The 47351-nt window shown below is 42.8% G+C and carries 39 protein-coding genes (1 of these 39 only partly in view); 14 read left to right on the forward strand and 25 right to left on the reverse strand.

What is annotated here, in order from left to right; all coding sequences use genetic code 11:
• Together QXD64_04205 and purD are read right to left on the reverse strand one after the other, a co-directional pair.
• Positions 1–295, reverse strand: the beginning of a protein-coding gene (locus QXD64_04205) for a NosD domain-containing protein (GenBank protein ID MEM3396517.1). 6125 nt of this gene lie to the left of the window's left edge; the window shows 295 of its 6420 coding nt (coding positions 1–295); the start codon lies at positions 293–295; its stop codon lies off the left edge, out of view.
• Between the two features lie 155 nt (positions 296–450).
• Positions 451–1794 carry a phosphoribosylamine--glycine ligase gene (purD, locus tag QXD64_04210; GenBank protein MEM3396518.1) on the reverse strand — a complete coding sequence of 448 codons (1344 nt, stop codon included), beginning with the start codon at positions 1792–1794 and terminating at the stop codon, positions 451–453.
• A 101-nt stretch (positions 1795–1895) separates the two neighbouring features.
• On the opposite strand from purD, the gene QXD64_04215 reads away from it, so the two are divergent.
• The 3 genes from QXD64_04215 to QXD64_04225 are packed head-to-tail and all read left to right on the forward strand — an operon-like array spanning position 1896 to position 4569.
• The gene (locus QXD64_04215) at positions 1896–3734 is read left to right on the forward strand and encodes a carboxypeptidase-like regulatory domain-containing protein (GenBank protein MEM3396519.1); all 1839 of its coding nucleotides are present in this window, start codon (positions 1896–1898) and stop codon (positions 3732–3734) included.
• A gap of 38 nt (positions 3735–3772) precedes the next feature.
• Positions 3773–4036: a hypothetical protein gene (locus QXD64_04220; GenBank protein MEM3396520.1), complete on the forward strand. Its 264-nt coding sequence runs from the start codon at positions 3773–3775 to the stop codon at positions 4034–4036.
• 2 nt (positions 4037–4038) lie between these two features.
• On the forward strand, positions 4039–4569 hold the full coding sequence (locus QXD64_04225) for a winged helix-turn-helix transcriptional regulator (protein MEM3396521.1): 531 nt from the start codon (positions 4039–4041) through the stop codon (positions 4567–4569).
• Between the two features lie 5 nt (positions 4570–4574).
• Here QXD64_04225 and QXD64_04230 read toward each other — a convergent pair whose 3' ends face one another.
• The 6 genes from QXD64_04230 to QXD64_04255 form a co-directional block, all read right to left on the reverse strand.
• Positions 4575–7334 carry a DEAD/DEAH box helicase gene (locus QXD64_04230; protein ID MEM3396522.1) on the reverse strand — a complete coding sequence of 920 codons (2760 nt, stop codon included), beginning with the start codon at positions 7332–7334 and terminating at the stop codon, positions 4575–4577.
• A gap of 52 nt (positions 7335–7386) precedes the next feature.
• A complete protein-coding gene (locus tag QXD64_04235; protein ID MEM3396523.1) occupies positions 7387–9264 on the reverse strand; it encodes a hypothetical protein in 1878 nt (625 codons plus the stop codon).
• Complete coding sequence (locus QXD64_04240; GenBank protein MEM3396524.1) at positions 9242–10117, reverse strand: type II restriction endonuclease; 876 nt, start codon at positions 10115–10117, stop codon at positions 9242–9244. Before QXD64_04240 ends, QXD64_04235 begins: the two co-directional genes overlap by 23 nt.
• 356 nt (positions 10118–10473) lie before the next feature.
• Positions 10474–11604: an AAA family ATPase gene (locus QXD64_04245; protein ID MEM3396525.1), complete on the reverse strand. Its 1131-nt coding sequence runs from the start codon at positions 11602–11604 to the stop codon at positions 10474–10476.
• A 5-nt stretch (positions 11605–11609) separates the two neighbouring features.
• Entirely contained in the window at positions 11610–12293 is a 684-nt protein-coding gene (locus QXD64_04250) for an ATPase domain-containing protein (GenBank protein ID MEM3396526.1), read from the reverse strand.
• Entirely contained in the window at positions 12293–12712 is a 420-nt protein-coding gene (locus tag QXD64_04255) for a hypothetical protein (GenBank protein MEM3396527.1), read from the reverse strand. The genes QXD64_04250 and QXD64_04255 overlap by 1 nt, the downstream gene beginning before the upstream one ends.
• 116 nt (positions 12713–12828) lie before the next feature.
• Between QXD64_04255 and QXD64_04260 the strand changes: the two genes are divergently transcribed.
• The 5 genes from QXD64_04260 (at position 12829) to QXD64_04280 (ending at position 19884) form a co-directional block, all read left to right on the forward strand.
• Positions 12829–13752, forward strand: coding sequence for an ABC transporter ATP-binding protein (locus QXD64_04260; GenBank protein ID MEM3396528.1), 924 nt, complete (start codon positions 12829–12831; stop codon positions 13750–13752).
• The gene (locus tag QXD64_04265; GenBank protein ID MEM3396529.1) at positions 13745–14566 is read left to right on the forward strand and encodes an ABC transporter permease subunit; all 822 of its coding nucleotides are present in this window, start codon (positions 13745–13747) and stop codon (positions 14564–14566) included. Before QXD64_04260 ends, QXD64_04265 begins: the two co-directional genes overlap by 8 nt.
• 1 nt (position 14567) lies before the next feature.
• Positions 14568–15140, forward strand: a complete 573-nt coding sequence (locus QXD64_04270; GenBank protein ID MEM3396530.1) for a Maf family protein — start codon at positions 14568–14570, stop codon at positions 15138–15140.
• Between the two features lie 32 nt (positions 15141–15172).
• Positions 15173–18511, forward strand: a complete 3339-nt coding sequence (locus tag QXD64_04275; protein ID MEM3396531.1) for a hypothetical protein — start codon at positions 15173–15175, stop codon at positions 18509–18511.
• Positions 18512–18573: 62 nt separating this feature from the next.
• Positions 18574–19884 carry an MgtC/SapB family protein gene (locus QXD64_04280; protein ID MEM3396532.1) on the forward strand — a complete coding sequence of 437 codons (1311 nt, stop codon included), beginning with the start codon at positions 18574–18576 and terminating at the stop codon, positions 19882–19884.
• Here the strand turns inward: QXD64_04280 and QXD64_04285 are convergent.
• Entirely contained in the window at positions 19881–20093 is a 213-nt protein-coding gene (locus QXD64_04285; GenBank protein ID MEM3396533.1) for a MoaD/ThiS family protein, read from the reverse strand. The two genes, QXD64_04280 and QXD64_04285, sit on opposite strands and share 4 nt — an antisense overlap.
• A gap of 2 nt (positions 20094–20095) precedes the next feature.
• The gene (mtnP, locus tag QXD64_04290; protein ID MEM3396534.1) at positions 20096–20821 is read right to left on the reverse strand and encodes an S-methyl-5'-thioadenosine phosphorylase; all 726 of its coding nucleotides are present in this window, start codon (positions 20819–20821) and stop codon (positions 20096–20098) included.
• A 430-nt stretch (positions 20822–21251) separates the two neighbouring features.
• Between mtnP and cas4 the strand changes: the two genes are divergently transcribed.
• Complete coding sequence (gene cas4 / locus QXD64_04295; protein ID MEM3396535.1) at positions 21252–22226, forward strand: CRISPR-associated protein Cas4; 975 nt, start codon at positions 21252–21254, stop codon at positions 22224–22226.
• Here cas4 and QXD64_04300 read toward each other — a convergent pair.
• A complete protein-coding gene (locus QXD64_04300) occupies positions 22220–23704 on the reverse strand; it encodes an ATP-binding protein (protein MEM3396536.1) in 1485 nt (494 codons plus the stop codon). The genes cas4 and QXD64_04300 overlap by 7 nt on opposite strands.
• Positions 23705–23715: 11 nt before the next feature.
• Positions 23716–25050 (reverse strand): DNA primase DnaG, encoded by a 1335-nt coding sequence (gene dnaG, locus QXD64_04305; GenBank protein ID MEM3396537.1) that lies wholly within the window; start codon positions 25048–25050, stop codon positions 23716–23718.
• Between dnaG and QXD64_04310 the strand changes: the two genes are divergently transcribed.
• Together QXD64_04310 and QXD64_04315 are read left to right on the forward strand one after the other, a co-directional pair.
• Positions 25049–25249: a hypothetical protein gene (locus QXD64_04310; GenBank protein MEM3396538.1), complete on the forward strand. Its 201-nt coding sequence runs from the start codon at positions 25049–25051 to the stop codon at positions 25247–25249. The genes dnaG and QXD64_04310 overlap by 2 nt on opposite strands.
• 76 nt (positions 25250–25325) lie before the next feature.
• Positions 25326–25550, forward strand: coding sequence for a hypothetical protein (locus QXD64_04315; protein MEM3396539.1), 225 nt, complete (start codon positions 25326–25328; stop codon positions 25548–25550).
• Here the strand turns inward: QXD64_04315 and QXD64_04320 are convergent.
• From QXD64_04320 to QXD64_04335, 4 genes are read right to left on the reverse strand one after another with little or no spacing between them, the layout of a single operon-like run.
• A complete protein-coding gene (locus tag QXD64_04320) occupies positions 25540–26058 on the reverse strand; it encodes a hypothetical protein (protein ID MEM3396540.1) in 519 nt (172 codons plus the stop codon). The genes QXD64_04315 and QXD64_04320 overlap by 11 nt on opposite strands.
• A gap of 7 nt (positions 26059–26065) precedes the next feature.
• Positions 26066–28081 (reverse strand): hypothetical protein, encoded by a 2016-nt coding sequence (locus QXD64_04325; protein ID MEM3396541.1) that lies wholly within the window; start codon positions 28079–28081, stop codon positions 26066–26068.
• Between the two features lie 46 nt (positions 28082–28127).
• The gene (locus tag QXD64_04330) at positions 28128–29087 is read right to left on the reverse strand and encodes an archaeosine biosynthesis radical SAM protein RaSEA (protein MEM3396542.1); all 960 of its coding nucleotides are present in this window, start codon (positions 29085–29087) and stop codon (positions 28128–28130) included.
• Positions 29077–29739 (reverse strand): DUF120 domain-containing protein, encoded by a 663-nt coding sequence (locus tag QXD64_04335; GenBank protein MEM3396543.1) that lies wholly within the window; start codon positions 29737–29739, stop codon positions 29077–29079. The genes QXD64_04330 and QXD64_04335 overlap by 11 nt, the downstream gene beginning before the upstream one ends.
• Before the next feature lie 162 nt (positions 29740–29901).
• Here QXD64_04335 and QXD64_04340 point away from each other — a divergent pair, with 162 nt between their 5' ends.
• Entirely contained in the window at positions 29902–32040 is a 2139-nt protein-coding gene (locus QXD64_04340) for a hypothetical protein (GenBank protein MEM3396544.1), read from the forward strand.
• Between the two features lie 16 nt (positions 32041–32056).
• Here QXD64_04340 and QXD64_04345 read toward each other — a convergent pair whose 3' ends face one another.
• From QXD64_04345 to QXD64_04360, 4 genes are read right to left on the reverse strand one after another with little or no spacing between them, the layout of a single operon-like run.
• The gene (locus tag QXD64_04345) at positions 32057–32542 is read right to left on the reverse strand and encodes an NfeD family protein (GenBank protein ID MEM3396545.1); all 486 of its coding nucleotides are present in this window, start codon (positions 32540–32542) and stop codon (positions 32057–32059) included.
• Between the two features lie 60 nt (positions 32543–32602).
• Positions 32603–33553 carry an aminopeptidase gene (locus QXD64_04350; protein MEM3396546.1) on the reverse strand — a complete coding sequence of 317 codons (951 nt, stop codon included), beginning with the start codon at positions 33551–33553 and terminating at the stop codon, positions 32603–32605.
• A gap of 34 nt (positions 33554–33587) precedes the next feature.
• Complete coding sequence (locus QXD64_04355) at positions 33588–38465, reverse strand: hypothetical protein (GenBank protein MEM3396547.1); 4878 nt, start codon at positions 38463–38465, stop codon at positions 33588–33590.
• Between the two features lie 38 nt (positions 38466–38503).
• Complete coding sequence (locus QXD64_04360; GenBank protein MEM3396548.1) at positions 38504–39688, reverse strand: zinc ribbon domain-containing protein; 1185 nt, start codon at positions 39686–39688, stop codon at positions 38504–38506.
• Between the two features lie 324 nt (positions 39689–40012).
• Here QXD64_04360 and QXD64_04365 point away from each other — a divergent pair, with 324 nt between their 5' ends.
• Positions 40013–40735, forward strand: coding sequence for a radical SAM protein (locus tag QXD64_04365; GenBank protein MEM3396549.1), 723 nt, complete (start codon positions 40013–40015; stop codon positions 40733–40735).
• Here the strand turns inward: QXD64_04365 and QXD64_04370 are convergent.
• Positions 40707–41162, reverse strand: coding sequence for a CoA-binding protein (locus QXD64_04370; GenBank protein ID MEM3396550.1), 456 nt, complete (start codon positions 41160–41162; stop codon positions 40707–40709). The two genes, QXD64_04365 and QXD64_04370, sit on opposite strands and share 29 nt — an antisense overlap.
• A gap of 86 nt (positions 41163–41248) precedes the next feature.
• On the opposite strand from QXD64_04370, the gene QXD64_04375 reads away from it, so the two are divergent.
• A complete protein-coding gene (locus tag QXD64_04375) occupies positions 41249–42061 on the forward strand; it encodes a hypothetical protein (protein ID MEM3396551.1) in 813 nt (270 codons plus the stop codon).
• Here QXD64_04375 and QXD64_04380 read toward each other — a convergent pair.
• The 4 genes from QXD64_04380 to QXD64_04395 are packed head-to-tail and all read right to left on the reverse strand — an operon-like array spanning position 42053 to position 47030.
• Positions 42053–44602 (reverse strand): tetratricopeptide repeat protein, encoded by a 2550-nt coding sequence (locus QXD64_04380; protein MEM3396552.1) that lies wholly within the window; start codon positions 44600–44602, stop codon positions 42053–42055. The genes QXD64_04375 and QXD64_04380 overlap by 9 nt on opposite strands.
• A 12-nt stretch (positions 44603–44614) precedes the next feature.
• Positions 44615–45265: a fructose-6-phosphate aldolase gene (gene fsa / locus QXD64_04385; protein ID MEM3396553.1), complete on the reverse strand. Its 651-nt coding sequence runs from the start codon at positions 45263–45265 to the stop codon at positions 44615–44617.
• A complete protein-coding gene (locus QXD64_04390) occupies positions 45262–46203 on the reverse strand; it encodes a transketolase family protein (GenBank protein MEM3396554.1) in 942 nt (313 codons plus the stop codon). The genes fsa and QXD64_04390 overlap by 4 nt, the downstream gene beginning before the upstream one ends.
• The gene (locus tag QXD64_04395; GenBank protein ID MEM3396555.1) at positions 46200–47030 is read right to left on the reverse strand and encodes a transketolase; all 831 of its coding nucleotides are present in this window, start codon (positions 47028–47030) and stop codon (positions 46200–46202) included. The genes QXD64_04390 and QXD64_04395 overlap by 4 nt, the downstream gene beginning before the upstream one ends.
• Between the last annotated feature and the right edge of the window lie 321 nt (positions 47031–47351).

Genomic DNA, 47351 nt, shown 5'->3' on the forward strand with positions numbered 1-47351 from the left:
TTATTCTTTCATTTCTGAAGGAATACCAGTCCACAATGTAGAGCGTTCCATTCTTTTCATGGGTCTCAGCATTAATACCAATTGCACTCATCAGTTTTTTGAAATCTTCTGGAGAACTTTCTGAGAGTACAGCGATACAGATTTCGCCTTTGATGAGTGCCTCTTTTATATACTGTCTTACAAGCAGGTCTGTTTCTAAACCTTCATCTGTTTGCAACAACAGCATATAATTTGAAGGAATGCCTTCCTCAACCAGTTTATTTATGCCTTCAATTTCAATCTTGCCAGTATCCATATTTTGCCCCCCATAACTCCCATATCCTGGTGAGGAAGACAAATCCTCCCCATTATACAGGTGTTTTGAAGTGCAGGTGTCAGCAGTAATAAAGCCCCCATAGTAAATAAATCTTTGCCAATAGACAGAAAAAATTGATGGGAAGAGTATATAATTTAACGCTCACATTGATATTTTCCTCTTACCTCAGCCATATGTTTAACTCTTTTTCTTATTAATTCCATTTTACCAATGTCATGTCTCATAAAAACTTTCCCACGCACAAATTTCAGGGCATTTTCTGCCTTTTGTTCTGCTTGCTCCACTGTTTCTCCGATGCCAACAACTGCAATTGCTCTGGAGGTTGTGGTGTAGACCTTTCCGTTTTCTTCATTCACCATTGCGTAGTAGGGAACACAGCCAGCGTTAACTATTCCTGTTTCGTCCACACTAATTTCTTCATTAGCCAGCGGCTTTATCCCATAGCCCTCAGGCACAATGTACTTGCACACCGTTGCCTTTCTCTCAAAATCTGGTTGGGAGAAACTCTCACCTTTTGCAATTTTCCAGCAAAGTTCTGTAAAGTCAGAGGAAAAGAGCGTGAGCACATTCATCGCCTCAGGGTCTCCGAGCCGACAGTTGAACTCAATCACCTTAACTCCATCTCTCGTTGCCATAAACTGGCCATAAAGAAAACCCCTGTAATTTACTCCTTCCATCTTAAGTGTTTCCACAGTTTTAACAATTATCTCCTTTGCCATGGTCAAGTCATCTGCACTTAAAAATGGCAATGAAAAATCCTCGCAAGAATAAGAACCCATGCCTCCAGTGTTTGGGCCTGCATCACCTTCTAGCAATCTTTTGTGGTCCTGCACAAGCGGCGAAAAGCAAACAGATTTCTCGTTCACAAATGCCTGGAGCGTGAACTCCTCTCCCTCAACCTTTTCCTCAACAAGCAAGCTCTGGCTTTGACCAATCTTTTTCTCAATTATCTCTTTTGCATAATTTTTCGCATCCTCAATCGTGTGCAAATGCTCACCCATCACCTTCACTCCTTTGCCACCTGTCAACCCAATGGGCTTTATCACGATATTTCCGTTCAGTTCATTAAATGCAGTTTCAAACGCCTCGACAGATTCCACCAATCTGTAATCCACACAACCAGGTATTTTGTGCTTTTTCATCAATTCTCTTGCAAACAATTTGGAGCCCTCGATTCTAGCGCCAGATTGAACAGGTCCAACACATGGAATTCCATGCTGCTGGAGGGCATCTGCAAGTCCATGTACAAGTGGGTCTTCAGGGCCACAGACTGCAAAATCTACTGTATTCTGTTTTCCGAATTCTACCACAGTGTTCAAATCGGTTTCTTGCACAATTCTCACTTTTTCGGAGATTCTGATGATGCCGGGGTTTTTGTTTCGCATTGCTGCAAAAATTTTTGCACCTGTGCGATGAAGAGCACTGGCAATCGCATGCTCCCTGCCACCACCACCAATGAGCAGCACTTTCGCTTGCATGGAAAAGAGATAACGGTTGATTATATTAGGTTAACTCCTTCAGTGTTTGTTCCATAATTCAGATATATAAATCATGGGTAAAGAAAGCAGAGGTGATAAACATGCACAAAAAAATTGTAATTGTTGCAACAAGCTTGGTGCTCTGCCTGCTATTTGCAGGAATGTATGGCGTCATGGGTGCGAACGAACGAGAGAGTGCAAGGGTTCTGGATTTGAGGGAGCTGAAATTTCCATCTGGCACAGTAGAATTAGTGAACCTCTCTTTTCATGTGATTGATGGAAAAAACTGGACGCCAATTGCTGGTGCTTCAATAACAGGGAAGCGACTTGGCGATATTTACTACAATGGGACAGTTGGGAATGAGACATGGTATTTCTATGGCGAGACAGATGGAAACGGGAATTTTGCAGTACAGGTAATTCCAGACACATACTACATCTATGTTTATGCAGAGAACTACATGCCAGAAAGCATGAGCATAACTGTTAGCGACGCAAATGCGACATTTTATGTGGAGATTGCACTTGATACAATGCCAGAACCAGATTCAACTGTGAAAGGAAGGGTGTTGGACCAGTCAGATGGAAGCCCTATTGCAAACGCTACTGTGTATGCCTGGTCTGGAATAAGCTCAAATGAAGGTTTCTACTATCCCTACGAAAACACCGCGTTGACAGATGGAAATGGAAACTATGAACTGAATGTGCATAGCGGAATTTTGGTAGTCCACGCATATGCAGAGGGATACTACGAGTATGCCACAACCGTCAATGTGCCTCCGAACACAACGATGCAGATGGACATAGGACTGCTTCCGTTCAAGGAGCCAGAGATTGTGTCTAAAGTGCAGGGAAAGGTTGTTTCTGAACAAGAACCGCTTGTGGGAGCAGTGGTAGAATTTGTGTGCTATTCTGAATACTATGGAGGTATTGATGACTTCATAGGTAATGGTGTGGTGGGCTCAGAGACACCTGGTTACAATGGGAGTTATCCTGGTGCATGGAGGTATTCTGGAGTGACTGATAGCGCAGGAAACTATGCTGTGGATGTGCCTGCGGGCTGGCTTTCCCTCACTGTCTTTGCGGAGGGTTTCTATCCACACTATGAGACAGTTTTTGTTGAGGCAAACACAACGCTCTGGCTGAACATCTCGCTTGAGAAACTACCGGAACCAGATGCATGGATAACAGGCATAGTTTACAATGAACAGGGACAGAAGGTGAAGGGTGCATATGTAAGTGCTTATGCATTGCTGGAAATTGTTGACATACTGCCCTCAAATGGAACTGCAACAACAAATGCCACCTATGGTTACTATGCAGCAAGCACAGTGACAGATGAGAATGGTAAATTCACACTTGCGGTGCCCGCGGGACAGTATGCCCTCTATGCCTACCACGAAACTTATGGTGGCTACAATGGAGTGGTAGAAGTAGAGCAAGGGACAACACTCTCCGTTGAGATTAAACTCACAACAATCACCAACAACACAGTGTTGCCAGGTAATGGGACAGAGGACAGTTATGTGATCTCGCCGCCGAAGGATGCAACGGTAGCACCCAAGTTCACAGGTGAGCAGGAAGTTACGCTTTCCCCTGGCTCAGAACTCCGGCTCAGCATCTCCACATTGTTCACAGTGCCTCAGGGCAAGAGAATTATGTTTGGGGTGAGAGAGACAAAATATATTTCAGCGGTTTACAATTCAGCCAATGGCGAGCTTTTGCTCAAAGCCCCTGAGAACTGGCAGGGCGAGGAAGTGGTTACGCTAGAAGCAACGGATGGCATTACCACGGTGATAGGCACAATACTGGTGAAGATTCTAGGCACCTCACCAGCGAACATTGCTCTATGGTTTACATGCGGAATTCTTGTAGCGATTGCAGTGATTACAGTATTTTGGTACAGGCAGAGAAACGGGAAGCAAAGACAGAAGTTCTGAAATAAAAACCTTTTTTATATTTATTGTGATGTGGTAGTATGTGGGAAGTTACAGCATTTGCGACTGGTGTGATTCTGGTTTTCAGTGTGGTGCTCTTTTTTTTGTCAATAATCACCTACATGCGGGTGAAAAGCAGAAGGCTGCTGATTGTATCTCTCGCCTTCCTATTGTTTTTCGTAAAAGGTATCTGGCTCTCAGTCAGTCAGTTTGTGGTCATCCAGGGCAATGCCCTTGTGTTCCTTTACCTCTTTGACCTCTGCATCCTCTCGCTCCTGGCATTTTCTCTCTTCACCAAGGGATAGGGATGCTTCAGGAACTGGAGGTAAGGCGGAGCATTTTTTCTTTGATTGCGAAAATCCCAGGCATCCATTTCAGGGAACTGCAGAGAAAACTCGGGCTGGAGGTTGGCACACTGGATTATCACCTGAACAGGATGGAGAAGGAGGGATTGATTTACGGTGTTAAGGAGCGGTATTACAAACGGTATTACACAAAGGAAGTTGATGCGAGAGATTTTGAGTTGATGGCAGTTTTGCGCCAGGAAAAACCGAGGAGAATAGTGCTCCACCTTCTGCTCAAGCCTGGCAGCACCCATGCAGAGATTGGAAGAGAACTTAATCTCCCTTTGTCCACAACCACTTTTTATCTGGACTTGCTTCGCAAAAAAGGAGTGGTGAATGCAGTGGAAGGCGAGCGAACCCGATACTTTGTTTCAGAGAAGGAGCGAACAGTGAATGCAATCATCCGCTATCGCCATAGCTTCCTGGACAAACTTGTGGATAGATTTCTGGAGGTGTGGCTGGAGACATCCACCACCTCAGACGAAAATATCTGAAAATCTCACTTCCAGTACTTCTTTGTCTGGGTATACTTTATCTCTGCCCTGATTATTTCCTTGATGAGTTCATCTTCGCTCTCATAACTTCTTGACAGGATTCTGGCTGCAGTGTCGGGCCCGATTCCTCTACCAGCAAGTGCAAGCAGTGCATTTTTTCCATTATCTCTGACAAGATTTGCACAGAGCCACGCACGTTCTATGTTTCGTTTCTCTGCTTTGTTCAACACTTTCAGGTCCTTTTTCGCACCAAAGTATTTTTTGCAGGTCTCAATAATACTTTTCTCCACTTTTCGCATTCCAGCTACCATCACAGAATTACACCGCAGGCAGGAGAGTCGGGTTATGTTTTTCAGTTTATAGGTAAGCGTGGTTCCACATGACATGCAGATGAGCACCATATCTGTGTCCATGAGACGTGTCTTCACGCTATTAATGAGCTGTGCTGAAATCTCGGTCTGCACAAAACCCTGGGTTTCCGCCAACACTCTTTCACAGAAACCAGTGATACGCGGATAGTAAATCACAGTAATTTCCTTCATTGCAATTTTTTCAAGCACGCAAATTGTGGTCTCAATATCCATATGCTCAAAAACGGTTTTTTCCACAGCTTCCTTGAACACAAGTGAGTCACGGTAGGCATCAATGAAACGCTCTATGTTTATCTGGCTATAATCTGCATCACGTTCTATCAAGCCAAACTTCTTTGCCACATTCACAAAAATCCAGCGGAAGTAGGAAATTGCGCCAACACCTTTTTCTATTATTCTTCTCAGCCCTCGTGCATTTGCTGCAAGATTTTCGATTGTCTGTTGCAACTCCCCAATCTCCAGTTGTCTTGGAAGGTCCAGCACAATCCAGTATGGTTCAGCTGAAAATCCAACGCTCTCACCGAGTTTTGCAGTGAGCAGAATGGAGATTGCTCTCGCAAGGGTTTCATTCACCCTTGAGCCAAATGCTGAAGCAATCACGCACTTCTTTCCATGTAAGCACACATGCACTGTAGTATCCAGGGGCAAGCATTCAAGTTTGGAGAGTGCTTCAATTGCCATCTTTCCATTCTCATCAATCTCGCAATCAATGTTTTTTGTTCTAAGGATTCTTCCAGCTTCCATCGCACATTCAAAAGGTACAGGAATTTCCTCGCCAGTCCATAAGGGAGGCATTGCCAAACTCTGGCTCGGTACAACAAATACGGTATCGTCGTGAATCTCCTCCACGAGCCAGACACTGCCTTTAACCGCAAACTCTTTCCCCACTTCAAGATTTTGGACAACAAAGGACTCATCCAGTACTGCAATTATTTTTCTCGTGCTTAAGTCCTGCACCTTGTAAGTTCGCTCATCTGGAATCATTGAAATATTGTTGTAGAAATACTCCCGCCCTCTTCTTGAGCCCTCCACACGCTTCTCTTTTATGAAAATTCTGTGGAATCTTTCAAGTTCATGGAGCACTGCTAGATATTGCTCAGAACTCAGATTTCTGAAAGGATAGGAATTTCTCACGAGTGCATAGAATTCCTCAATCTCAAACGATTTTTCGGCGGTAGCATGGGCCACAATCTGATTTGCCAGCACGGCAAGTGGGTTTTCACGAATTCTTATGCTTTCAATTTTTCCAGCCATCCCCATTTTTGCAAGAACTCCCGCCTCAAGGGCATCAAGTGCATTCTCGCAGATAATTTTTCCCTCAGAGGTTCTTCCAATCCCATGGCCACTTCTTCCAATTCTTTGCAAAAGTCGCCCTACCTGCCTTGGACTGTTATACTGGACCACCATGTCAACATGTCCTATGTCAATTCCGAGTTCAAGCGAGGAGGTGGCAATAATGGCTTTGAGTTCCCCTTTCTTGAACAATTCCTCACTTTCTATTCTCACCTCCTTTGCAAGCGAGCCATGGTGCACTGCAATTTTAATATCTGGGAAAAGATGCTGGATGTGGACGCCCAGAAATTCTGCTGCAGCTCGTGTGTTCACGAAAACAAGAACGCCTTTGTGATGTCCCACTGTTTCCGCAATTTCACGCATTGCTGCCACATTCTCTGGTGTTAGATTTTCCGACTGCCTTTTTCTGTCCTCTTCTTTTACTGCAGGGATACACACTTCTATTTTCAGCTGTTTTTCCATTCCACAGTCAACAATTTCACACGCCCTCTGGTTTCCTGCAAGAAATTTTGCAACTTCCTGTGGTTCTCCAACGGTTGCAGAAAGTCCAATTCGTTGAATTCCATTTCCAAATAATTTTTCTAGGCGTTCTAAGGCAACAGAAAGCTGGTAGCCCCGTTCATTTCCACATAGCTCATGGATTTCGTCAATCACAATGTAGCGAACATTTTTCAAGGCCTTTCTCAGCTTCCTGCCGAGAAAGAGAATCTGGAAGGTTTCGGGTGTGGTGATGAGCAGGTGGGCTGGGTCTTCCGCTTGCTTGCCTCTCTCGTATTGGGTGGTATCTCCGTGCCTCACTGCAACTTTGAGGTGCACTGATTCGCAAAGCACCTGGGTTCTGCGGAGCATGTCCCGATTGAGGGCACGTAATGGTGTGATGTAGATGCACGCAACTGGCTCGTTTTTTTCAGTTAGAATTTTGTGAAGCACTGGTAGAAGCCCTGCTTCTGTTTTTCCAGTTCCAGTGGGTGCAATGAGCAATACATTTTTGCCAGAAAGCACTGCGGGAATGCCTTTCTCCTGCACACTGCTTGGCTCCGTGATGCCTGCAACAGAGATTGCCTTCTGAAGTTCAGGATGCAGCTGCTGGAAAACGCTCATGCGAAAAAGAGATTTATCAAGCAATAAAAAGGTTTGGGAAGAAAAAATAATCTCACTTCTGGAACACAAGAATATCTTCTACACCTATCTTTCCTTCGTCTGCTTTTGAAAGCCCATGCTGAATTACTTCGACCAATGTGAAGCCGGCAGATTTTCCGAGTTCTGCAATTAGCGGCGATGTTTCAATCACTCTCTCTTTCCCATTAACAGTCCAGGAGTGATACTTACTTACAACCATAATGTAATATTTTCCCTTCTTCAGCACTCTGTAGCATTCCTTGAAGGAAGCAATCATCATCTTGAGATAGTTTTCTACTACATTTGCCTTCTGGCATCGTTTTGAGCGTTTTAAAAGGTTAATCAATTTTTTACTCAGCGGTGGAAAGTGTTGCGGTTCATAAGCATATAGGGGAAGGATTTCACCGCATTTTGCTACTTGTAATCGCTTTTCGTAGAGGTTCACAGTTGAATCCCAGACGAGGTCATCTTTGAGCCCCAGGACAAGGATAGGGAAAAGATTGTTTCCAATGTAATCCAGAGCGTCAAAGTAAGGTGGAGAAGTAAGGATGCCATCTATAGAAGCATCCTTAAGCATACTCATATTTGTAGAATCTCCTTTGATTATGCTTACCTTTCCCTTTTTGAGAGATACTCCCAGAATTTTTGCCAATTTCTGGGTCGAATAGAGAACTAGGTATCTATCTTCCACATAACTCTTGAAAGAACCCACAATGTCCCACGCACGAGCTTTGTCAGAATATTCTACAATTTGTTGGCTCAATAACACAAGCAGAAACTTTCGTATCTTCTCATCCTCAACATCTTCAATCATCTTTTTTATGCCAATAACCTTCTCCAAATGTGGCTCAATCTTTTTGTAGCCATTTCGCTCACCTGCATACACCTTAATCTCTTCCTTTATTCTTTCAATTTCTAGTTTCTCATTCTGGCAGAATTCCTCAACTTTCTCAAGACGCTCAAATATTCTTACAATTTCATTTCTCAGTTTTTTCATGTCTAATGCAAGGTTTGTCTTTACTTCTGCTATGAGCTGTCCTATACCAAGAATTTCAATTCCAATAGCATTTATTCCCATCGTCGGCGCATCCGCTATGAAGGCACCGGAGCCAACAAAAGGGTCCAGTATAGTGTCTCCTTCTTTTACCCTGAGCAGATTTATAAGCGCCCTTGAAATTCTTGGGTCTCCCTTGCCTTTATACTTATGTAGATAATGAAGAAACGGCTTTCTGAGGTCTGTGGATGCCCAGTCTACAAAATCTCCGATGTGTTCTTTTCCGAGACCAAAATGAGGTGAGCGATAATGTCCATTTTGCAAATGGAGAAGCAACTGGTTGACTCCATTATCAATGCCTTTCTCCTTTTCTTCAAAGTATTCTTCCCAGTTTTCACTTGCTTTTGGCCTAAATACCGCCTCTGGCAGTTTCTTAACTTCTGTCACATACTCAAAGAGGGTCTGGAATGGAATTATTCTTACAGTCACAAGTTTTTCAGTTGATGTTATGGATTGAACAAATATCTGGATATATGGATTAACAGTATTCTTTCCCTCTACTAAAGATTGTCTAATCTCCTCTATACCTCCTTTTTTTAACATCTCTCTGATCTCCTTTTCTTCAGACCTAAAAATTGCATAAATCTCTCTGAAAAAAGTGGCACATTTTGCTACATCCAATAGATTTATCCCATCAATTTCAGATACAAAACCTTGTACCTCTCCCAGATATGTGAGCCGTGTCATTATGTGCACAACTTCATCATCTAGCAATCTGAATGGTTCCTCTTTAAGTAACGAGGCAATTGTCCTTACTCTCAGTGTCTTTGTATTTAGCAAACTTTCTATTTCTCTCTCTGCGAAATATGTCTCATCTGCATCTCTCAAATCAAACTTAAGTTTGGCGAGAACAAACATTTTCTGCACCTATTTTAAACAAATCACATGGTTTTATTTTGAACTGGAGCATATTGGCTGTAGGTCTCCCTGCATCTCCACCCTTTCTTTGCATTGTAATCCTTCCAATGCGGAGAGAACCATCTCTGGTTATATAGACCTCTCCACCTCCAAAAAAATTCATTGTTGTGTTAATGTCTTTCAATACCCAAGCAGTTATATTCTCCGACTCAAAATGCTTGGTTACGAGCATCCAGTTAGCTGAAAGTCCACCCCTACCCTTCAAGATATCGCTGACCACAAGAATCTTGTTTGCCCTGAAAAAATTTACAATTCTCTCAGCTAGTTCCTTTGGCATTTCATTCAAGAGTACTCTTCGTTCATCTCTTAATTTCACATTTGCTGTTATCTCAGGAGGAGGTCTTATTTCACCTGTAAATAACTTTAGACCATAGGCTACAGTGTCATCAAAATCCCATAGTTGCTGGTAAGTATCCACCCATCTCTTATCCACCTGATTGTATCCAGGAGTGTTTTTGTCTTTTCTGACAGTCACCATTTTTAAAGATAAATTTTCTATTTTCACAATTGCGCCCATCACAATTTTGATTCTTATCTGGGCGTCTGCTTTTTTAAATCGCATCAACTGCTCATAGTCCTCCCTTAGCCCCAGTCGCTCTACATCTTTCCTTTTTAACCTAGTTGGAATATGAATTGCTTCTACAGAATCAATCTGGTTGACATCATATCCCATTATACTTAACCATCGTTTTGCTTCAGCATCGTTCTTCCAGTTATTGAATTTCTCGCAAATTTCTTTTTCGTTTTCAAAACCACCTTTTGCAGTGGCTGAGCCCAGTTCAAATGAGCACATGTTTTTCCCTTTGGGAGAGCATACACAATCGTGGATTTTTAGTTTTTCCTTCCTTCTTTCAAAACTTTTATTTGTTATAATCTAGGTCAAGTAATCTATTCTATCTTACTGGTTATCCTCTCAGCCAACATCTTTTTTCATTCTTTTCAAAAAGCAGGGGCATTTAGTATCATGGCTACATCTTTTCGTAACTTCAAAAAATAACACAGCCAGGTAGTATCTCCTCTCTTTCTTTCCTAAGCATCTATTAACGAACCTAATGTAGGCGCGAATATGTAGGTTTCACTTTTTAACTATCTGCCAAATTAATTAGGAGCTGACGACAAAATATTAACTTTCCATATTCCCTTGCAAAATCACCTCAACATCTTTTCTACAAATTCCTCTATCTGTGCAGAAGAGCCCTCGGTCAACGAGACAAGCGTAGTGGTGCCCTGCTTGTGCTCGGTTTTCGTGGAAATCAGGCCCATGTCAGCAAGATTTTTCAAATACTTCCAGAATTGAGTATGCCCCCGTTTTTTCTCCCCATAAATTTCACACAAACTTTCGTACTGTCTCTCAACCTCTCCAGTGGTCACAGATGAACGATTTTTGGTTGTCTGAGCAACTGCCAGTAATGTAAGTTTCTCATGTTTTTCAAGACCCTTTATTGTTTCCATGTCGATTCCACCTTCTCTTGCTCTTGCAGTTCGCACATCCTCAAATACAATTTCCTTTGCGTTCTTTGCCTCCGCAGCAATCACAGCGTTTTCAAGCAACTCAATTGCATGCCTTGCATCACCAGTTTCACCAGCAATTTCTGCGATAAACTTGAGAATTTCGTCAGAATAACTTCCTTTTACAAGGCATTCCTCTGCTCTTGCAAGGAGAATTTTGTAAAGTTCATCTGGCAAGTACCTCTCAAATCTCACGATGTTTGTTCTTTTAAGAGTGCTCAGAGAAGATGAATCCAGGAATGGGAAAATGTTTATCTGGGAAATGAGCAGGAGCGAGAGCTTTCCTTCCTTCAAAATCCCTTCATTCATTCTTGTTAGATTGTAGACAATGTCTCCTTTCTTCCTGAGGACAGCATCCACTTCATCCAGCACCACCAACAAATGAAGTTTTCGTTCGTTTAACACCCTCCCCAGAATCTCCAGAATGTCCTGCACTGAAAAGCCCCTGTCCGGAAAATCTGGCTGGAAATTTCGAATAAGTCCAATCATCACATTCAATTCTGTCATCTTCTGTCTGCAGTTGAGGTGCACATACTCAAATGTGGTTTTATTTGCAAGACAGTGGCTTTTGAAATCAATGCAGAATTTTTTTGCAGTCACGGTTTTTCCAGTGCCTACTGGCCCTTGGAGAATTGCGTTCTGGGTTGCTCTGCTTGCAATTGTGTGCTGAAAAAGGTTTCTGAGTTCTTCCATCTGGTGTTCTCTGCAGGGCAATCTAGCAGGCACATAATCAAATGAAAGTTTACTGTGGTCTGTGCAGATTTTAGCCATAGAGCTTATCTTAACCCTGGCTGCACAGAGAAGCCCTCTGTTGTAATGTCCACAAGTTGTCTTCCCGTAATGTGCTTTGTCCCCCTCATTTTCAGAACTTCAAGGTATTTTCTTCTGACATTTTCTATTTCAGGATAGGACAGCACGATGATGCCATCCACCATGTATCCTTCCAAGCTTCGTGGTATGTCTGTATATGTAAGTTCAGCGGTAAGAAGCGAAGTGCAGTTAAATGCCTTCAAGTAGGCAAGAAGTTCGTGAAGTAATTCTCTTGTTTCACCTGATTTCTCCCATGCATTTTTAATCGGGGTAATTGGGTCAATCACAAGTCTATCTGGATTGTATTTCTCAATCTTTGCCTTCATCGTGGAAAGAATGCCTCTCGGGTTTTCCATCAGGTTCCTTCCGAGGTCGATGAACACAATTTTTCCTTTTTCAATGGGCGTTTTCTCAAAGAATTTGAAGGTAGATAGGAAGCGCTGGACCACCCACTGTGGTTCTGAAATTGCAGTAATGTAGACGCAGGTCTCACCTTTCTTCGCACCATAGAACAGGGATTGAACTGAAAATGTGGTTTTACCTGTGCCCGGCTCACCTGCAATAAGAATGGCTGAGGGTTTTGGAAAACCACCCATAATCATTTCATCCAATCCAGGAATTCCTGAACTTACTCTTGTTATTTCAGGCATTATATCACCTCTGCTTCAATTTTAAACTCGCAGTTGGGATTTCCCAAACTTTCGCACTTATATTCTGCACAATATACATTTCTTGAATTTAGATGTTTCTGGTAAATTGCTGCGATTATGCCTCGCAAAATATGGCAGGTTTCCATGTGGGAAGGCACAGATTCAATTGAGCCCTTTACAACAACAGCCCCATCTTCCATGAACTTTATCTCCTTTATCCACCCCTCTCTCCTGAGAATGTCACTCACTTCCTGAAAATAATTTTTTCCATCAAGAGAGGTTGCTATTCGCTGGCCAATCCCGAGCCCTGTACGGTAGAAAACTCCATGGGAGGCAACAGTAACAACAGAGTCCACAACCTTCTTCAATTCCACAATATCTCCTTTTGTGAGATGCACCACCTGCGTTTCACCATTCAAAATATCACCTTCACTGCAGGGGAGATTGCAGGAGGGAATTTATACTTTATGGTAGGTTGAAAGAAAAGCTGCAAACACAAACTATTTCTAACCTTTTGGTAATTCTCAATTTGAAAATGCTATCTGTTAACAATCTCTCAAAAAAATTTAATGGCAGGACTGCTGTCCAAAACCTCACATTTGAGCTGAAGCCAGGGATGGTTCTGGGTCTTATCGGACCCAATGGTGCTGGGAAGACCACAACAATGCGTCTTATTCTAGGACTTCTCAAGCCCAGTGCTGGTAGAGTCACAGTTGATGGCTGCAGCATGTTGGATGATGGGAGAGCAGGAGAAATGAAACGAAAAATTGGTTTCCTGCCAGAAAATCCAGCACTTTACGAAGGACTGAGTGCTTACAAAAATCTCTACTACATTGCCCAGCTCTATGGAATGAGGAAGGAGGAAATTGAGCCAAAGGTTGAGGAATTGCTTGAAATGTTAGGGATTGAGAAACGAATGGAGCAAAAGGTAAAAACCTACTCAAAGGGAATGAAGCAAAAAATTGCAATTGCCAGAGCAATAGTTCACAATCCAAATTACCTGTTGCTGGATGAACCAACGGCATCACTTGACCCTGCCTCTGCGAAGACCGTGCGGGAGTTCATAATGCAACTCAGGAATTCAAACAGAGGCATCCTTCTTGCAACTCACAATCTGCATGAAGCCCAGGAACTTTGCGATGAAATTGTGGTGTTGAGCACGAAACCCCTTGGTGCAGGAAAACCATCGGAGCTTATCCAGAAACTTTTTTCTGTGAGAACTGTGGTCTTTGTGAATGAAGTTTCAGATGGGCTGGAGCAAGCACTGAAGGAGAGGTTTGGGCAAAAATACTTGGGCAGAGAAAAAAACAAAATTGTGTTTGCTACTGTGAGGCCAGAACAGGAGAACCCAGAGATTGTCTCGTTTCTCGTAAGCCAGAATGTGAAAATTCAGTTTGTGGAAAAGGAGAATGCAACGCTTGAAGATGTGTACATGAAGCTGGTGAACCAAAATGGGTAAGAAAAAAGCAAGGTTGTATGCGGTAATCTTCCACAAGGACATTGACGAACTTAAATCCAATCCATTGATTACAATTCCACTTTTCCTGCTGCCCATGGTGATGGCTGTGATAATGCCCATCGTGACGCTTGTGCCAATTGCAGGGATGAACCTGGAGGATTACACCCTCGACATAACCAAAATTCAGAATGCCTCACTCCATTCCCCGATTCCACTGGAATCGCTCACACCCAAACAGCTTCTGATTGTTTTGGTGCTGAATGCCTTCATCCCATTTTTCATGGTCATTCCTGCCGTGATTCCCTCTGTAATCGCAGCCCATAGTTTTGTTGGAGAAAAGAACGCAAGGACGATTGAAGTCCTTCTTGCCACACCAATAACTGAAAGAGACCTGTTGCTGGGAAAGGTGCTCTCAGCTTTTCTGCCTTCTGTGACTGCATCCTACATCTCCTTTGTGCTTTTCTCTGTTACAGTTGACTTTCTCACTTATCCAATTTTCGGCACCTATATCATGCCGGATTTCTTCTGGATTGTGTCAGTGGGGTTGCTCACTCCGCTCATTTCACTGTTAAGCATAATGTCCAATGTGTTGATTTCAACAAAGGTGAATGATGTTCGTGCAGCCCAGCAACTTGGAAGCTTGGTTGTTGTGCCTGTGATTGTGGTGTTTGTGCTTTCAGCAACCAGAATTCTTGAGGTGAATTTGTTCTTTCTCTACATTTTTGCGGGCATTGTGGCATCGTTGGATTTCATAATTGGCTTTGTCGCAGTAAAAACCTTTAAGCGGGAAAAGATGCTTCTCGGGAGATGGTAAAATGCTCGTGCTGGCATCTGCATCTGAGCGAAGAAAGGAGATTTTGGAGAAACTTGGATTGGATTTTATCCAGTGTGTGCCAGATGTAGAGGAAGCCGTTTGTGAAGATGCCTATAAGGGCGTGATGAAAAATGCACTGGCTAAAGCGAGGTGCTGTGCAGCAAAGCATCCTGAACATGTGGTGCTGGGTTTTGACACTGTTGTGCTCCTTGATGAAAAGGTGCTTGGGAAACCCGCCACGAGAGATGCTGCCTACCAGTTTCTCTCAACGCTTTCAGGCAAGGCCCACACAGTGGTCAGTGGGATTGCAGTTGTTTGTCTGGCAAAGAAGGTTGAACTCGTGGATTTTGAGGAGACAAAGGTGTATTTCAGGAAATTAAGCGAAGCCGAGATAGAATGGTATCTGAGCACCAATGAATGGGTAGACAAGGCAGGTGGCTATGGAATCCAGGGCAAAGCCAGTTTGTTCGTGGAAAGAATAGAAGGATGTTATTTCAATGTGGTGGGATTGCCTGTTGCCAAAACATATAAGATGCTCGTTGAGTTAGAAATCCCAATTTTTCCCCGCCATTAACCCTTATATACCCATACCTCATCTCCGCACCAATGCGTGGGTCTGCGGCGCTGCTTGTCGTGATGCTCTTGCTATCCGGATTACCTCTAGCCACGGATGTGATTGGAGGGAAAGAGGACAAGGGGACAAATGCCGGTCTTTCTGGAAGTGAGATTGCAATTGACGGAGATTTCCGCGATTGGGCAAAAGAGGACTGCAAGGGGCTCGGCGGTGCTTACGATTCCTACCAACTGAACGATGGTTATGACAACAGCAGAGACTTGCTGGCGTTTTATTACAGAGAAGGCAAGAATGCAATCTATCTCCGTGTTGACCTTCTTGACCTTGCCCTTGGTGCAGAAACTGGGAATCTGGATATTTATTTTCTCCTGAACTTCACCTCAAATCAAACCCAGCAGTGGCTACCAGATTTCACAGAGTGCAGCACAGATACACCATGGAGTGTCGCCATCTGCATTTACGACACCACACATTTTGCAGTTTACACTGCTGACTGGGGAACCACCTACAACCACAGCATCGAAGCCATAGCATACCACTCAAGGTGGGACAGCGTTGAAGTCAGGATTAACAAGGATGTGCTCCATGCATGTGGCTGGACAGATGGAAAAGAAATAAATTTCCAGGTATTCACAACGAAGGATGGTACGGATGGTGGTGCAGGTGAAATCCCCGGGAAGCCAGACATAATAGATTCAATTCCTGTCTGTTTCCCCTGGGACATTGGCTACCTTAAGGGTGCTTTGACTTCCAATTCTACCACAGGCACAGCAAAGGTGCTTTTCCTGCATCACGGGAACCAGTTCATAAAAAACATTGCAGATTTTGTGCGAGACGGCAACGGTAACGGGTTCTGGAATGTCCCTGAGATTCATGAAAAATGGAATCTGCCAGTGAACCTGCATGTCTCAGGCACAATGGCAGAAGCAGCCCAGTGGTTTAGACCTGATTTCAATGCATACCTGCGCTCTCTGGCGGAGAAAGGCATTGTTCGGATGGTTGGGGGCTATTACACAGAATACATTCCTCAGTACATTCCTCCAGAAGTGAATGCCTGGTCATTGAATTACTCAAGAGAATACAATCTCCTTTACTACAACAACTGCATTCCTGTTGCCTGGGTGCCGGAAAGAGTGTATTGGAAAAACTTTGATGCTCAAATTCTTGATGCTGGCTATCAGGCGGTGATTGTGGACACAGAGGACGGGTTCAAATGGTATGCCGAGCCATCTGGCTACACAAAAGAGACAAAGGTCTATAAGACCCCTGCTGGGCTTAAGCTTCTCTTCATTAGCAACAGAGGCAACAATACATTTGACAAATACAATATCCAGGAACAACTTTTCAGATTAACTGACAATGGTTTGAGCATTAATATGCGAGAAAAATTCAGCCAGCTTGCGAGGGATGCAGATCAGGAGCAATACTACCTCTACATGGATGACTGGGAAAAGGTGTGCGGCAACATCCCCGACTGGGGAGGCCCGGAAGTGATTTACGCCTACGATTCTAACATTGGCTGGATTGCCCAGCATCAGTGGATAGAGTGCCTTGGGTTAGATGAGTTGCTGGCTAAAAACTGGCAACCGGCAGGCACTCTGAACATCGGGGACTGCACATACTTCTGGCTATCAAGGAACATGGGAACGCTTGGAAGAAGTGATGTAGCACCTCACGACACCTACAATCTCTACGATGCCTGGTACTATGACCCTCTGCATGAATGCACCACTCCATCTTACTACAACTACATTCCTACAGACACGAATACAAAACTTGGGGACCGGAAAACAAATACAACGCTCATTGGAAAAACCTGGGAATTGATAAAGCAGATTCCAGAACAAAGTCCGCTGTTTGAACTGGCCAGAAAAACCTTTTCCAACATGCTTTATGAAACGGCATGGCGGGATTTACCAGGTGGTGTTTCCAGCCAAATTTCCTACTGGCAGAAGGAGCAGGCAGCTCACATAAGAACTGCAGCAATTTACTACTATGCTGATGAATGGCTCAACGCCAGATGGAATGGAACCAGAGCAATGGATGTGGATTTGGACGGCAATGATGAGTATTTGCTTGCAAACCAGTATGTGTTCTGCGTTTTTGAGAAACGCGGTGGCAAGCTCGTTTTTGCAATCAACAGCAACGGCACCCAGCTTGTGGGCAATCAGCCAACTGGTTATCTCGACGAGAGAGATGCATACACAGACATAATTTCCTCAACTACTTCAAACACACACTATTATCCAGGTGCAAAATACCTCGAGGGCTCAAAAACCTATCCGTTTGAGGACATGGGAACCGAAAATGAGTTTTACGATGTAATTCTGGCAAACTCTACACTCGCTTTCACCCATGGAACACTTACAAAGAAGTTTGAGTTGAAAAACAATGTGCTGAATGCCAGCTATAGCTCTGCAGCAAAAACCAGAGTTGCCTTCTCCCCAGACCTCAAGAATATGCTCCGCAATGGGACTGCGAAACTCTCGGAACTGGTGAACACAACAGAGAATTCGTTTGGGTATGCAAATCAAGACACAGCCCTGAAATTGATAATGAGAAATGCAAGCATCTGTGGTGCAGGCACAGTTGCCCATGCAAAGTATGTGGAAGTTGAGGGGAATGGGAACTTCACACTCTCGCTTGTTTTCGGAAAAGAAACTCTGAAAGAGAATCTGGCACCTGTACTTCTTTCTCAGATACCAGATGTATCTATAAGTGAGGATACAAAAAAGGATACGCTCATTGACCTCCGAAAATACTTTGAGGATGTGGATTCAATCAATTACACTGTGGAAAAAGGTGATAACGGAAGTTTTGTGGAGGCATACATCTACGAAGAGCATTATCTCGGTGTGGATGCAAGAAAAACTGAGAATTGGTATGGAAATGTGAAACTGCGCATTATTGCCAGGGATACATTGAACCAGACAACTTATTCAAACTGGTTTGTTGTAGAGGTCATGGAGGTAAACGACCCGCCAGTGATTGCACTCACGACAGATCTATCTGAAAAACTTTCAGGTGTTCTTGTAGTTGAGGGCAGTGTTTCAGATGTGGATGGAAATGTGGTCTCACTTCAGTATAGGATGGACACTGGAGATTGGGTCAACATCACTCCTGGGAACAACTGGAGTGCAACCATAGACCTCGCCCAGGTTTCACCAGGAAAACACACGCTCACACTTCGTGCCATAGATGATAGAGGTCTCACAACAGAAAAGAAGTTTGTGATTGAGGTTGAGAAGAGCTGGACAAAGGAAATAACTGCCGCAGGATTTGTGATACTGACAGTTATTGTCATTGCATCTTTAGAGGCATTTTTATACTGGCGGGATAAACCAAAGAAAGGGGGAGAAAAAAAGTATTGAGCAACGCCAAATAAATAATTTTTCAGATAAATATTTATACGCCGTTTGAAATTACACCTAATATGGACACTTACTTAGCCATTGAGTATCTGCTTATTTCCTTGGGCGTCGGTGCACTCATCGGACTTGAGCGTGAGTTTCACAGAGAGGAGAAGGAAATTCTGCTCGTGGGCCTGAGGACCATGCCCCTCGTGACCATGGCTGGGACTATAATCTCGCTTCTCGCTGGTGACTATGGCAGTTACCTAGTCGGGCTCGGTCTCGTCATTGGAACCACATTCACTATTCTCCTTGCAATTATCCGCCATCGGCTTGAAATGTCTGGGTTCACCACACCTTTTGCGATGTTTCTTGCTTACATCTGCGGAATGCTGATCGGACTTGGTTATATAATGACTGGCTTGTTTGTTGGTGTGCTCACCACAATTCTGTTGTTCACAAAGGAGCGATTGCACCACATTGCAGCCAGTTTAACAGAAGATGAGATGAATAGTGCACTCCAGTTTCTCACAATTTTACTCATTCTCCTTCCAATTGCAGCCACTTACAACTTCAGCACACTCGTGTGGAATAATGTCAACATAGGAGAGATTATTGGCAGAGGCAAAATTCTTGATGTTTACTGGCTCCTTCTCATCATCGTGTTCATTTCCACAATTTCCTTTGTTTCATTCATTGCAATGAGAAAGATTGGCACCGACAAGGGGTTGGAAATTTCTGGTTTGCTTGGTGGTCTTGTAAACTCTGAGGCAGCAGCTATCTCTCTTGCTAACATCGGAAAGAAGGCCACTGGGATGGAACAGAATGTGATTACTGGGATAATGCTTGCCAATGCAACCATGCTTGTGCGTAATTTTCTGCTCTGTCTTTTTTCAGACCCTACATTTAAGGTGGCCTATCTTACTGCAATTCCGTTTGGCATGATGATAATAATCAATCTCGTTTTTGTGATAGCCAGGCATGTGAGAAGACATGGCAAGAAAGAGGACTTATCTGAACACAAAGTGATTGTTGAATCACCATTTGCAGTTGGCCCAGCAGTTAAATTTGGACTGATATTTGCACTTATCTCGGTTTTCGTTTATGTGGCTCAGAGCTATGGCCAGGAACTTGGAATTTACATAACTGCGATTGGTGGCTTCGTTTCAAGCGCTGCAGTTGTGGCCTCTGTTTCAGCAACAGCGTCAACAGGGATAATCGCTGCACATATTGCAGCAATCACCGCCATGCTTGCAACCTGTGTAAGCACCCTGAATAAATTTGTGCTGGTTAGAACCGTTGACAAGAAACTCGCAAACAAGCTCATAGTTCCGGTGCTGGCCACATTCTCTGTCGGAATTTTTGGTGTGGTTTTGATTGCCTGGGTGCTTTAACCCCCTGAAAAGGCAGAATGAATTTCAATTTTCTCCTTTCCAGAAATCGAGAGTTTTGCATCGAGAGGTAAAATTTTTCCATTCAAAATGAAGACCACATTGCCTAGGGATAACCCAAGTTTTTCAAGAACATCCATTGCAGAGGTGTTTTTTCTCACCTTTATTCTCTTTTTTTCCCTGCTTGGATAAAGCACCACTTCAATTTCCATTTTTATTCCTCTATCAGTTCTACTGCCTTCTGAAGCACAGCCACAAGTTTATCGTTCATTTCAGCAACCACTCTGAGTGTGGTCTCATGTGTGATTTGCTCAGAGGAGATTCCCGCAGCCCAGTTTACAACCATGCACAGTGGCTGGTAAGTAACTGCCAGCTCCCTTGCAAGTTTTGCTTCTGGCACCACGGTCATTCCAACGATGTCTCCACCAAGCGTGGAAAGCATTTTAATTTCTGCAGGCGTTTCAAATTGTGGGCCAGGCATGCACGCATACACGCCATGGTCTGCGTAATGGCATTTGAGCTCTGCCAACACTTCGCTGAGAATCTTGCGAAGTTCTGCTGAAAACGGTTCGGTCATGTCCACATGTTTAATTTCATCATCGTAGAATGTGTGCACCTCTTTTGTAAAATCAATATACTGGGAGGGAAGCACAAAGGAGCCGGGTGGCATTTCTCTGTTGATTCCGCCCACTGCAGAAACCGCAATTATTTTCTCAACACCAGATTTTTTCAGAGCATAGAGGTTTGCCCTGTGATTGATTCTGTGAGGTGGCAATTGTTTGATTTTTCCATGGCGTGAGAGGAATACAATCTCTTTTCCACTAAGCAGCCCAGTTGTGACCACAACCTGCCCGTAGGGTGTCTGTCTGACTACATCCCTTGGTCTTTCCAGGCCAGTAAGTGATTTATAAAGGCCAGACCCGCCTATGATACCAATCATGGTTCCACCACAGCAACAAAAAGAAAGAGGATATAAAAGGGTATGGGAGGAGGAAAAGGAAGAGGACAAGAGGGTATGCATATGCATGGCAATAGATATATATACAGAAAGTCCGATATATCTGTCATGAGGTTGCAGTTTCGAGTTACACTTGGTCTCCTGTTTGTGTGTATATCTCCACCCTATCTGTCTGCATCTAGTTACGCCTTTGTAGGGCATCAAGTTTTGGGAGTGTCTCTCATTAGAAAACAACTTGCTCAATCACATCCATCTAACGAAAAGGAGAGTTCAATATACACTCAAATGGTAAGACATGGTTATTCCAACGATGGCATACTATACAATAACCCGATAAAAATACCCAGTTATCTAAACAAAATCTTGTCTACTGATCTATCTCCATTCATATCGCAACAGGAAGGTGGCCAATGTGATACGTGTTTCTGCAGCGGATGTTGAAAAGTACATCTACTGTCCACTGAGTTGGAAACTTAGTTATAGTGAGAGAGACGAGGAAAATAAAGCCCAGAAGGAAGGGAAAAGGAAGCATAAAAAGTATGCGAAGAAGGTAAAGCAGATTCTTAAAACAGAACAAAGTGTTGCTGAGGCAGAAATGCTTGTGTTTATTGGAGGTGTGATTTCGACGATTGTGGCACTGTCAGGAGCAATAATTTACTCCCCTCTCCAGAATTTCATAGTTTCCAGAATTGCCTTAATTGTAGGATTAATTTGGTTTGGTGTTGCAGTGTTTTTTCTCTATCTCTCTGCATTTTTTACACCCCTTACACTTCGACATGTGTTGTTCACAGGGCTTCTTGCGGGTATTTTGTTTTTGATATCCTCTTTCACTTATGCTTTTGATAACCCCTACATTGGGCTCATATTTGAGCCAATAGCTCTTATCTGGCTCATATTCACATCTGTATTTTTCTTTATCGGAGAACGGTATCATGCAAAAGCTGTGAGGATGCGGCAGGAGATGGAGCTTGAGAGGAAAGAGATAGTGATGCCATCCCAAGAGGCCCCAATGGAAACAAGGGACGGAAAGTTGAGAGGAACACCGGATTTAATACTAAAGTCGGGTGAATTCCTAATTCCTGTGGAGATAAAGACAGGGAGGGTACCACAAGGTCCACATTTTTCCCACATCATGCAGCTGATAGCCTACTGTTATATCATAGAGGATGTGCATGGTAAATCTCCCCCTTATGGGATTCTAAGGTATGGGAACACCAATTTTGAGATTGAATACACATCAGAGCTTAAGAACCTGCTTGAAAAGAAGATAGAAGAGATTGGAAAAGCACTAAGGGGTGAAATTGTAGTTCATAGGAACCATAACAGACCCGCCAAGTGCAGAAATTGTTCAAGGAAGGAGATTTGTCCAGAGCGGCTAGCTCACTGATACCCATCCAGCTCAGTGCGGTTCCAGTAAAAATAACCAGGACTTTTCTGTGACTCTGCAAGTTCCCTGTTCACACCCCCCTGCACACTCCCATACTTCTCCTTTATCTGCTCCTCAGCAGTTTTTGCGTTTTCTAGTGCTTTCTTTATGTGCTCCGCATCGATGTACTCAGAGCGAGTAATAACAGCTAGGTCTCCAGCAGCCCTTATAAGCCCTCCCAATTCTCGCAATCTAAGCGTGAGAGCATTTTCAGCTTTGTCTATTTTCTTTGCCCTTTTTCTTGCTTCTTCAATAATCTCAATCACTGCAGCTCTAGTCGCATGTGGAATTTTTCCATCCATTGTGATTTCCTGGGCTATAAATTGGGCAAGTTTCATTCTGTTATGCTCAGTGTCTGGCATGTATGTTTCCAAGAGGACTTCATAACCGTTTCCAATAATTCTTGAGCGCAGGGGTGAGAGAATTGTGGCCAAATCCCGGATATTGCATGCACCTACAAAGATGAAGTCGCAGGGCACTGCGTCAACACGCACACTTGCACCAGCACTCTGGGGGTTTCTCCCCGTGATGGGGAATTTCTTTTCCTGCATTGCTGTGAGGATATAACGCTGAAGATGCCCCAAATGAGGAAGCTCGTCAATGAACAGCACACCCTGATGTGCCTCATGAATTGCACCAGGAATTACCCTTTCATAGGGCTGAGTTCCGAGTTCTTTGTGCCCTCCATAGGGGTCATGTCTCACATCCCCAAGCAACTCTGTCTCGCTCGCACCAGTCGCCAACACAAACGGTTTTCGCTCAAGCGGGACAATTACCTTTCTTGGGCTCTGTTTCTCAATTTCCTTTCTACGCTCAAGGGTGCGCTGGTCCAGCATCCTTATTTTATCACCAGCTCGTTCATAGACCACGACTTCTTCTTTGTCACCTACAACTCTAGTGGTGGTAACCGAATTTCTCTGGGGTAGCATGTCTCCGAGTGTAAAAAACAAATTGCCAACAATGTCCGAGAATGGTGCAGATTCTCCTTTTCCACCCATCTTCGGCTTTTGGCATCTTGGACAAACTCTTTCAGTGTAGTTTGAATACATTCCGCACTGAGTGCATCTATATCCCAAACGTTCTGCAATATGTGAGGGAACCTCCTTAGGGTCCAGTAGTTCTCCTTCTACAAACTGTTTCCGTTCTCGCTCCGCATAAACTGCATCCTTGCTTAGCACTTCTACTGCGGGTCTCTCCGGGTTACTGGGATTATGGACAACTCTAATTTCTTCCGTGGGTTTAGGAATGTGAAGGGCAAGCGCCTGAGCAATCATAGACTTTCCGATCCCAGGGGGTCCTATCAGAAGTAGATGCCTCCGCTGGTAGGCGGCAAGTCGTGCCATCTCAACCGCGCGTTCCTGTCCTATCACCCTTGCTAGAGGGTCTGCAGGAATTTCTATGTCCTTTGTGGTATCTATATCCAACAGAGTTTTCTTCATTTTTCATTCCTTTAATCTAGGTCATTACGAGTGTAGATACTCATTCCTTGTGGCACTTTTGTCACATTCCCCATCTTGGTTCCTATCACGATCTTCACACCATTTGCTTCAGAGAGGTCAAGGACTCTCTGGCTGATTATTCCATCAAAGATTACCGCTTTCAAGCCCTGAGGTGGGTTTCTGAGAACCTCTATTATGTCCCGCACTGGGATTTCCTTCACAATCATGTCTTTGTTGTTCACAAACCTTGCTTTTGAGGTGCCAGCAATCTGCATGTACATATGTTTATATCTTCCAAAGCCATCCACTTGTTGTGGTTGTGGGTTTTGGACAGTTTTTGTTTCCTGGGCATCATCCTTTTGTAAAGGGGGTTTTGAGTTTTCCTGCAGGGGCTGAATCTGTGAGGAATTTTGTTGTTCTGCGTGTTGAACTGGTGGTGGCGAAGTTTGTTCGGGTTTTGTCTCTTTTTCATGAGAAAAGTTCTGGGGCTTTGGTTCTTCCTGATTGGGCAGACCTGTAAGTCCATACATTTCAAGGTATTGTTGGACTGGAATCTTGTTCCGCAAGCATTTCATGATTTGCTTAGGCGAGAGTTCTTCAACTTCTTCGCCTCTTGGTGCTCTAGCAATGAAATCAATCTCGCACACTTGGAGCAGTTCCTTGAGAATAAGTTCCCCACCTCTGTCTCCATCTACGAATGCTGTTGCATGCTTGTTTTTTGAAAGTTCAATCACTGTTTGAGGCACACTAGTTCCCTCAACCGCTATTGCATTTTTGATTCCTGCAGCAAGGAGGTTAAGTACATCCCTTCTGCCCTCAACAATTATTACGCTGTCTGAGTTGTCAATGTTTGGTCCTGCTGGTAACTTGTCTTTACCATAGGTAATGATTTCCTCTGTCTGGACTACTGTTTTCACTGACTCAGTGATGTCAACGGTTGTGCTCTTTGCATCCTCAATCATCTTGGCTAGCAACTGTCTTGCTCTTTCAATTATTCTTGCCCTCTTTGTAATACGCACGTCCTCAATGTTCTCAATTTCAATTTTCGCTTTACAGGGTCCAACACGGTCAATGGTCTCGAGGGCTGCAGCGAGAATCGCAGTTTCAACCTGGTCAAGGCTAGAGGGAATGATAACATATCCTTCTACCTTCCCCTTTTTGGAATCAATCTCCACCTCAATTCTCCCGAGACGTCCGCTTTTCTGCAGGTCTCTGAGGTCAAGTTCTTCTCCAAGCAATCCCTCGGTCTGTCCAAAAATGGCGCCAACCACATCGGGTTTTTCCACAATTCCTTCTGTTGCAATTTTAGCTCTTATTAGGTACTTTGTTGTTGATGGATCTATCATGTTTATCTACCTCTTTGCACCACCAAAATGCCAACTCTCTTCCACTGAACCATGCCTTTTTCCTGAAGCAATAAAGGAAAGGAATGAGCGTGAAAGTGGAGAGCAAGGCAATCTTGGTGAAATATCCTATTTCGGTTTCAGCGAAGGGATAGAGTTTGGGAATATAAAAGTTTCGCATCCATTCATTTACATTGGGTGATTTGAGCCAGAACATTGAATGCAAACCCATATATAGTAGCAATGAGATACGGGAAAAGAAATCAAAGGGTGGGCAAATGCCAGAAGAGGATAATGGAAAATCCCTTTACATGAAATGCTTCTACTCTGATGATGATGGATTATGTCACATCATTGCATCTTCGCCTACAAAATGTAGCATGTGTCTTAACTGGCGAAGCTTGGATGAGGGTTTGAAACACAACTATGGCGTGCGGGATGTGTTCATAGAAATGTATGACATTCTCACCACTGACAGAAGATACAAGGGTTTCAAGGAGTGAGTCCGCAGAGATGAAATACATTTTCTCCAATTTTTAGGTGCTGGCTGCAGGGATGAGATATTGATGGAATGTCTCTTTCAGCACCCACCTTACCAACTCGCTCCCCGAATTCCTTGCCGGTATGGTAAGCAAGTGGGTCGAGGTCATACCTTTTTTCATCAACCTTCAGACGAACATAATAATGAGGCCTTGTGAAAATTCCATATTTTTGCGTTGTGGAATAGAGCTTCGCATCTTCAAATCTGCCAGTTAGGTAGAGCATTGAAAGAAGCACAAACACAACCTTCATTGGTGGTTGAGTTCCTTGGTTCCAAATTTCACAGCTGGGCTGGAGGCGATAGAATGCCCAAGGTCTGATGCTGCTTAGTTTAATCTCGAATCTTCCAGAGACAAGTTGATAGATTGCCTTCGCCACTCTCACATCGCTAAGTTTCTCTGGGGATAGCATTTTTGCATACTTTACCATATCTTGGTTGACAAAAAACCATGGCTTTGTACAGCACTCCATCTAAGCCTCACCTCTTGCCTTTAAGTTTTGCAATAACAACGATTGCAAACAGGATGAGCAGAAGATAGACGACAAGTTCAGATGTAATGAAACCTGGCACCTTTGGAAGGGTGCTTGTAATCACAATCTCCTCGACATAGCGTTTGTCAAAGTGAACTCTGAGTTTTATCCTGTATTCCTTCCCACCTTTCAGGGGTTCTCCATTTACAGAGGTGATTCTGTAATGGGTAATGTTTTTGTCTGTGAGATTGGCAATACTTATCCATCCACCTTCCCCTTCCAATAGGACCTCATATTTTACAAAATCCTCACCTTCGTATTTATCCCACTTTACTACGAGGTAATCCTCTCCAGCCAGAGACAAGGAAAAATTTGCGACAAAATCCGGCACGAACAACACATTCTTTGCGACCATGTGCGGCACAAAGGTTCCTGGCTCATAGTAGATTGCTCCCACCGTTATGTTCTTTTGCCCAGTGTATGCAAATGCTGGAAGTGGGAGACTGCATCGCATTGTAGTTGTATTGAGCGGGATAAAGTAGACGCTAGCAATTACAGGGCTCCATGAACTGTAAAAGTCTCCCGTGGTTTTAATTTCTCCATCATAGATTATTGCAAATGGGGGGTAAAGCATGTGAAAGAGAAAGTTATTTTTGTGCTGCAATTTGAGCATCAGAATCTTCCCAAAATTGATCTCTTCGTGTTCTAAAATAAGTGATGCATCAAGCCACCTGTCTGTTGAAAGGTTAAACCAGATAATTTTTTCACTCCTCAAGGAGGGAGTGTGTTTAGAGACAAAGACAATTGTGATACCAAAGTATGGATGAATGTATTTTTCCTCCAATTTCTTTATTTGGATGCTGAAGTTTCCATTTGGGTCTGTGCTGAAGTTTCCATGTACTTCACCCCAGTTGTTGAGAAAATAAAAGAAGTTGGAATTGGTGAAGGGTTTTGTGTTGTTGTAAACTGTACCATTGATTATCAGAGAACCGTTGAGGTAGGTCGAGTTATGAACGAGTACGTCAAATCCAGAACTGGCGCGTTCGGTGGTGCTAAGCGGTATCGAAAGCATAAAATTGGTTTCTAACTCGTTTGATTGGGCTTTGCCCCACACATAAATGTAAGGATTCATTATGACTTCTGGTGCAAGATAGAAATGTGCGATACCCTCGGCATTCGTAAAACCCTGAGCCCACTTCTTTTCACTCCCCAAATCTGTGGTGTAGTTTAGTAGAATTGTAGCATTAGGTACACCTCTTCCATTTTGGTCGCATAGCCCGAGGTCAAAACTTGCACTATTTTCACTTATTCTTACTGAGTGATACCAGACACTTAGTGGAATGTAGTCAAGCGAAACACTGCTCATTTCAATTTTTCCCTTAATCCTAGCACTTGCTGTAATCTTGAAATTTGCTGATTTATTCAACGATGGTACTATGAAGTTCCCACTGTACCTTCCTTCCCCTTCTTTTGAGAGGTTTAATGGCTTTTGGCTTCCTTCAGTTTCAAGAAATGCCACAATGTTTTCTGGTTGGGTCAATGTAGCGTTCTGATAACATTCCACATTAAATCGTACATTTTTTCCGGGAACAAGAGGTATAGCATCTTCATCTGGGAATGATATGTATACAACTGTGGGAGAATCAAAGGGGAGAGAAAGGTAGATGACTTTTTTGACGCCAGACACATTACCAACGATCATAAACCGTTTTTCTAAATCGTCTGATGTCAGGGTGTATTGCACAAGGTACTTTCCAGTGCTTATTTTTGTAGGATTTAAGGGCAGCAAATTGCTTCCATATATATCCGTGAGATTAACATAGATTTCATCAAGGTCCATAGGAGTTTCGCCGAGATATGCGAATATTGTAAGATTGAGTGTTTCCCCAGTATGATAGACGCCCTGTCTATCAAATGAAGCGATCAGAACAAGTTCTGGTGTTGATTGGGCGAGCGAAATTACAAACTGGCTCTCAAGACATACAGCAGCCACAGCCAAAATCACGAGCACACGGAAATGCATGTTTTCATTAAAAGTTCAGGTTTACTTAATGGTTTTGGAAACTCGTTCAATCACAAAGATATGGTGAGTATCTCATTACCTTTTCCAGTTCTATTTGGCTTTTCCATATATTTCTGCAATCGCAGGTCATCTCTAAGAATTCTGGTTTCTGGGAAAGATTGTATTCTCTAAGTAGTGAAATTGCCTTTTCATCGCATTTCCTACAGTTGTGGATGCCCCTGTGTTTCCCTGCACCAGATGGATGCGAAATTATGGTTTTGTTGATACTTGTCCTTGCTTTTTTTATCACTTCGAATAGTGACCAGAACCACGGTGGTCTATACTCTTCTCGCAGGTACATTCTTTCCAGAAAGGTGCCCTTCTGCACATTCACAGGATTTATGGAAATTACATCAGTGTGTCTTGCAACAGTGTGAATAGAATTAAGTGTGTCCGCAATAGCTTCCTTTTCCGCTAGAAATGGTGGCTTCAGCAAGAGATAGGCTCTTGTTCTTATCCCCTGCATTCTGAGTTTTTCCAAAGCCATCATATAACTTTCGACACTTTCACCTTTTCTCACGCACTTTGTAAGGACAACATTGTTAGTAGATTCAACTCCGAGAGCAATCTCCAACGATGGAACAAATCCTTTTAGTGGGATAGCGTTTAATGCAAATTCTGGTCTTGTTTCCACAAGCACATGGTTGCACTTCTCAGCAAGTATCCTCATAATCTTTTCTCTTGTATCAGGCATAATCTCGTCATCATCAAGGAAACTGCCAGATGTGTAGATTTTCACAAATTCTTCTCCTCTGTAGGCCTTCAATCCATTCTCTATCTGCTTCAAGATGTCCTCCTGAGTGACATTTTCTATGCTCTCGTTTTTGTAGCCACACATTAAACATCCTGCTTTTCTCGCCCACCTGCAACCTCTAGTCCGAATAACCATTGCAAATACTTTTTCAATTTTTCCGTCTACAAGTTCCCTTTCATGCCAAATACTGGCGGGCATTTTCTTATCTTCCATCAATCTCTACCCTCACTATCACTCTGTCTCCATCTTTTAGATTCAGGAGGCTCCTCAAATTGTACTTTGAGACCACTTCCATCACATCTGTATGATGAGAGCGTTCTGGGATGATCACAACACAGATCAACTCTTGAATTGTAGCCCTGAAACATTTCACATTTCCGTAGGTTCTATCCCTTTCGGAGAATCCATGGAGAAGGATACCAGTTTTCTCCTTCAGCATCAGAAACGTACTCAGATATTCCTTCTCAAGTTTAATGTTGAGTGTGCCTGGGAAGGGTTTAAATCCAAAAAGTTCGAAAATTTGCTCTGCATACTGCTCTTTTCCAATGTAGAATTTACCCTCTCCAAATCCCTTTGTGACATAGCCAGTAATCTCAACTCTGTTTTTTCCGTATAGAATTCTCCCAAGTTCTTCGCAGAGTTGGACCAATTCCTTCTTTCCCTTGTCCGTAATTTTTAATTTTGCTTTTTTCCCTGATACGCGAAGAATCATCTCTAATTCTATCAACTCGTTTATGTAGAGAGAGGCACACTGCTGGCTCTTTCCTATAATCTCTCCGAGTTCAGTAGTCGTGATTTCTACCCAATTCTCAATTCCACCCAGTTCTGCAATTTTCTTTAGTGCGAACAGTAGTTCTGGTTTCATCTGTTGCCGAATGGAGCAAGAGTATATATACCTTCAGTAAGAAATACTGGCTTATGGCATTTGAGAATTGTTTTCTTTTCTCCTTACCTGGCATAGCTCGTTGATTTTACAGAAAACTATTTCAATGGGTTTCCTAATCTCGGTATTGCGTTGGTGTTTGAGATGCCTTATACCCGAGACGAGGTAAAAAAATACCTTGATGAAATAGAAGATTTACTCGTAAACAGTAGAAAGGTCAATGGAGATATAACTTCAGTTGATCGGCTCATTAATCAGGCAAAGCAGCTATTCGAGAAGGGAGAGCTTGAAGAAACGATGACATATTTAAATGAAGCAAGGGATCGTCTCAATGAAATTTATGCCCAAGGTGCGAAGGAACAGTTATCATTTCTTAGGGGTCTCACATCTGCAATAAAGAACACAGGTATTGATCCAAAGGAGTTGAGAGAGTATCTCAAGAACACTAGAACTTTCTTTGAGAATAAAGATTACATAATGGCATATAAAACGGCTGCTGAAGGAATGAACTTTGCCACCCAGCTCATCCAGAAGGATCCTGTGCTAAAACAAAATATATATAAGTCCAGACAAAAATTTGGAATTTCTGAAGGATTCCTACAAAAGCTTGAGAAAACCGAAGGGCCAAAGGCAAAAGTGGAGATTCCAGAAAGAACCGAGAAAATTTACCTTCTTGATACCAAGCTCAAAATGGCGAAAGATGCGGGTATTGACCTTTCAACCATTGACGATGACCTAAAATCGTTAGACAAACTGATTGAAGCATGTGATGAGAAACTCACGGTGGTTCTGAACGAGAAGGCAAAGGAGAAACTAAACGCTTATAAACAAAAAGTTGAAGATTTCAAGAGGGATGGGGTAGATGTAGGTAAAATCGAGGAAAATCTAGCGTTATTAATGGAAAGAGCTGAAGAACTTAGTTTTGAGGATTTGTTTGGAGAATTGAAGAACATAGAGGAAGCGCTACAGCACCCTGACCTCTACATCAACGCTCTCAAAAAGAGAATAGAGATTTTGAAGGAGATGGGTGTAGATGTAAAGGAATTTGATACTGCACTGGGACAGGCACAGCTATTTAGAACAGATGGTAATCTTGCAAGTGCTTCTGGAATCGCAAAAGAAGCATTTATCAAAATAACTGCCATTGTTGCAGAAAAAATGAAACAAGCAATTGAAAATATGGAGCAACTCTGTACATATGCTGCTAACAACAGATTGAAGGGTATCACCAAAGATAGTTATCGTTCAATTCTGGATAATTATACACAAGGAGATTTTTCAGCATGTGCCTCCCAAATAAAGGAACTCAACACAAAACTTGAAGGTGCATTCAAAGAACACATCAAGGATAAAATTTCTGCATTGAATGTACGGATGAATGTAGCAAGGAATATGGGTGTGCCTCTCCCAGGCATTGAAAATGCTCTTCAGAATGTGCGGGAGAAAATTTCTGCAAGAGAATATCTGCAGGCAATCAAGCTCCTCGAAGAAATGGAGCAAAAATGCGAAACAGATATGCAAAAGTACAGAGAAGTTAACGACCTGATGGGAGACCTTGATAAAAAGATGCAGGGATTGATGGCAGTAGGTTTAGAGACACAGGATATCCAGGAATTGTTTTCAAAGGTGATTGACCTAAAGAATTCAGATATTAATGCTGCAATAAATGTTGCGAAGATGGGCATTCAGAAAGTTGATGAGAAACTTAAGGGAGTTCTTTTTGCCTTGGATATGGAGTTTCGGAATGACCCTGCGGAGAAGGGTACACAGACAACAGCAGAACTGGTAGTAAAGAACACAGGTAATGCTGTAATGAAGGACCTGAAAATTGAGGCCAGTGTGCCTACAACAGGATTGCGACAGAGCATTCCCATTCTGAGAGCTGGGGCTAAAGAGGCACTGAAGTTCAAGATTGCCATTGAGAGCGACAATGTGACTTTTAAAATTACTACACATAATCCATTAAAGAATGAACCCTTCACATTGAGTAGGGAATTCAATTTAAGTGTAAAAGAGGAGAAAAAAGTAGAGCCAAAACCAGAAAAGAAAGAGGAAGCTAAACCTGCGGATCTAGTCCCTCCACCAACAGTTGAGAAGAAGCCCGAGCCAGAGGTAAAAACATTCGTTAAGAAAACGGCAGATACTGTTTACCAGTGCGCTTTCTGCAGGGGGAAGATTAAACAGGGACTTCCGATAATCATCTGTGAATGTGGAGCAACATACCATGAACCATGTGCAAATAGAGTAGGCGTCTGCCAGAAGTGTAAAAAACCGGTCAAGTAATGGGTATATAGCTGTTTCACTTGTTTTTTCCTTCTTTTTCAGGGATAGGTTCTACTTCTACATGTACCCCTTCAGCATTGACAACCTTCACTTTTGTTCCCACTGGAATTGTGTGATTTGCAGTGGCACTCCATATATCATGGTCGATTTTTACCTTTCCTTTTAGAGAGTTGGGGATTACTTCTACAGTAACAATTCCAGTTTTTCCAACGAGAGATGTTGCAACTGTGGTTGTAGGTGCCTCTGGCTTCCCAGCCATGCGATAAACATACAGAACAATTAATGTTGTGGGAATCGCTGTGGCAAGCACAATCACAGGTGCCCAGATAGTAGTAAACATTTCAGGCCAGACTATACCAAAGCAACCCAGTACTATGAGAACCACGCCTGGGACAATAATGAAACCACCAGGTGCCATGGTCTCAAAGAGCACGAGTCCAATGCCTGTGAAAAGCAAAATCCAGCCAATAATATCCAACCCGACTGTGAGTTCAGCACTCATATTTCCTTTTATTCCCTCGTATTATTTTAATCTTTCTCAGATTTCGGAGGGGTTGTACTATCACTTTTTCCGAGATTCTACCTTAATCTCCCCATTTTCCACCACAATTTCGCCATCCACAAACACAGTGGGTTTCAGAATCACACCGTGAGCATGGTATCCACATTTTATCTTACCTCCATACCTTGAGTTATCACCGAAACCAATGTGAACTGTGCCATAGACCTTATTGTCCTCTAGTGGATGCCCCATTAACTTCGCACTTTTATTGACGCCAATCCCGAACTCCGCAATGTTCCTACCTGCTTTTCCATATGCATCCATCGCCTTGAGAATGTCACCGTTGCTTGCACTCTCAACAAATCCATCTTTTACAGTTAGAGTTACTGGCTCCTGCAGTAATTTCCCAAACGAGCCGTCTACCACAAGTTTACCATTTGCAGTTTTTTCATCCGGTGCTGCAAAAAATTCACCAGCTGGCAGTGTGGTGAAATCTCCACGGTTTCTGCACAGCCCATCATCCTTGTCAATCCATCTGTATTTTGTGAATCTCATCACGATTTCTGTGCCCTTTTCAGAAACAATCCTCACTTCTTTCCGCCTCACAAATTTCTCTTTCAAAATATCGATTAGTTTTCTGACCTCAAGATAGTTTGCAGTGATGCCACCGCTACTCACCGACTCAGCAGGTACATCAGGCATACTCACAATCCTCGCCTTCCTGTTCGCATTTCTCCTAGCTGCAGTATGTGTCATTGAATGCTTCGTCATGATAATTATCGCATCCATGTCCAGCATCATTCTTGCAACACAATCTGGTGGTTCAACACCATCTCTTCCCAATACTGGCATCATCAAAGAAAGCACATCAGCACCCATTTCCTGGGCAGACTCAAAAAAAACCTCTGCAATTTTTTCCTTTTCAGTATCAGTGATAATCAGTAACTTCTCCCTCTTTTTGATGTCTAGACAGTTCTTGAGCACATTCCTAGCCCCATCTATTAGTGCCATAAATCAGAGAAAACCTCAACACAGATATAACTTTCTAAAGTTTCAGTGCGGGGAGTTTCTTCGCAACCACTTTTTCTTCAAAAGAGGTACTACATGCGTTACATTTGCCGACCCTCTTCGCACAGGGCTCATGGTAAACTGCACCGCACTTGCATTTTATTATTGCTAGTCCAGCCTTAATCTTACCCTTGCAGAAGTTGCATTTCTCATTGCCAGTAGCAACACCTTTCTCAAACTCAATTTTGACTTCCTCTGTAGGTTCTTTGGGTTTTTCCTCAACTTTTGGCTCCGCTTTTGCCTCTTCTTTCACCTCTGGCACAAGTGCTGGAACTGGCGTTTCGGGTGCTGGCTGAGACGGCGCGATCTCGGGCTTCGGCTGTGGTTGTACCTCCTCTTTTTCCTTTCCTGGCACAATAATCTTAGGTTTCTTTTCAGTCCTCTCCTCTCTCTCCTCAGCTTCTACTTTCTTTGCTTCTTTCTCTGCTGTTTCCTTTCTTTCCTTTTCTTCTTCATAAGCATCCACAAGTTTCTTTGCTATCTCTATGGACTTCCTTGTCAGTTCTATTGCTTTTCTGTAATCCCTTGTTTTTTCGTAGAGCGCTTCCTTCAGTGTGTCCTCGCTCTCTTTTGTGTCAAGCCCATACTTCCGAGCATTCGCAATTGCAGAATCTGCCGTGTAAAGCAGGTCTGTTAGTTCTCTGTGCATATCCTTCGCCATTTCAATTGCCACATCACACTGCTGGATCTGGGCTATTGCATCGGGCATCTTTCCTTGGGCATAGGACTCTTTTGCTTTCTTTAGCAAGTTTTCTGCTTCTGTAACAAGGACGCCCATGTTCTTTGCATAGTTTAGTTTTACCTCTACCTGGTATATGACTGTTGATAACTTCGTCTTCACATTCTCATATAATTCTTGCATGGCATTGTTGAGGAATGTATTCAAGCCATCGTATGCCTTGCTATTTAAGGCGATTTTCGCCTGCGTAAGAGCTTCCATTGATGTAGTTGTGTCAATACCCACCTTCTCTGCACTTATTATCTGGCTCTCGAACAAATTGATTTTTTCAGAAATTGCTTTGTGATATTCTGATTGAATTTTATCTATTGTCTCTACTAACTGCTTATATGCCACATCATAAACCCTCTCACTAATTTGCGTCTTGCACTTATCGAGTGCCTGAGTATACTCTGTCACATCTATTAACTCCGCTGCCTGTTCTATTGTCCTCTGCAGCTGGCTAGTCAATCGTTGCATCGTATCGGTGATCATCTTCTCTCCATAGTCCTTGGCCTTGTTTATGAACTCTGGGACTTTTTCAAACTCACCCGTTTCTATAGCTGACCTCGCTTGGGTGATCAACGCAGACAATCTACTCGTATCAAGTTTGAGTTCGTTACCAACAGTAACCAAGTTCTCTATCGAAGCAAGCTGTGCAGTAAGATAGTTTCTAAATGTATTTTTTGCTGCCTCTATGCACTTCTTTGCGAGTTGAAGTGCCTCTGTATACTTGCCACTTTCCAGTGCTGCCTTTGCCTGTCCAAAAATTTCTTTTGCCTCAGTGAGCTCTGCCCCGTATTTATAGGCCTCGGTGATTCGTGTCCTGGCAATTTGAATGATATCGTTGATTTCACGCATTCTCTCTTTTACCTCTGCTATCATGTCAGAGGTGCTGACGGCAAGTTCCATAGCTTTTATATAATCTCCTCTTGCCAGTGCTGTTTTTGCATTTTTCAGGTTTTCTTCGATATTAGAAGGAACTACTATTCCAGACCTTTTCGCTTCTTCAATCTTGCTCTGGGCGGTTGCAATTGCAGATGAAGCCATGCTGTACTGAAGTTCCGCTCGTTCCAGTTCTCCTTCAGAACGCATAGCCAAGTTCAAAGCTTCCTTATAGTTCTTCTGGCTTAATGCTACCTTTGCCTGAGCTATCATGTTCTCTGCAATTACAGTTATTGCACCAGAGCGTTTTGCGTTTGTAATCACCGTCTGGAACGAGTTGATCAACTTCTCAATGTGTCGTATAATTGCAGCATCAACATCAGCCATGCACTTTGCAGCAATGTCCTGAGCCATTTTGTAGTTGCTGGTTTTAAGTGCGTTCATTGCTTGGCTAAGCAGCGTTTTGCTTGCGGATACATCTATTCGCAAACTCTCTGCTTCATTAATTTTCTCATGTGCCTTTTTAATCTCCATTGCAGCATTCTGTGAAGCCGCAACCACCTTCTCAAGTTCATCCCTGCTTTCCGTTGCGTATCTCAATGAGTTTACATAGTCACCTTTTTCAAATGATATTCTTGCCTCGCGGATAAGCTCTTCCGCCTTAGGCACATGGACATTTAAATCCCGAGCATTCCTTATCAGATTCTCAATTTCTGAAATCCTCAATGTGATATGGTCCCTTAAAAGTGTAGAAATCTCATCATTACATGTTTTAGCAAGCTCTAAAGAACGCATGTAGTCCTTATTCTTCATATAACCCTTTGCTTCTTCCAGCATCTCCCTTATTTTTGTGGTGACTATGCCAAACTGTTCTGCAATAGTTATTTTATCTGCAACCTCAAGAATTATTTTTGCTGAATGATACTGGGATGAAAGTTTCGCGGCTTCATCCTTTGTGAGTTTTGCATATTCTAGTGCGGTCTCATAGTCATTGTTTTCAAATGCCACTTTTGCTTTAAGCAGAAGGTCCTTAACTTTTGAAATGTCAGCATTGCTCTTCTTTGCTTCTGCCACCATTGTAGCCGCTGTTGAAATTTCATCAAATGCCTGCTGGCTCAATTTCTTTATTCGTTCCGCCTCTGTATGGCATTTGTGAGCTAGCTCATAACCCTTGAGATAATTCCCGCCCTCAATTTCTGACTTAGCTTCCATCAGAAGGTTTTTCAAATTTGTGATATCAATCCCACTCTTCTTTGCTTCTATGAGCACAAGCTTTGCAGCAGTAAATTCCTCCTCAGTTTTGGATATGAGAAGACGGTTCAGTTTTGTCCTGATCTCGTCAAGATAGGATAGACATTTGGGATAATCACCACTTCCGTAGCACTCTCTTGCTTTCTCAAAAATTTCCCCACTGCTTGTAACATCAACACCAAGGTTTTTCAGTGACTCGAGTAATTTCCCCATTTCCTCAAGCGACTTACCTGCTTGGGCACTGAAAAATTCTTTTATTGATTTCTTTGCTTCCTCAGCATATTGATAGGCACTTCTGACATCCCCTGTCTGAAGTGCACTCTCAGCTTCTACAATTTTCTGGCGTGCGAATGTGGTGTCAACACCCACTGATTTCTCGATCAAATCCTTTACTTGTGCAACAGCATCTATTACAAAATCCTGCACTACTGTTGAAACATCTTCTCTCAATATCTTCAGATTTTGGATGCTCTCTATGATCTTCCTTGCTTTTACCATTGCCAACAGTTCTTCATGCTTTGCCTCATATTTTTGAATGTTGCATCCGATAGACTTTGCATATTCAATATCTGCAGTTAATTGCTCTACTAGTTCAAGAATTCTGTCATAAGCTGCATTCTCTGCAATCACCTTTGCATTTTCAACAATTTCGTGAACTTTTTTATAGTTCCTTTCCTCAAGCACCTTTCTTGCTTCCTCAACCGCCTTTCTTGCTTCTAGCACTTCGATTCCGAAGGTAGCAAGTGCGTTCAATGAGGCCTCCAAATTCTCAATTTCTATTGCAGAGGTTTCATACTCTTTGATTATCTTGTCTACCTCAGTATCAGCGTCCATTGCATACTTAAGTGCCTTTTCGTATTCCGCATTTTTCAGGGCTGCACGGGCAGAATTAATCAGACCAAGTGGCTGTGAGATATCTGCACCAATCTTCTTTGCTGTGATAAACTTAGAACGAGAGGCGGCAATTGTCTTGAGTACTAGCTGAAATTGGGCATTTTCGCATAATTCCTTTATCTGTTTTGCAAGTTCTCCAGCTCCTTTCACATCTCCTTTTTTGAGTAAATCCTCAACTTTGCCAACAAGAGATTTTGCCTTCAGGAAATCTTCCTCTTCTGAGGCAATCTTTTCGGCCCTCTCTATATACCTTCGCACATTAGAAAGAATACTCTCGCCAGTTTTTGATAGCAACTCTTCCAGCCTTGATTTCAAGTGGGTAGCAAGTCCCATTGCCTCATCAAATCTGTACGCTTTTAACTCCTTCTCTGCCTTCTCAATAAGAGGTAAAAACTCAGATACATTCATTCCTAGTGCACTGGCTCCATCAACACTTGTTCGCAACGCAGCGATTTCATCTGAAATCTTAGATTTAATTCCAAGGCTCAGAATATCAAGCGACTCATTAAGCTTAAGAATTGCTTCATCATATTTTTTCTGTTCGTAAAGTTGTTTCGCTTGTGTAAACAGATTTTCTGGATAGGTAATGTTTTCTCCCATCTTCCTGCTATGCCCAATCAAATTTTCACCAATCGAAAACAGTTTCTTGAATACTGCCTCCAGATCTTTTTCAAAGCGTACATATATCTCACTTACGGTTTTTGCAGCTGTAGGCTGTTCTCCTTTTTCAAGCAATGTTTTTACCTGTTCCAATTGTTTTGGCAGTTCACTTGCCCTCATTTCATCGGTTTCAGCCAAATTCTTTGTCAACTTTGTGTGGAGTTCCGAAATATTTACGCAGACACGCTCAATGTGTGTTTTTGTCTTTTCCTCAATCGATTTGCATACTTCATTGCTCTTTTGGTAGTCAGTTTTCTCATATGCTGAGTTTGCCTCAGCATAAAGTTTCTCAACCTCTCCCACATCAAGATTCAGCTTTTTGATCCAATCAATAATCTCCCTACATCTATCTAGATTTGCCCTGGCGGATTTTTTTACTTCTTCCGCCTCCTTTGCCTTCTCCTGAATTTGTTTCTGGTACTGGTATATCTTCCACGGGCTCGCCACTTTTTCAACCCTTCTTACAGTATTTGATTATTTTAGAATTAAATAATCCGCTTTTTCACCACTTTCTTTACTACCGCTTCATCACCCGCTGCACCTTTTTCCTCTGGCTTCACCTCGGCACCACAAGCATAGCACACAATTGCATCCTTGCTTATCATAGTGCCACACTTCGGACATGGCACCTCTTCTTCTGCTGCTGCCTCTTCCTTCTTCTCCTCTGGCTTCACCTCGGCACCACAAGCATAGCACACAATTGCATCCTTGCTTATCATAGTGCCACACTTCGGACATGGCACCTCTTCTGCTGCTGCCTCTTCCTTCTTCTCCTCTGGCTTCACGACTTCTGGCTTTGGCTCTGGGGGCTTAGGAGCTTGAGCCACTGTAACTTTTTCCTCCATCTTGGGAATCTCCACTTTTTCTGGCTGGACTGGTGCAATACCAGAGGTCTTCCTGAGACCTTCTATTATCTGGGTCAACTCAGAAATCTTGGTCTTGAAATTCTCTTCCAACTTCAGGATGTTCTGTTCCTTTGCACTTATTCCTTTTTCGGCGTCAAGATATTTATTAACTGCATCCTTCATTTCGCTTGAGAGCTTCACCAGTTGATTTTCTTTCTCCTTCAAATTTTCCACTGCCTTAGTATACTTATCTATAATCTCTTTTAATTTTTCATGGTCTGCTATAATCGCAGTTTTTATCTCTTCAGCCGCTTTAACTGAAGAATTGAAGGTTTCTATTGTGTTCTGGATTGTGTTAGCTCTGTCATTCAATTCATTCTCCTTCGCATTCAATCTGCTCCCAAATGTTATCAGCTCCTCCTCCCTCGTCTCTAGAGTTTTGCTTGCATTCATTATCTTCATCAGAAGTTCTTCGATTTCCTTATACTTTGCATTATAGGACTCAATCTTCCCCCGCAACTCAGAATCCAGTTTTTTTATTTCTTCTTCATGCTTCTGGACTGCTGCCATCTTAGCATTGTACTCTGCTTCTATTTTACTAAGCTCTGCCTCCTTTCCCTTAAGATATGCCTCCTTATCGTTCAGCTCTTTTGCCCTTTTTTCAATGCCTTCTCTCTCTTTTGCAATTTTCTCCTGCTCCTCTTTGAGTTGATTTTCAACTGCCTTTAACTTTTTATCCTTTTCTTCCAGTTCAGTTTGCTGTGCCTTGAGTTTGTTCACATATGCCTGCATTACATCCCAGATTTCAGGTTCCTGTTGTGCCATAATATCAATCCTCTCTGCATGAATATACACCACAGATAAGTAATTTTCCATATTAAGGTTTTGCATGTGGCAATCCAGAACGAAATTTAAGAAGTAGATGGAAAAAGAAGGCGAAATAGGAGATATTGTAGTATGTCATGGCCGGCATCGTATTGTGTCTAACAAAAGATTTTAAAAGGGGTAAAGGTATATAGAAGATGTAGAAATGACACGCGAGGTGAAAAACTGAAATTATATTCACTTGAAAAATTCCCAGGGATTTCTGTCACTGGTGGGAAATGTGCACTTCTATGCAAGCATTGTGGTGCCAAGTTCTTAAAAGGGATGCTACCATGTAAGAATAATGAAGAATTGCTTGCCATTGGAGTGAAACTAGTTAAGGAAGGAAGCGATGGATTTCTGCTTTCTGGAGGCTGTGACGAAAACGGACGTGTGCCTCTTTGGGATGTGCTCGAAGGCGTGCATAAATTGAAAACCTACACTCCCCTTAAAATCAACGCCCATACTGGCTTCGTGTTTACGAGAGAGCTTGCAGAGCTTTATGTTGCCTCTGGAATTGATGTGTTTTCGGTTGATGTTGTTGGTTCACACGCGACCATAAGAGAAATTTATGGATTAGACACTTCAGTGGAGGCTTACGAACAAACAATTGCAAATCTTACTGATGCAAATGCTTCCATTGTTCCTCACATTACCATTGGAATCAACCATGGCAAAAATAGTGGGGAGGAGGCAGGAATAGATCTTGTTTCAAAGTATTCTCCCAAAAAAATGGTTCTGAATGTGCTGGTACCAGTATCAGGAACACCACTTGAAAATGTTAAAGTGAGCACAGAGAGAATTGAAGAGGTCTTCAGGTATGCTAGAGAAAAAATAGAGGGCGAAATCATGCTGGGCTGCATGCGACCTAGAAATCTAGAAATAGAAAAGCTTGCTTGGAAACATGGTTTCAGTGGAATTGCTCATCCAACCAAAGATTTCGTTGAGTTCCTTGAAAAGTCAGGAGAAAAAATGGAGTTCAAGAGTGGGTGCTGCTCCCTCTTTTAGTTCTCCCCTTGTGCTCTACCATCAGGCATCTGTCCATCACCACTTTTAGACCGTGCTTTCTTGCGGTTTCTGCAGCTACATTGTGCACAATTCCCTTCTGCATCCAGATTACTTTTGCACCTTTCTTTATTGCTTCTTCCACAATTTCGGGCACGGTCTCTGGCTTCCTGAAAATGTCCACAATTTCTACCGCTTCCGGCACCTCACTCAAACTGGGATAGGCCTTTATCCCAAATAGAGAATTGATGTTCGGATTCACAGGGATGATTTTGTAACCGTGTTCGTGCAAGTACTTAGCTACAATATAACTGTCTCTGTCAGGTTTGTCAGAAACGCCAACTATTGCTACCACATTGTAGTTGGCCAAAATCTCGTCGATTTCTGTATCTGAGGCATTTTTCCTTGGCAATTCACATACATTGGACATATGCACATGGATTAAGGAGAGGCATAAGAACCTTTGGGTGGCAGCCACAAAAATCCATAAATACAACTAAACCCTCACCAAAAACGATGAAAGAACAGGAATTAACACGCTTGGAGAAACTCAAACAGGTAAAGAAAACTTTAACCTGGGTTATTGCTAGCGTGTTCTTTCTTCTCATCGTAGTTTTCCTGATTGCTGGGGGAAATGTAAACCCATTTTACTTGCCAATTCCTGATGGAATTACTGTGTGCCTTGCTGGTATTTTCACATCTACATGGTTTTTTGGAGCATTTGCTATTGGAGAAATTGCATTTGAAGTGAGTGATACTAGAAGGGTGTTGTCTGCCAAAAGAAGCATGAGAAAAGCACTAATTTATGGTTTGGTGCTTCTTGCTGCTGGTGTTTTAATGTTCCATCCAGCTTTACCGCTCAGTGTAAAGACGCTTACAAAAACAGATTTTAATGTAGGTCATGGAAAATACTTCAACATAAGTTTTGTACCAAGAGATTCACACGGATTCTCTTATGCTGAGACTATGAGTTTTACTGTTGATAATGGCTGTGCCACAGTTATAATTGCAGAGATAGTGGATTTTACCACAAATTATGCCAATGGGAGATTTTACCCCTACTTCAATCAAACGCTGAACAATACTACTACAGGTAGCAAAAGCTGTGCCCAATTCCTCACACCTGAAAAAATCGGGAAGGAGTATGTGATACATATTGTGAAAGATTGGAACGCGACCATTAGAATTGTGATTGATAAGACAGTTCGAACAGATGCAATTATTTCCTGGGGAATGCTGATGGTTTCAAGTGGGAGCTTGTTGATGATATGGATTCCTGTAACATGGGGTCTTAAGAAAAAGTTTGAAAAGGGTTCAGTTCTAAAGTAGTGAGTATTTCTTCATTGTTTTTTCAATTCGTTCCATCGACTTAATCTGTCCTAACTCCTTGTATCCTTTAATCGCATCCTCAAAAAACTTTCTTGCCTTCTCTTTCTCTCCCTTTTCAGCATACAAAATTCCAAGTTCCTCGTCACATCCAGCAATCCCACTCTTCATTTTCATCTCTGCGTAAAGAAGTTTTGCGCTGGTTAGGTACTCCTCTGCTTCCTCCCAGTTCTTTGCATGTCTTTGAACCATACCGAAAGATGTGTAGGCAGAGGCGAGAGATTCTTTAGAGCCAGTAGATTTTCCAACCATCAAACAACGTTCCGCGAGCTCCTTTGCTTTTTCAATCTCTCCTTTCACTGCATAGATCTCTGCCACACTACCAAGTGCTGTGCAATATATCCATTTCTCACCAATCTTTTCAGAGTATTCTAGGGCTTCATTGTAGTACTTCAAAGCCTCTTCGTAATTCTCCATTTCCCTGTACAGGCTCCCAATATTACTGGAAGAAATCATGTGTCCCCAGAGATTCCCTACTTTAAGATTTGTATGGTAATCTCGCATATAGTTTTCAAGCGCCTTCTCCCATTCTCCCCTATCATGATAAATTATACCAAGGTTGTTGGACATCATTGATTCTCCCACCACATCTCCTATTTTTGCGTAAATTTCCTTTGCCTTGAGATAATATTCCACTGCTTTTTCAGTGTTGCCGGTATCATGATAAAGTATTCCAAGATTGTTGTAGGAATCGGCAAGCCCTTTGAGAAGGTTATTCTTTTTCCTAATCTCTACGGCCGTGTTCAGATTCTTTTCCGCTTCTTCCATCAGTCCAATGCTCAACTGAGTGGTCCCCAGACGATGATATGCATCTGCCAGTTCTGCAGGATCTCCAAGTTCCTCTGTAATCTTTAAACCTTTCGATACATATTCCAGCGAGGTTGCAAAGTCCCCTTTTCGTTCATAGACCCAGCCGATCTGTCTCAGAGTTCTAGCATACTCTTTTTTCAACCCTGATTTTTCGAAAATGTCTAATGCCTGCATAAGATGTTCTAGAGCTTTGTTCATCATTCCTTTACGATGGTATGCTAGGCCAACTCTTGCGGTTGCCATACCAATCTTTTCTTTAGCGCTTTCTCTTTCTGCGAGTGCCCTCACTTCTTCGTACACACGTAGAGCATCATCATACTTTCCATTCAGGAGGAGCATATCCCCAAGCAGCATTGATGCAACCATTAGCGAATCCTTCTGACCTATTTTTTCATAACAAAATCTTGCCATTTCTGCATACTTTATTGCCTCATCTGTCGCGTAAATCTTCGCAAAGTCCTCTGCAGACCTGAGAGCAAAAGGTGCTGCCTTATCATAGCTCTGGGCATTGTAATAATGTCTTGCAATTTCATGAGCATACTCAGGTGTGTTGTGAAGCTTTTCCAACGCCTCACCAATCTTTCTGTGAACTATTCTCTTCCTCACACCAATAATTTCGTTAAATACTGTCTCATAGATTGCATTGTGAACAAATCGGTATTTTTCTTCACCCTCTTCACGAAGAAAACCCTTTTCAAGTAGTTCGTCCAATGCATCTAGCATAGTCTCAGTGTTCATCTCTGTAATTGCTTCCAATACATCATACTGAAACACCCTACCACAAATGCTTGCGTATGTCAACAGTTTCCTAGCATTCTCGGATAAAATGGATAGACGACCTTTAATGATCGATTGAACTGTAGAAGGCATCTGTAGTTCCTCTGGCGAAATCCTAAGCTCCCGTTTAGTTGGGTCATAGATGTTTTCTTCAACGATGCTTCTAACAAATTCTGTAACGAATAGAGGAATGCCCTCAGTCCTCTGGTAGATCATCTTTGCAATTTCTTCTGGAATCTTCCAAGTTCCAAATTCGATTTCTAGGAGTTTCAGAATTGCCTCGTATGTGAGCGGTTTTAGTTCCACTACATTGGCAAGTTTCTCTGAACGAAGTTGCATCACTGTATTCACAAATACGGGGTTCTTTTCTGTTTTCATTGCTTCATCAGGATATGCCGCAAGGAGCAAAATTCTCCTCCCTGTTAGGTTTCTCGCTAAGTAAATGAAAAGAGAAAGTGATGCTGTGTCCGCCCACTGTAAATCATCAATTATTAGGATCATTGGTTGCCTGGTTTCAATATCCATTATTTTCTTTGACAGAGATTCTAAAATGCGTCCCCGCTCTCTTGTTAAATCAACGCTCTCAATACCTCTCTGCTCGCCTCCTGCTAAAGAGAGAGCAAGAGGAGTGTACGCCTCTGCCTCATTCTTGCTATAACTGCTCAGAGCATCAGTAAATGGAAGATAGGGCACAGATTTCTCATCAAGACCTCTACCAAATAATACCGCAAGATTCTGGCTTTTCCCTATTGCAGCAATTTCCTCAAGCAACCTCGACTTTCCAACACCTATTGGGCCTGTGATTAAATAGGTTCCGCCCCTTCCTGACTTACATTGCTGGATTGCACTTCCGAAATACTCTATTTCCTTCTCTCTACCGACAATAGAAAGTTCCAACGGCTAGCCCCCTCACTTCTTCTTCGGCACCTTCTCCCAGTCTTTTAAGAAGCGGTCTATGCCTATGTCTGTCAGTGGATGCTTAACCATTTTTTCCAGCACGCTGAATGGCACTGTAGCGATGTGGGCACCAGCAAGGGCGGCCTGGTAAACATGAATGGGATGCCGAACACTCGCAACAATAATTTCTGTTTTGAAATTGTAATTCCTATAAATTTCAACAATGTCTGGAATCATCAGCATGCCATCCTGCCCCACATCGTCCAATCTACCAACAAACGGGCTTACGAATGCAGCTCCTGCCTTTGCTGCAAGTAATGCCTGGTTTGGAGAGAACACCAAGGTCATGTTCACCTTTATTCCCTCTTTTGCAAGCGCTTTAGTTGCCTTCAGTCCTTCCACACACATCGGGATTTTGATGTTTATGTTCTTGTGGATTTTCGCAAGCTCTCTTCCTTCTGCAACCATTCCATCTGCATTCATGCTCACCACTTCTGCACTTATCGGCCCATCTACAATCCCTGTAATCTCTTCCACCACTTCCCTGAAATCTCTGCCCTCTTTCGCAATCAAGCTCGGGTTCGTGGTCACACCATCAATTATCCCCCAGCTGTTTGCTTCCCTTATTTCTTTCACATTTGCAGTGTCCAGAAAGATTTTCATTTTTTCACCTCCACTATGCTTTTTGCCTTTCTTACAATGCTTTCCACACTCAAACCGTACTTTTTGAGCAATGGTTCTGGTTCACCAGATTCACCAAATGTGTCAGGCACACCTACGCGCTTAACAAATGTAGGGTAATGCTCTGAAACAACCTCTGCAACCGCAGCACCCAAACCCGTGCTCACAGTATGCTCCTCTACAGTCACGATTCCTTTTGTCTCCCTTGCACATTTCACAATGGTTTTGATATCTATGGGCTTGATCGTGTGAATATTTATTACCCTTGCGGAAATTCCATGGTTTTTCAGTTCATTAGATGCTTGAAGAGCTGTGGAAACCATACTACCTGTGGCAATAATTGTAACATCACTACCGTCTAGAAGCACTTGTGCCTCTCCCACTCTGAAATCCTGCCCTTCGGTAATTGTTGGTAGGTCTTGCCGAACGAGACGAACATAAACTGGTCCTGGGTAATCCACAACATTCTTTATTATTTCACGGGTCTGGGGAGCATCACAAGGTGAGAAAATTGCAATGTTGGGCATGGAACGCATTAGCCCTAGGTCCTCACACATCTGGTGGCTGGCTCCATCACCACCAACTGTCAACCCAGCATGGGTTGCTACAATCCTTACCTTAAGATTCGGATAGCAAATCGACTGCCTCACCTGGTCATAAGCTCTCCCAGTTGCAAAAACGGCAAAGGTTGACACAAAAGGAATTTTTCCAGAATAGGCAAGCCCTGCTGCAATGCTCATCAGGTTCTGCTCTGCTATGCCAACATTGAAAAACCGTTCTGGGAATGCCTTCCCAAAAAGGGCGGTTTTAGTTGATGATGAAAGGTCAGCATCAAGAACTACTATTTCCTTCCTTTCTTTCCCAAGTTCCACGAGAGTTTTGCCGTACGCATCTCTCAAACTTTCCTTTTTCCAGTTCATAGCGTATCACCGAGTTCTTTCATTGCTCTTTCTGCCTCTTCCTTGTTTGGTGGCTTTCCATGGAAACTCACATTGTTCTCCATGAAGGAAACACCCTTACCTTTTACAGTCTTTGCAATGACCATTGTGGGCTTTCCCTTTACACCCCAACTTTCCTCAATCGCCTTCCCTATTTCCCTGTAATCATGCCCATTGATTTCAATCACGTGCCAGCCGAATGCCTCCCATTTATTTTTCAGCGGTTCAAGGCACATTATGTTTTCAGTGCAGCCATCAATCTGAAGATTGTTCCTATCCAGAAAGACAGTCAGATTATCTAATTTGTAATGATGTGCGGTCATTGCTGCCTCCCAGATTTGACCGCTTTCGCTTTCGCCATCGCCAATCATTGCGTAAACTCTGTATTCCTTTTTGTCAATTTTGCCAGCTAGAGCCATACCACATGCGACAGACAGCCCCTGACCAAGTGAACCAGTAGATGCCTCAATTCCGGGCAATTTCCTTGCATCTGGATGCCCCTGAAGTCGTGAGTTGATTTTTCTGAGTGTAAGCAACTCCTCTTTCGGAAAGTAACCGCTTTCAGCGAGCACAGCATAGAGTGCAGGGACTCCGTGACCTTTACTTAAAACAAATCTATCTCTATCAGCCCAGCCAGGGTCAGTAGGACGATGCCTCAGATACTTGAAGTAGAGAGCAACAAGGATATCCGTGGCAGATAAGCTACCACCAGGGTGCCCTGATTGTGCATTGTAAATCATCCTTATAATGTGTCTCCTCACGACAATGGCCTTCTCTGTCAGGAATTTTATTTCTTCATCTGTGAGCATGCTCTCGCTTTGCGATAACGCACATAATAGATAAGGTTTGTTGTTTGTTCATGACTTCGGAAGGTTGGTATGAGCCACACAAGCTTTTACGCTGTCCCTTACCAATTTTCCACAGAGAAAATGAAATCAGAGGAGTAAACCATACTTTCATGTATTTGTTAAATGGTTCGTATGATGAAAGTGCGTTAAAAAGGACGGAAATGTTTGAAGTTTATGGAGCGTTATGTCCATAATTGGAAGAGTTTTCTCTCTTCAGACACAGTTCGAAAAGGAGTTTTTACCTAAAGTTTAGGCGGTAGTGTTATGAAGGGTATCGTTGCG

The sequence above is a fragment of the Thermoplasmata archaeon genome, assembly GCA_038874435.1.
Taxonomy (GTDB): Archaea; Thermoplasmatota; Thermoplasmata; order Lutacidiplasmatales; family SKW197; genus SKW197.

Bases quoted from the DNA above. Each gene is read 5' to 3' on its own strand.
- purD (MEM3396518.1), bottom strand. From the start codon at position 1,794: ATGCAAGCGAAAGTGCTGCTCATTGGTGGTGGTGGCAGGGAGCATGCG.
- QXD64_04215 (MEM3396519.1), top strand. From the start codon at position 1,896: ATGCACAAAAAAATTGTAATTGTTGCAACAAGCTTGGTGCTCTGCCTG.
- QXD64_04220 (MEM3396520.1), top strand. From the start codon at position 3,773: ATGTGGGAAGTTACAGCATTTGCGACTGGTGTGATTCTGGTTTTCAGT.
- QXD64_04225 (MEM3396521.1), top strand. From the start codon at position 4,039: ATGCTTCAGGAACTGGAGGTAAGGCGGAGCATTTTTTCTTTGATTGCG.
- QXD64_04230 (MEM3396522.1), bottom strand. From the start codon at position 7,334: ATGAGCGTTTTCCAGCAGCTGCATCCTGAACTTCAGAAGGCAATCTCT.
- QXD64_04235 (MEM3396523.1), bottom strand. From the start codon at position 9,264: ATGTTTGTTCTCGCCAAACTTAAGTTTGATTTGAGAGATGCAGATGAG.
- QXD64_04240 (MEM3396524.1), bottom strand. From the start codon at position 10,117: ATGTGCTCATTTGAACTGGGCTCAGCCACTGCAAAAGGTGGTTTTGAA.
- QXD64_04245 (MEM3396525.1), bottom strand. From the start codon at position 11,604: ATGGCTAAAATCTGCACAGACCACAGTAAACTTTCATTTGATTATGTG.
- QXD64_04250 (MEM3396526.1), bottom strand. From the start codon at position 12,293: ATGCCTGAAATAACAAGAGTAAGTTCAGGAATTCCTGGATTGGATGAA.
- QXD64_04260 (MEM3396528.1), top strand. From the start codon at position 12,829: ATGCTATCTGTTAACAATCTCTCAAAAAAATTTAATGGCAGGACTGCT.
- QXD64_04265 (MEM3396529.1), top strand. From the start codon at position 13,745: ATGGGTAAGAAAAAAGCAAGGTTGTATGCGGTAATCTTCCACAAGGAC.
- QXD64_04270 (MEM3396530.1), top strand. From the start codon at position 14,568: ATGCTCGTGCTGGCATCTGCATCTGAGCGAAGAAAGGAGATTTTGGAG.
- QXD64_04275 (MEM3396531.1), top strand. From the start codon at position 15,173: ATGCGTGGGTCTGCGGCGCTGCTTGTCGTGATGCTCTTGCTATCCGGA.
- QXD64_04280 (MEM3396532.1), top strand. From the start codon at position 18,574: ATGGACACTTACTTAGCCATTGAGTATCTGCTTATTTCCTTGGGCGTC.
- QXD64_04285 (MEM3396533.1), bottom strand. From the start codon at position 20,093: ATGGAAATTGAAGTGGTGCTTTATCCAAGCAGGGAAAAAAAGAGAATA.
- mtnP (MEM3396534.1), bottom strand. From the start codon at position 20,821: ATGATTGGTATCATAGGCGGGTCTGGCCTTTATAAATCACTTACTGGC.
- QXD64_04300 (MEM3396536.1), bottom strand. From the start codon at position 23,704: ATGAAGAAAACTCTGTTGGATATAGATACCACAAAGGACATAGAAATT.
- QXD64_04310 (MEM3396538.1), top strand. From the start codon at position 25,049: ATGTTTATCTACCTCTTTGCACCACCAAAATGCCAACTCTCTTCCACT.
- dnaG (MEM3396537.1), bottom strand. From the start codon at position 25,050: ATGATAGATCCATCAACAACAAAGTACCTAATAAGAGCTAAAATTGCA.
- QXD64_04315 (MEM3396539.1), top strand. From the start codon at position 25,326: ATGCCAGAAGAGGATAATGGAAAATCCCTTTACATGAAATGCTTCTAC.
- QXD64_04320 (MEM3396540.1), bottom strand. From the start codon at position 26,058: ATGGAGTGCTGTACAAAGCCATGGTTTTTTGTCAACCAAGATATGGTA.
- QXD64_04325 (MEM3396541.1), bottom strand. From the start codon at position 28,081: ATGCATTTCCGTGTGCTCGTGATTTTGGCTGTGGCTGCTGTATGTCTT.
- QXD64_04330 (MEM3396542.1), bottom strand. From the start codon at position 29,087: ATGGAAGATAAGAAAATGCCCGCCAGTATTTGGCATGAAAGGGAACTT.
- QXD64_04335 (MEM3396543.1), bottom strand. From the start codon at position 29,739: ATGAAACCAGAACTACTGTTCGCACTAAAGAAAATTGCAGAACTGGGT.
- QXD64_04340 (MEM3396544.1), top strand. From the start codon at position 29,902: ATGCCTTATACCCGAGACGAGGTAAAAAAATACCTTGATGAAATAGAA.
- QXD64_04345 (MEM3396545.1), bottom strand. From the start codon at position 32,542: ATGAGTGCTGAACTCACAGTCGGGTTGGATATTATTGGCTGGATTTTG.
- QXD64_04350 (MEM3396546.1), bottom strand. From the start codon at position 33,553: ATGGCACTAATAGATGGGGCTAGGAATGTGCTCAAGAACTGTCTAGAC.
- QXD64_04360 (MEM3396548.1), bottom strand. From the start codon at position 39,688: ATGGCACAACAGGAACCTGAAATCTGGGATGTAATGCAGGCATATGTG.
- QXD64_04365 (MEM3396549.1), top strand. From the start codon at position 40,013: ATGCTACCATGTAAGAATAATGAAGAATTGCTTGCCATTGGAGTGAAA.
- QXD64_04370 (MEM3396550.1), bottom strand. From the start codon at position 41,162: ATGTCCAATGTATGTGAATTGCCAAGGAAAAATGCCTCAGATACAGAA.
- QXD64_04375 (MEM3396551.1), top strand. From the start codon at position 41,249: ATGAAAGAACAGGAATTAACACGCTTGGAGAAACTCAAACAGGTAAAG.
- fsa (MEM3396553.1), bottom strand. From the start codon at position 45,265: ATGAAAATCTTTCTGGACACTGCAAATGTGAAAGAAATAAGGGAAGCA.
- QXD64_04390 (MEM3396554.1), bottom strand. From the start codon at position 46,203: ATGAACTGGAAAAAGGAAAGTTTGAGAGATGCGTACGGCAAAACTCTC.
- QXD64_04395 (MEM3396555.1), bottom strand. From the start codon at position 47,030: ATGCTCACAGATGAAGAAATAAAATTCCTGACAGAGAAGGCCATTGTC.